Consider the following 57,671-nt stretch of genomic DNA (forward strand, 5'->3'; position numbering starts at 1 on the left):
CCGAATCGCTTCAGTCCCTGTCACCGCGCTGCGTATCGTGCTTTGCCGTGTCAGTGGATGCGCATTATAGGGAGTTCCGCTCAGAGCGCAAGGGATTATTTAAAAAAAATCATCGGTTGCTGGAGATTCATGCAATCCGCTCAATATTTGTAAGATTTTCGAGCTTTTCAAACCGAAATTGACGTAAAACGGGTAAAAGTAACGCTGATTTATCATCCTCGAGTGTACTGAAAGCGATATTCGAAGATTGCGAAAGGGTGGGAATAGTGAAATCTTTGAGTAAGAATACCGCTCGACGAGCGACTGCGATCCCCGAATCCACGAAAATTGTCTCATTTGGAAAGACCTGCTGAAGCTCTTCCTTTAATAGAGGGAAGTGCGTACACCCTAAAATGATCGTGTCAGGAATCTTGGGTAACCTTAACCAATCCATTACCGCTGCCCTGATTTCGTTCAAGCTCACATCTTGTCGCTGTAGTTTGCGCTCGGCTAATTCCACAAGTGAAGATGCACCTAACATCTCAATCTGACAGTCGGTCGCAAATTGTTTGATTAATTCGTAGGTGTATTCCCTTCGTATTGTCCCCTGCGTCGCTAATAAGCCCACTACCCCATTACGTGTCAGTTGCGCTGCAGGTTTTATTGCTGGCACTACACCTATAACGGGAAAACTGAATGTATCCCGAAGCCGAGGTAAAGTAATAGTGCTGGCCGTGTTACAAGCAATAACCGCAAGATTGATCGGATACCTATCGGCCATCTGCTGCGTAATCTGCACGACCCGTTCGATAATGAATGACTCCTCTTTAGTACCATAAGGAAAGCCTGCGTTATCGAAGACATAGAGATATCGAGCTGTCGGTAATAGTTTCGCTATTTCGTCATAAACCGAAAGCCCGCCGACTCCAGAGTCAATAATTAAGATTGTTGGCGCTTCCTCGCCCTGAGACAAACGCATTTCTGAAGGATATTGAATCGGTATAACCATTATTTTCTCATACGCCTCTGATTATAGTGGCTATGATACCACTCTCGGCGGGGTTAACTTAGCAACGGATCACGATAGTAGCTGGACATCGTGTAGAGAATCCCTACAATTCTCCGCTGATCAGGTTATTCTATAGGTTCAATTTATGACTCCGGAACATCTTCCCATAACACAATACGATTCACAGCTTACTGAAAAGCATCAACGTCTCAGCGAGCTATTATCGTCCTACCACCATCCTGAGATAGAAGTTTTCCGCTCACCTGTGAGTCATTACCGTATGCGTGCAGAATTTCGCCTTTGGCACGAAGGCGACGACTTGTACCATATCATGTTCGACCAAGCGACAAAGTCACGCATACCCGTTACGCAGTTCCCCGCGGCGAGTGAATTAATCAATCAGCTGATGCCAATCATGATTGAGGCACTCAAGCAGGAGCAAGTCCTTCGACACAAAATTTTCCAAATCGATTATCTTACCACCTTAAGTGGTGAAGCTTTGGTCACACTACTCTATCACCGACCCTTAAATGATGAGTGGATCGCCGCCGCTAAAATATTGCGAGATCGGTTACGGCAGATGGGGTTCACCATCGACATCATAGGTCGAGCGACAAAGACAAAAATCGTCCTAGATAAAGACTATATAGAAGAAGCACTCACCGTAAATGGCGATACGCTGGTTTATCGACAAGTTGAGAACAGCTTCACGCAGCCTAATGCAGCAATCAATATTTCCATGCTTGAATGGGCGCAATCTATCACTCAAAACGCGACAGGCGACCTATTAGAACTCTATTGTGGGAATGGTAATTTCTCGATTGCACTAGCGAAAAATTTCGATCAAGTGCTCGCCACAGAGATAGCGAAACCTTCTGTGGAGTCCGCGCAATATAACATTAGCGCCAACAATATCGATAATTTACAGATTATCCGGATGTCTGCAGAAGAGTTTACACAAGCGATGCAAGGCGTTAGAGAGTTTAACCGCCTCAAGGGCATTGATTTGAAGGCTTACAATTGTGAGACCATTTTTGTCGATCCCCCTCGCAGCGGACTCGACGAGCAAACGCTAAAAATGGTACAGCAATATCCGCGTATCCTTTATATATCCTGTAATCCGGAAACACTATGCGAAAATCTGTCAGTCCTTTCTGACACCCACGCGATCTCTCGCGTGGCACTGTTCGACCAATTCCCCTATACCCATCATATGGAATCTGGCGTTCTACTCACATTGCGCTAGCGTTATAGAACCCTATTTACGAATAGGGTTCATCTCTTCATGCCCTTCATTATGTAACGCTAACCGTTCTTGTTCGCGGCGGTACCAATAGTAGGCCCCTTTCGAAATCATCCTAAGTTGTAGCACTAACCGCTCTTCAAGCAGACGCCTATGGGTCAGGTCAATATCCAACGCCTCAGCACCGGCACTAAAAACGATAGTCACCATCGCTTCTGCCTGCGCTTCTGTAAAGCTTCGAGGCATATGATTTTCAAGTTCAAGATAATCTGCCAATTCTGCAATGAAATGCTGAATCTCTCGAGCAACCGCGGCACGAAATGCGGAAGAGGTTCCAGATCGCTCGCGTAATAGAAGCCTGAAGGCATTCGGATTATTGCCGATAAACTCCATAAAGGTCGCAACCGAGGTTCGAATAATACTTCCGCCCTTGGCGATGCGCTGGCGTGCTTGACGCATTAGTTGACGAAGCATCAGACCGCTTTCATCAACCATCGTCAGCCCTAATTCATCCACATCTTTAAAATGTCGATAAAAAGAGGTTGGCGCGATCCCTGCCTCACGAGCGACCTCGCGTAGACTTAAGCTAGCAAAACTTCGTTCAGCACTGAGCTGGCTAAAAGCAGCCTCAACCAGTGCACGTCTTGTACGTTCTTTTTGCTGCGCTCTAACGCCCATGACTTCTGCCTTTTTATCTTTCATGGTAAGACTATACCAAAGTTTGAGCGTACAGCGGGGGAAACATTATTACGCTCTGTTACTTAAATTTTTGTGCAGAAATGCGGAAAATTGGTTTTACCATTTAGCTAATATCGTGAAGATGTTAGAATCAAGTTGTAAAAATGTATAGAGAAATAGGACATATGGGTATGAAACAGTCTTACGATTACGACGCCATTGTCATTGGTTCTGGACCTGGTGGTGAAGGTGCCGCAATGGGCCTCGTTAAACAAGGTGCTCACATTGCTGTTATTGAACGCTATCATAATATCGGTGGTGGTTGTACGCACTGGGGTACGATCCCCTCTAAAGCTTTACGTCACGCAGTTAGCCGTATCATCGAGTTCAATTTGAACCCCCTATACAGCGACCATACTCGCCTACTCCGCTCTTCTTTCGCTGACATTCTCAAACATACTGAGAACGTTATTCAGCAACAAACTAATATGCGCCAAGGGTTTTATGAAAGGAACCATTGCGCGTTATTCCAAGGCGATGCACGCTTTATTGATGCTCACACGCTTGAACTCACAACTCATGATGGCTCTGTAGAAATTTTAACTGCAGAGAAATTCGTCATTGCCTGCGGTTCACGCCCTTACCACCCTGATAATATCGATTTTACACATCCACGTGTCTACGATTCTGATTCCATCTTGGATTTAAAACACGAACCCAGCCACGTCATTATTTATGGTGCTGGAGTAATTGGTTGCGAATATGCGTCGATTTTCCGTGGATTAGGGGTAAAAGTTGATCTCATCAACACCCGTGATCGCCTGCTGGCATTCTTGGACCAAGAAATGTCGGATTCGCTCTCCTACCACTTCTGGAATAATGGCGTAGTGATCCGCCACAATGAAGAGTTCGAGAAAGTCGAAGGCGTTGAGGATGGCGTAATTATGCACCTCAAATCTGGCAAAAAGATGAAAGCCGACTGCTTATTGTTTGCTAATGGTAGGACGGGGAACACCGATTCTCTCTCATTAGAGAATGCAGGTCTCGAAGCCGATGGTCGTGGCTTGTTAAAAGTGAACAATATGTACCAAACCAGCCAACCTCATATCTTTGCAGTGGGCGATGTGATTGGTTATCCAAGTCTAGCTTCTGCAGCCTACGATCAGGGACGTATTGCGGCTCAAGCTATCATTAAAGGCGAGGCGACAGCACATCTGGTCGAAGATATTCCAACGGGTATCTACACCATCCCAGAGATCAGTTCGATTGGGAAAACAGAGCAACAGCTGACGGCAATGAAGGTTCCTTACGAGGTGGGTCGCGCGCAATTTAAACATCTTGCCCGTGCACAAATTGTAGGGATGAATGTCGGTAGCTTAAAAATCCTTTTCCATCGTGAAACGAAGGAAATTTTAGGGATACATTGCTTTGGTGAAAGGGCCGCTGAAATTATTCATATCGGTCAAGCCATTATGGAACAGAAAAATGGTGGCAATACTATCGAGTACTTCGTGAATACCACCTTTAACTATCCAACAATGGCCGAGGCTTATCGCGTGGCCGCGTTAAACGGTTTAAACAGACTGTTTTAGTACATCTGCCGGTAAAGCGTACATATGTGCGCTTATCGCCTCTGCGAGTTGCTCATAGCGGCTACGCAGAGGTGACCCTGGTCGATAAATCAATGCGACTGTCCGTTGCGGCACCGGCGATTCACATCCAATATAACAGACACCATCTCTTTCCCTTTCCGTCGGCACGGATAGCGCAGGCATTAAGGTTACGCCGCTACCCGCTGCAACCATGTTACGTAACGTCTCAAGACTCGTCGCACGGAAATGCGTATCTTCATCAGCTCCCGCTTGGAAACAGAATCCCATCGCTTGATCCCGTAAACAGTGACCGTCTTCTAGCATGAGTAACTTTTCACCGGAAAGATCGCCCATCGGTATGGTTTGTCGCTGGCACCATGGGTGATCACTGTAAACAGCTAACTTCATTGGCTCGTCAAATAAAGGCACTTCAATGAAAGCCTCGGACTCCTTAACCAACGCCATAATGGCACAGTCTAATTTACCACTGTCGAGCTGAGCGAGTAGCTGATGAGTTTGTGCTTCATGGAGGTACATCTCAAGTTTAGGAAAACTTTTATGAAGCATAGGAATTATATGTGGTAATAAATACGGCCCGACCGTGGGGATTAAGCCGATATGTAAAGGGCCCGACATGGTTTCACCCTGTTGGCTCGCCATCTCCTTGAGGATTTTGACTTCCCGCAACACTGTACGCGCCTGGTCAACAAGAAGTAAACCGGCTTGCGTGAAGAGAACTTTACGGCTAGTTCTTTCCAGTAGCATGACGCCCAACTCATCTTCAAGTTTACGTATCTGTCCACTTAAGGTGGGTTGGCTGACATGACAAGCGTCGGCCGCTCGTCTAAAATGACGATGTTCTGCGAGCGAAACAAGATATTCCAGATCACGGATGTTCATTAATCCCCTTCCTTCATGATAGGTCGTAACGATAGGTAGCATAGCAACGAACGATTAGCCCTATCAAGGAATGTCTCATATTATTAACTCATCAAACAGTTAACCTATATCAAATAGTGGAGTAAAACATGCCATTAGAGAATCAAGAAGGTAAAAACGTCCCGCAAGTAACGTTCCATACACGTCAAGGTGACAAATGGGTCGATCTGACCACTGATGATTTATTCAAAAATAAAACTGTCATTGTTTTCTCTTTACCTGGCGCATTCACGCCAACCTGTTCTTCAAGCCATTTACCACGTTACAACGAGCTGCATAGTGTATTCGCAGCACACGGTGTTGATGAGATCTTATGTGTTTCCGTCAACGATACTTTCGTGATGAATGCATGGAAACAAGATCAACACGCCGAGAAAATCACATTCATCCCAGATGGTAATGGTGATTTCAGCCGTGGTATGGGAATGTTGGTCGGTAAGGATGATCTAGGCTTTGGTGAGCGTTCATGGCGTTATTCTATGCTGGTACGCGATGGAAAAATCGAGAAGATGTTCATCGAACCAGACCAACCGGGCGACCCGTTTGAAGTCTCTGACGCTGATACCATGCTGAAATACTTGGCTCCAGATCATAAATTACAAGAGTCTGTGTCGATTATTACTAAGCCAGGTTGCCCTTTCTGTGCAAAAGCGAAACAGCTATTGCAAGATAAAGGTCTACAATATGAAGAGTTAGTCTTGGGCCAAGACGCGACCACGGTTAGCTTACGTGCTATCACGGGCCGTTCTACCGTACCACAAGTCTTCATCGGAGGCCGCCACATCGGGGGTAGCGACGATTTAGAGAAGCACTTCGCTGTATAAAATATTATAAGAATAAAGTGCCACACCAGGGTAGCGGACGAATTTTCGTCCGCTTTTTTTTACGCTAAACGAATGCGTGCTTGTTCAATCGCAAAAGTGACTTGCTCACGGGCTACGCCGCCTTTCGCATTACGCTTATCGAGACAAGACTCAAGCGATAATAATGGATAGACGTCTTCTTCAATCGTATCGCTAAACTGTTTAAAGTGATCCAACGATAACTGCTCAAGAGGGATACCTTGTTTGATGGCCGCTACCACGACTTCCCCCACAATATGGTGCGCCTCACGGAAAGGTACACCCTTAGCAACCAAGTAGTCCGCCAGCTCAGTAGAGTTAGCATAACCTTGTTCTGCCGCTTCTTTGCAGCGTGCGGCGTTAAGTTGAATATCTTCTAAGACTAAGCAGCTCATATGCAAACACTCTAACCAAGTATCTAATGCATCAAATAGCCCTTCTTTGTCTTCTTGCATATCTTTGTTGTAAGCCAGAGGCAATCCTTTAAGCGTCATCATCATACCCGTTAGAGCGCCCTGTACACGGCCGCACTTACCGCGAATGAGCTCTAGCGCATCGGGATTCTTTTTCTGTGGCATTAAGGATGAGCCAGAGGTGACTTTATCGGATAGCTCGATAAAACCCGCTTCACCCGAGTTAAAGAAAATCATATCTTCAGCGAAACGTGATAAGTGCATCATACTTATGGAAGCATGGCTCATTAACTCTAACGCGTGGTCACGGTCAGAGACTGAATCGAGGCTATTACGCGTTGCACTGGCAAAACCTAACCATTCGGCCAATTGTTCACGATCAATAGGGTACGCCGTCCCAGCCAATGCACCACACCCTAGTGGGCTAACGTCGAAACGCTTTAAAGCATCCTCTAAACGGCTTTCATCACGGGCTAACATTTCAGTGTAAGCTAAACACCAGTGGGCAAAGGTGATAGGTTGAGCGCGTTGTAAATGGGTGTAACCTGGCATCACTACGTCTTGATGCGCAGAGGCCGTTTCGACTAGTGCGCGTTGAATTGCGCGGACCGCAGTGATTAATTCATTGACCTGAAACTTACACCATAGTTTTAAATCGGTCGCCACTTGGTCATTACGGCTGCGGCCAGTGTGCAGTTTTTTTCCTAAATCACCGACCTTCTCGATGAGTTTACCTTCGACCCAACTGTGGATATCTTCTGCATCACTTTCCAGAATCTGCATTGGGTTGTCGCGCACTTCAGCCAGCAATTCAGTCAAAGCTTGCTCTAGACGTTGTTGCTCCTCACCAGTCAAAACATTGACGGTGACTAGGGCTTTAGACCACGCTACCGAGCCAGTAATATCTTGCTCAGCCAAACGGTAGTCAAAACGTAATGAGTCGTTGAAATGTTTAAACCGCTGATCGGCTGCCTGAGTGAACCGTCCGCCCCACAATGCCATGGTAACTCTCCTGAAAAATAGATAAGGAGGTGGCCCTACGGCCACCTAAAGACTTATTGTTGTTTTACTGCCCGGATACGAGAAGACAGCGAGTAAAGACGGATAAATCCTTCCGCATGGCTATGATCATAAACTTCATCTTCGCCAAAAGTCGCAAACTCTTCAGAATAGAGGCTATTGTCAGATTTCTTTTTAATTGCCGTGGCGTGCCCTTTATAAAGACGAATAACCACTTCACCATTCAGCTCTTCCGCTAAGGATTCAGCAGAGGCTTGCAGCGCTTTACGGATTGGAGTGAACCAGCGTCCGTCATAGACGACATAAGACATTTCCAAACCAAGCTGCTCGCGCCATTTGAAGCTATCACGGTCTAAAACCAATTGTTCAACGGCACGTAAGGCATTGACCATAATGGTACCGCCTGGGGTTTCATAGCAACCACGTGACTTCATACCGACTAAACGGTTCTCGACGATATCAATTCTTCCCACGCCATGTTTGGCACCCAGAACATTCAGTTTTTCTAACGCTTGGAACGGGCTTAGTCTTTCACCATTAACCGCGACGACTTTGCCTTTCTCAACCGTCAGGGTAACTTCTTCAGGTTGGTCTGGCGCTTCTAATGGATCGACTGTCCAAACCCAGCAATCTTGGTTTGCAGCATTGGTAGGACTTTCTAATACGCCACCTTCAGTGGAGATATGCCACGCATTTTCATCACGGCTATAAATTTTTTCCAAACTGGCAGTAGTAGGGATATCACGCTGTTTAAGGTAATCCAACAGAGCTTCACGAGAACGTAGATCCCACTCACGCCAAGGTGCGATCACTTTCAGTTGCGGTGCTAAGGCCGCGTAAGTGCTCTCAAAACGGACTTGGTCATTACCTTTACCAGTCGCGCCATGGCACAGTGCATCGGCACCTACTTTCAGCGCCACTTCAACCTGAGCCTTGGCGATAATCGGACGCGCCATAGAGGTTCCCAGTAAATATGTCCCTTCATACAGTGCCCCTGTTTGCAGGACTGGATAGACATATTCACGAATGAACTCTTCACGTAAATCGACGACGTGGCACTCGCTGGCACCAGACTGCATCGCCTTTTTCTCTACACCTTCTAAATCCGCAGGATCTTGGCCAACGTTGGCAACAAATGCGACAACTTCACAGCCATAATTTTCTTTTAACCACGGAATAATCGCCGAAGTATCAAGACCACCTGAATACGCTAAAACAATTTTATTAATATTTTGAGTTTGCATTATAGATCCTTGAAAATATTCTTTAAATTACGCAACAATCCGCGTACCAATGGCTAAGCCATTAAATAAGTCTGGCAGTTTTTCAGCATGTCGCCAGCTAGCAATGTCGACCGGTCGGTTTAAGGTCCGCGCAGCATCTAATGCCGCATTCACTTTCACGATCATTCCATCAGTAATAATGCCCTGATCAATCAACGTTTCCGCCATTTGTGCCGACATTTTATCGATTTTTTGTCCTTTACCGTCCAAGATACCACTCACATCGGACAGAAGAATCAAATCTGCACCTAAAGCTGCTGCCAACGCCGTCGCCGCTTGGTCTGCATTAACATTCATCAGCTGCCCCCCATCAGTAATACCGATAGAACTGATAATTGGCAAATATTCAGCCGCTAAAAGTGTATTTAACAGTGCCGGATTTCCAGCAGAGGCCTTACCTACATGGCCAAGAGATTCATCTAATTGCGTGACTTCGGTGATACTGCCATCACCCAGCGATAGCCCAACGGCTGAAATACCGTATTTTTTGGCCCACGCTAACAAAGTCTTATTCGCCGTTCCCGCTAAAGCACCGGTGATGATATCGATCTGATCAGCCGGAGTTACGCGTAATCCATTCTGTTTTTTCACCGGGAGATTCAGCTGACTCATAAGCTCATCGACTAAGCAGCCTCCACCATGAACAATAACCAATGGGCGTTGATGTTGCATACGGTATTGCTGTAGTGCGTCAAAGAGCCTAGACAGGGCTTCTTCGCTGTCTAACAGAACACCACCTAGTTTAATAATTAATGGATTTTCCATAATCAATGACTCTTCTTAAAGTAAGGAAAGGGTGGATGAAAAGTTAAACCGAATATTCAAGCATTGCACTGCTTGGGAAGCCGCCCCTTTCAATAGATTATCTTCAACACTGACCAAAATGAGATGCTGGCCCTCTACGGCAAAGCCGATATCACAATAAGGTAGGCCAACGACCGATTTCAGCGCTGGCACGCCCTCATCATAAATTCTGACTAAAGGCTGACTATCATAAGCTTGATGGAAGATAGCCAAAATCTCTTCGCGAGTGAGAGTTTGCGTTAGCTTACAAGTGATAGTTTCAGAGATGCCCCGAGGGAAATCGCCCAAATGAGGAGTAAAGATAACTTGCGTACCAAGGTGTGTCGCAATCTCAGGTTGGTGCCGATGGGTAAAAATACCATAGGGTTGTAAGCTGACTTCACACAGACTCGTTTTAAGGGAAGCCTTACGTCCAGCACCACTTACACCGCTCGTCGCATTAATGACTGGCCAAAAATCGGTATTTAATAACTGGCGATCTAGTAAAGGTTTTAGCGCTAATTGGGCCGCTGTGGGATAACAGCCGGGGACCGCGATAAGCTGCGCAGTCTGAATTTTTTCAGTCTGCCACTCGGCCAAGCCATAAACCGCCTTCGCTAACCAGTCTGTATGTTGGTGGGTGAATCCGTAATAACGGGTATAAAACTCTGGATCATTAACCCGATAAGCACCGGAAAGATCGAAGACAGTACAACCCGCATTGAGAAAAATAGGGGCTAAATCATGGCTGACTTCGTGGGCGGTAGCTAAAAAGACAACATCATGTTGTTCCGCCAATGCCTGCGGATCGGTCATCCCGTGTAACGCGATATCAAGTCGGCCTTTGAGTTGCGGATAAAGATCTGATAATAATTTACCTGCATCTTCACTTTTCGCAGACACTGCCACAGTGGCAAGGTTAACTTCAGGGTGACGATTCAAGTAGGTTGCCAGTTCCGCACCGGCATATCCGCTAGCGCCAACAATCAATGCATTTAACATGAGTAAAGACCTTTCTGAGCTCTCATAAACAGGTGCGGGTTAAGTTTCTACTTTCCCTTGAATCGTGAATAAATCGTTGTCATCTCGACGGTCAATAATGTATTTTTATTCACATAATTTGCATGATTATTTGTACATCCTAATCAAAGGAGCGTCAACAGTGAATAACAAATTACCGCCATTTATTGAACTTTATCGTCAATTAATTGGTACGCCTTCCATCAGCGGTACAGAATCTGTACTGGATCAGAGCAACGAGCCACTTATTACTTTACTCGCGGGCTGGTTCGAAAATTTAGGCTTTCAGGTGGAACTTCAGCCGGTACCGAATACGCGCAATAAATTCAATTTACTGGCGAAATATGGTCAAGGCTCTGGTGGTCTGCTCTTGGCTGGGCATACTGATACGGTGCCCTACGATGAAGGACGGTGGACACAAGATCCTTTTACCCTAACCGAGCGCGATAACCGTTTATATGGGTTAGGAACCGCAGATATGAAAGGTTTTTTTGCTTTTATTCTCACGGCATTGACTGAAATAGACTTGAGTAAACTCACTAAACCGCTTTACATCCTGGCCACAGCAGATGAAGAGACGACGATGGCCGGAGCGAGTTACTTCGCACAATCAACCTCTATCCGTCCAGATTGTGCCATTATCGGTGAGCCCACTTCACTGCAACCCGTTCGAGCGCATAAAGGCCACCTTTCAAAAGCAATTCGTATCGAGGGTCACTCCGGCCACTCCAGTGATCCAGAAAACGGGATCAACGCGATCGAGCTAATGCATGATTCGATTGCGGAATTACAAGGGTTACGCCGCCAGCTTAAAGAACGCTTCAACCATGATGGATTTGTTATCCCTTATCCAACGATGAACTTCGGAAAAATCTCCGGTGGTGATGCACCGAATAGAATTTGTGCCTGTTGTGAGTTACATATGGATATACGGCCGCTACCAGGACTCTCTCTTCCCGACCTTCACGACTTACTTGCACAAGCACTGGCACCGATCAGCGAGCAGTGGCCGGGACGTTTAACCATCACTGACTTACACCCTCCTATTCCTGGTTATGAATGCCCAGTTCATCATCCCATGGTGGCGTTAATCGAAAAAGTGTTGGGTACTGAAACTGAAATTGTGAATTACTGTACCGAAGCACCTTTTATTCAACAGCTTTGCCCAACATTAGTACTGGGGCCTGGTTCGATTGAGCAGGCACATCAACCTGATGAGTACCTTGACACAAAATTTATCGAGCCGACCGATCAGCTGCTGAAAAAATTAATTCATCATTTTTGCTAAGTGAGAGATCGGGGCACCTCTTCTAGAGATAGATTAAAAATCTTTATGGAGATAGCAAACTCAACACAATTCGCTTTTAAAGCGCTCATTGGGCATCAATACGATATGTTTTGAAGTCACTGCACACTTTTCTGACATTTGACGTTCATTCCGTTACATGGCTAGATAGGTATACAGAAAACCAATAACAATAATTGATGGGCAGACAACAGCTAAGGGGTTAACGCGTCACATGAACGAACAATATTCAGCTATGCGTAGTAACGTGAGTATGCTTGGAAAACTTCTTGGCGATACGATTAAAAACGCCCTAGGCGATGAAATCTTAGAGCGTGTGGAATCCATTAGAAAATTATCGAAAAGTTCACGTTCTGGCAGCGAGGAAGATCGTGAAGCCTTGCTTACCACTTTACAGAATTTGTCGAACGATGAGTTGCTCCCTGTTGCCCGAGCTTTCAGCCAGTTTCTCAACTTAACCAACGTTGCAGAGCAGTATCAAACGGTTTCACACCAATCTCCAGGTGAAAGTCCGCCGGAAGTGCTACAAGCCACCTTCCAGCGCTTGAAAAAAATCGAAAATATTTCTGAAAAAGATATTTGTCAGGCTATTGAAGAACTTTCAATTGAGCTGGTTCTCACAGCGCACCCGACCGAAATTACCCGCCGGACGCTGATTCATAAACTGGTCGAAGTGAACAACTGTCTTGAACGTCTCGACCATAATGACTTAACCGAGTACGAAACGTCGAAAATTATGCGTCGTCTCCGCCAGCTCGTGGAGCAAGCGTGGTACACCGATGAAATACGTAAACAACGGCCAACCCCTATCGATGAAGCAAAATGGGGATTTGCGGTCGTTGAAAATAGTTTATGGGAAGGTGTTCCTGCTTTTTTACGTGAACTCAATGAACAGGTTCATGCCACCTTTGGTATCACACTGCCAGTGGATTTCGTACCGGTAAAATTTACCTCTTGGATGGGGGGGGATCGCGATGGTAACCCTAACGTCACCGCGACAGTCACCCGCCAGGCAATCCGTCTGAGCCGTTGGAAAGCCGCGGATCTCTTCATAAAAGATATGACGGTGCTCATTTCTGAGCTATCTATGTCGAACTGCGACGACGTCGTTAAGGCGATGTGTCAGGACCCAGATATTCAAGAACCTTACCGCTTTGTCCTTAAGCGGTTAAGAACACAACTTATTTCTACTCAAAACTATCTAGAATTACGCTTAAAAGGTGAAGAGACCACCCCGCCCAAAGACATCATCGTCAGTAACGAACAACTTTGGACCCCTCTGTATGCACTCTACGAGTCGCTACAAAAAAGTGGAATGGGGATTATTGCCAATGGCCATCTTCTCGATACCTTACGCCGTGTTAAGTGTTTTGGTGTGCCACTGGTGCGTATTGATTTACGCCAAGAGAGCACTCGCCACACCGAAGCCATCTCCGAAATTACCGGCTACTTAGGGCTGGGAGATTATGAAAGTTGGTCAGAAGCTGATAAACAAGCCTTCTTAATTCGCGAGCTCTCTTCTCCTCGTCCGCTGCTACCTCGTCATTGGCAGCCGAGTGAAGCAACCCAAGAAGTTCTGGATACCTGCCAAGTCGCGGCTGAAGTTCCACAAGGCTCGATTGCGGCCTACGTCATCTCTATGGCGAAAACGCCTTCCGATGTATTAGCCGTACATCTTCTTCTTAAAGAAGCGGGCATCCGTTATGCGCTTCCTGTTGCGCCGTTGTTTGAAACACTGGATGACTTGAATAACGCTGATAGCGTTATGACGCAATTACTCAGTATTGATTGGTATCGTGGCTTTATTCAAGGCAAACAGATGGTCATGATCGGCTATTCCGATTCCGCTAAAGATGCCGGCGTAATGGCTGCCTCTTGGGCACAGTATCAAGCCCAAGATGCACTGATTAAGACCTGTAACAAAGCCGGAATCGCCTTAACTCTGTTCCACGGCCGCGGTGGTTCAATTGGACGTGGTGGCGCACCCGCCCATGCTGCCTTACTGTCACAACCGCCTGGTAGCTTGAAAGGTGGGCTTCGTGTCACCGAACAAGGCGAGATGATCCGCTTCAAATATGGTTTGCCAGAAATCACGATTGCAAGTTTGACTCTCTATACCAGTGCAATTCTGGAAGCGAACCTGCTTCCACCGCCAGAGCCTAAAGCGGAATGGCGCGAGGTGATGAAACAACTCTCGGCAGACTCCTGTGATATGTATCGCGGGTATATCCGTGAAAATAAGGATTTTGTGCCTTATTTCCGCTCCGCTACGCCAGAGCAAGAACTGGGTAAATTACCTTTGGGATCTCGCCCAGCGAAACGCCGTCCGACCGATGGCGTTGAGTCATTACGCGCCATTCCTTGGATTTTTGCCTGGACGCAGAATCGCTTAATGCTCCCTGCATGGTTGGGTGCTGGCGCGGCATTAAACAATGCGATTGATCAGGGTCAACAGAAGAATCTAGAAGAGATGTGTCGTAATTGGCCTTTCTTCTCAACACGTATCGGTATGTTGGAAATGGTATTTGCCAAAGCCGATCTTTGGCTCGCTGAATATTATGACCAACGCTTAGTGGACCCAACCCTTTGGTCCTTAGGAAAGCAGCTGCGCGAACAACTCGCAGAAGATATTAAAACCGTGTTAACTATCGCTAATGATGCACACTTAATGGCTGACCACCCATGGATTGCTGAATCCATTGCGTTACGCAATGTCTATACCGATCCACTTAACGTACTACAGGCCGAATTGTTGCATCGCGCTCGTCAAGCTGAAGCAAACAATCTACCGACAGACCCTAATGTTGAACAAGCATTAATGGTCACTATAGCTGGCGTTGCGGCAGGCATGCGTAACACAGGCTAGATCACCAAGGCCCAAAAAAAGCACCTCATCAGGTGCTTTTTTTTTGACTTAAATTAGCTTGGCTAGTCGATTTAGATCCGAGAGTAGCGCCCCAGCGGTTACATCCCGCCCTGCTCCCGGTCCACGTATCACCAAGGGATTATCCCGATACCATCGGCTCTCAATTGCAAAAACATTATCGCCCGGCAAAAGTGCGGCAAGCGGGTGATCTGGACGCAGTGCTTCTAAACCAACCTTGGCTTTACCCCGCGTATCAAAGCGAGCGACATAGCGTAAGACCAAACCTAGCTCTTGAGCGGCATCGAAACGCTGCTGGATCTGCTCATCTAAGGCTTCGCTATTTTCGAAAAAGTAATCCATCGTATTTTCACGGCAAGCCTCTGGTACTAAGGACTCGACCTTCACTTGGTGAGGCTCAATATCCGACCCCGCTTCTCGCGCAAGGATTACCAATTTACGCATAACATCGATTCCGGAGAGGTCGACTCGTGGATCAGGTTCAGTAAGTCCCTGCTGCCACGCTTGATCGACTAACTCGCTAAAAGGAATCGATCCATCGTACTGTAAAAATAGCCAAGAGAGGGTGCCGGAAAAAATACCACTAATCGACAGAATCTTATCTCCCGAATTACGTAAATCCCTTACCGTATAATTAATAGGTAAGCCTGCGCCGACTGTTGCGTTCGTTAACCAATAACGTCCAGTCTTATCGAACGCATCACGGAGTTGTCGCCAACGCTGGTTGGAGGAGGCCCCAGCCACTTTATTAGCGCTGATCACGTGAAAACCGTAGCTCGCAAAATCTAAATACTGCTCGGCTAGCGCTTCATTAGCGGTGACATCGAGCACAACTAAATCATCGAATGGGTGATCACGCATCCAGAGAAAGAGCGATTCTTCATCTAAAGCTGTCGCATCTCGTTCGAAATTTGCCAAACTCTCTGCGGCATTAAGCCCTTCATAGCTGAGTAGACTTCGTCGACTGTTTGCAATACCGGCTAATACAAAATCCATCGCAGTACGGTCAGAAAGGTTCTCTTGTTCGCGAGAAAAGAGTTCTAACCAGCGAGAGCCAATGTTTCCCTTACCAAACAGTACGATACCTACACGCTTTTCAGCTCTAAACAAGGATTGGTGTAACCCCTGAACTATCGGGGGAAGCGCCGTTTTACGTAACACAGCAACTAAACTCAGCTTCTCATCCGATTGCCAAACAAACTCCACGGGTAGGTCTTTAATCTGTTGCCAAAAACGGTGGCAGTGAAGTGGGTTTTGCGTAACCCCTGCCCCCACCATTGCCACCAGCACCCGCCCTTCTCGTAAGCGTAGGCTAATAGGTAAGCCTGATGCTTGAAGCTGAGAAAGCGCGCTTTCAACTAATTCAGAGGTATAGCAAAGCTGCAGTAATTGGCGGTCACTGTGGACACCACGCGCTAAAGGCCGAAGCTGGGTACGAATTAAGAATTGGTCGACCTCTTTCAATAATTGAGTGAAATCGTGACGTGGTCCAATCTGTATTTCGATCAAGCAGACATCTTCATGACTGGTGACAATCCTCGCACCGGTTCCCGAAGCTAATACTCGTTCAATACGGGTTGAACCCACCTCAGGTTGATAACTGCACCGTAATTGCAGATCAATATGGCTCGTCGCCACAGGCTGTAACGTACGAGTATGCAGTACCGGAGCCGCAAGGCGTGCGAGTTCGGCGGCTTCATCAAGGCGTAATAAAGGTAGTAAGCAAGCATCCGAGACAATTCTTGGGTCGGCGCTAAAGACTCCGGCAACATCGCTCCAAATCGTGACACGCTTAACACCGGCCAACGCGCCTATTTGAGTCGCTGAGTAATCTGATCCATTGCGTCCGAGTAAAACGGTTTCACCTGCGCGGTTCGCAGAGATAAAACCCGTGATAACCAATCGCTTGTGTGGATACTGTGCCAAGATAGTTTGCAATAGCGGATAAGATTCGCCTTCATCCACTTGCGGTTGCCCGGAGCGTTCTGCTCGTAAGAATGTGCGCGCATCAATCCACTGTGCATCGATTCCGGAATGATTAAGCACAGCACTCATCAACCGAGCTGACCAAATCTCCCCGTGCCCGACCACTTTGGCATATAACGCATCGCTGCCCTCTCCATCTAAAAGGATAGATAAATGATCGACATCCGCGATAAATTGCTGAGCAATCGGCTCAGCTAACGCCTCGGGCAGTAAACTCTCCACCAGCTCTAGTTGATAGCGCCGTAAATGCTGTTGGACTTGGAAGGCGGATAGCCGATCAGTTTGACTCAGGCGATACCAATTAATCAGCTGATTCGTTGTACTCCCCGCAGCCGAAACCACCATAATGTCACCCACGTGACTGTATTCGGCCATGATTTCTGCAACGCGTAAGTAACAGCGTCGATCAGCAAGGCTGCTACCCCCAAACTTATGCAGCTGTCGTATCACTTCACTTTTCAGATCTATACCGCCGACCATAATTACTCCTGGGTAAGACGTTGGAACGCTTGGTCAAGATCAGCGATCAGATCGTTATGATCCTCAATTCCTACCGAAACGCGCAGCAAGGTATCAGAAATCCCTGCGGCGGCTCTAGCTTCTGCCGACATTCCAGCATGTGTCATCGTTGCAGTATGTGAAATTAAGCTCTCGACACCGCCTAATGATTCCGCAAGGGTAAAGAGTTTTAGCGATTTAAAGAATTGGCGTACCGTCTGTTCATCCCCAGCCAACTCAAAACTCAGCATGGCACCAAATCCACGTTGCTGGCGGCAAGCAAACTCATGACCTTGATTCTCTGGAAGTGAGGGATGGTAGAGCTTACTCACTAGAGGCTGATTTTTCAGATACTCAACAATTGCCAGCGCATTCTCTTGTGCAGCTTTCGTCCGCAGAGAAAGTGTCCGCATACCTCTTAATAAGAGATAACTATCAAACGCTGAACCGGTTACACCAATATTATTCGCCCACCACGCCAATTCAGTGGCTACTTGAGGGTCTTTAGCAATAACGGTACCGGCCACAATATCTGAGTGTCCATTAAGGTATTTCGTACAAGAGTGTACGACCAAATCAGCGCCGAGTTGAAGAGGGTTTTGCAGTGCCGGGCTTAGAAACGTATTATCGACAACGGTCACTGCGCCAACTGCACGGGCCGCTCGGCATAGCGCTTCAATATCGACTACCCTTAACAGAGGATTACTCGGGCTTTCGATTAAGAAAAGCTTAGGATTTAACGTTAAGGCCTCTTCTACGGCTTGCGGATCGCCTTGATCAATAAACTTCACATTAAAGGCGCCGCGTTTTTGTAAGCTATCAAACAGTCGATAACTTCCCCCATAACAGTCATGCGGTGCAATCAGCCAGTCGCCGGGTTTTAGAAACACGGTGGTCACAAGCATAATGGCTGACATACCGGTATTCGTCATCACCGCACCAGCACCCCCCTCTAATTCCGCTAAGGCTTGTTGGACAACATCCCGCGAGGGATTACCACGACGAGAATAATCGTGCGCCCGAGGTTGATTGTAATCCGTGAAGTTATAGGTGGTCGAAAGATGGATGGGAGGAACGACGCAGCCATATTGGTGATCTTCATTTAATCCACTGCGTACCGCAATTGTTGCCTGCTTGAATTGTGTCATAGGGAAGTAACCAAGAGTCATAAAGTGATCCTTAGCATATCCTTGCAGAAAATAGACGTCAACACATCTAGACATCCAAATAGATTTGCGTGTAGATTGAGCAATAGGTAGATAAGAGGTAAAATCAGACCATAATGTCCGGTCTTAGAAGAGAATAGTTGCTTTTGACGGCCCTTGGACCAATAAATCCAGTTTTATCTGCGATATCTGGCATAATAAGCTGAATTCAAGTAATTAACATTTATTAATAAGGTACCCCATGGCTGAGTGGAATGCCGAATATATCAGCCCTTATGCTGAACATGGCAAAAAAAGTGAGCAAGTAAAGAAAATCACTGTTTCTATCCCGCTAAAAGTATTGAAAATCTTAACGGATGAGAGAACGCGTCGGCAGGTTAATAATTTACGTCACGCGACCAACAGCGAGCTATTGTGCGAAGCTTTTCTACATGCCTTTACTGGCCAGCCTTTGCCAGATGATAACGATTTGCGAAAAGAAAGAAGTGATGAGATCCCTGAAACGGCAAAATTAATTATGCGAGAGATGGGCATTGATCCCGATACTTGGGACTACTAGCGAAACGCTTTTTACCCCCATAAAAAAACCCGGCATTTGCCGGGTTTTTTATACAGCGGGGAAGACCCCCACTGATCAAGAAACTTATTTAGAGCTTGGGATGCTGAAACGCTTGTTGAAGCGATCAACACGACCACCAGTGTCTACAACACGTTGCTTACCGGTGTAGAATGGGTGGCAGTTACCGCATACGTCTAAGTTTAAAGGCTGACGCAGGGTTGAACGCGTTTCGATTACGTTACCGCAAGAGCAAGAAATGGTAACGTTGTTATATTCTGGATGAATACCTTTTTTCATGGGATAACCTCAGTAGAAGGCCGTGTCGCTCTCCGTGCCAAGCTTAGCTTGCACAGCACCACACGCGATTGAACAATAATATAAGTGTATGTCTTCGTCGCGTAATAAGACCGCTGTCTAACGAAGGCCCATATTATACAGAAAATAGACAACAACATGCAAATGACGATTTCAAACACTTCACGATCAGCGGTACACTTGCCGTTTCGGTTCACTGAGTATGAGTAATGCATGACCATCATTAAGGTAGCTTTACCGGTTCCTCTCCCCAAACTGTATGACTACACTGCAGACCCTGCGCAGGTCCCCCAAATAGGGTGTCGTGTCCGCGTAAATTTCGGTCGCCGTAAGATGATAGGAATCGTGGTAACACACAGTGCGAGCAGTGACCTCAGTGCCGAACAACTTAAGCCTATTGATGAAATTCTCGATACCGAGAGCCTTTTTACGCCCAGTCTTTGGGCGTTATTGACTTGGTCAAGCGGTTATTATCATTACCCTCTGGGTGAAATTCTGTTTCACGCTATCCCCTCTCACCTTCGTCAAGGAAAAGAAGCGCGCAAAGCAATTGAGTATGAATGGCGACTCACCGATATGGGGCGCGTTATCGACCCAAGTGAGATTAAGCGTTCGGAGAAACAGCGCCAAGCAGTCATGCTCCTACGACAAGGTGGATTATTACGATCAGCGGTCGCTGACCACGACTTACCAGAAAGTACGTTCCAAGCGCTGCGTAAAAAAGGGTGGAGCGATCTCTATGAGCTTGCTGAATCACTCGACGATTGGCGTCCTCAGTTTCGCGTTCTCGGTGACCGACTTAAATTAACCACCGAGCAAGCCACCGCGGTCGGGGCGATTCATAGTACGACTCAGCAATTTAGCCCATGGCTATTGGCAGGCATTACAGGTTCTGGGAAAACTGAGGTATACCTCAGCGTTATCGAAAATATTCTTGCACAAGGGAAACAAGCCCTCGTCTTAGTCCCAGAAATAGGGCTAACCCCGCAAACTATCGCCCGCTTTCGGGAACGCTTTCAGGCGCCCGTCGAAGTTCTCCACTCTGGGCTGAATGATAGCGAGCGTCTCAGTGTGTGGCTGAAAAGTAAAACGGGTGAAGCAGCAATTATCATTGGTACCCGCTCAGCCATTTTTACGCCCTTAGCCCGACCCGGTGTAATCATTGTCGATGAAGAACACGATAGCTCTTATAAGCAACAAGATGGCTGGCGCTATCATGCTCGTGATCTCGCCGTCTTTCGGGCCAATAAAGAAAAGATACCGGTCATCCTTGGCTCAGCTACGCCTGCCTTGGAAACCTTGCATAATGTCCGCGTCGGCAAGTACCGTCAGCTCAACCTAACTCGGCGAGCGGGTAATGCAACCACCGCTCAGCAGCAGCTTATTGATCTCAAATCGGTAACCCTACAATCGGGGTTATCACCACAACTGATTAGACGCATTCATGCCCATCTTCAAGCCGGTAATCAAGCGCTACTCTTTCTTAACCGACGTGGATACGCGCCAGCATTACTCTGTCACGACTGCGGATGGTTAGCGGAGTGCCAACGTTGTGACCACTACTATACTTACCATCAGCAGCAACGTAGCCTGCGCTGTCACCATTGTGACAGTCAGCGGCCAATCCCCTGGCAATGCCCTGAATGTGGCTCCTCTCATCTTATGCCCGCAGGGTTAGGGACCGAACAACTTGAAGAACACTTACAGCAATTATTTCCTGATACGCCTCTGACCCGTATTGACCGTGATACCACGCGTAGAAAAGGGATGCTTGAACAGCATCTTGAGCAAATTCATCAAGGTGGGCCGCGAATTCTGATTGGGACACAGATGCTCGCCAAAGGCCATCACTTCCCCGATGTGACCTTAGTGGCATTGTTGGATGTCGATGGAGCACTATTTTCCGCAGATTTCCGGGCAACTGAGCATTTCGCACAACTTTATGTGCAAGTGGCTGGCCGAGCTGGGCGCGCGGGTAAACAAGGTGAAGTGTTGCTGCAAACTCATCAACCGGAGCATCCTCTCCTGCAAACCTTACTCAGTAAAGGCTATTTTCAGTTCGCTACTGAAACGCTCGCCCTCCGGCAACAATTACAACTGCCGCCTTATTCTAGCCAAGCTATCTTTCGTGCCGAACATCAAGATAGCGACCAAACGGAGCGTTTCTTACAGCAGTTACGTAACCTCATCGAATCAAGTCCATTAAAAGATGAGGAATGTTGGATTATCGGTCCGGTCCCCGCCCTGCATGCTAAACGTCAAGGACGTTGGCGTTGGCAACTCGTCATTCAAAGCCCCTCGCGGGGACGGTTACAAAAACTCCTTTCGCAGAGCTTGCTGCTGGTGGGTACGTTGGCTGGCGATAAAAAGGTTAAATGGTCTTTGGATATCGACCCAACAGACAGCTAAGCACTAAAGGTTGTGAAGTAACTCTTAAAATTAATCGATGAATAACAATTAGTTAGTTGGCTTTGTTACGCTCTCTTTTATTCGAGGGCTGACATAACACGACTCAGCAACTGATTGACATAGAATCTTATTCATTGAGGCGTTATCCATTGAAAACTACTCCAAATCCCTCCTCAGCAACCATGAAAGCGGTAGCCTTAGCAGCGGGCGTCTCGACCGCAACGGTATCGCGTGTGTTTACTGCACCGGAAAAAGTCTCACCGACCACTCGGCAACGTGTCGAATCCGCTGCGATAACCTTAGGTTATTCAACCGCCCCCCTTTTTCCGCGTGGGATAACCCCTCGTTGGCGTAAGGTTCTAGTGATTATTGCCGATGTCACCGACAGTTTTTACAGCGAGATCATCCGTGGTATCGAGATGCAAGCAAGCCAACAACACTGCTTAATCACTCTGGTCGACTGCGCCCATCAATCGATCAATCGTTGTCTCCCCGAAACGAGAGGCTTACCCGATGACTACGATGGTCTACTCTATGTGGGGCTTTCCCCCTCATCTCTTGACCGTCCCCCTTCACTGCCCAGTGTGGTAATTAATGAATACTCTTCCGATCATGGTGCCCCCACTTTGCACATTGATAATTTAAGCGCCGCCTTCAACGCCGTTAATTATCTTATTCAACGCGGCCACCACCGTATTGCCTGTGTCACCGGACCTGAAGACTTAGCTATTTGCCAATACCGACGACAAGGCTATCTGCAAGCATTACAACGGCATAACCTTACCTTGAATCCCTACTTTATTACTCGGGGTGATTTCACGTTCAAATCAGGGATAGCCGCTGCCGGACACCTTTTGACCCTGACTCCACCGCCCGATGCCATTTTTTGCCACAACGATAGAATGGCGCTCGGGGTGATGTATCGTGCTAAACAACTCGGTATTGTGATACCAAGGCAGCTCTCTGTCATTGGGTTTGATGATATTGAAGAGAGTCAATATGCCGACCCACCGCTCACGACCGTTGCACAACCGAGAGTCGCTCAAGGTGAAGCCGCAATTTCTTTATTAATAACGCTTATGGAAGGAAAACCACTTATTAATCGGTCCTATCTGTTGGAAACTGAACTTATTTTACGGCAGTCTACGCGCTAGGCTCCATTACCGAAAAATTTCACTCCAAATAATAAAAATCTCAACTAGAGTTTACTGGTCAAACTTCATTCGGTTAAGTAACATAGTGGTAATTGTTATTAATCAATTCTTCAGGCAATCTTGCCTTTCAGCTGGCTTAAATAATATCGGTACCGGTGTGGCACAAAAAGACTATGTAGGACGCGGACGTTCATCAACGACGCAACGAAAAAAAAATAATAGCCGACGTAAAAACTCTAAGGCGAATACTGGTATTTCTAAGGTAATTGTTGTTATTGCTGCAGCAGCTTTAGTGCTTTTTATCGGTGTATTAGCACTGCTTGCTCACCATAAGAAACAAGCAGAAAAAGAAGCCGCCCCTCATAAGACAACCACCAATGGACTGCCTCCTAAACCTGAAGAGCGCTGGAAATATATAAAAGAGTTAGAGAACCGCCAAATAACGGTACCTAGCCCAGTCGAACCTAGCGCGGGTGGCGAGGTAAAATCGCCGACACAGCTTACCGATGAGCAGCGCCAGCTATTAGCACAAATGGCTGAAGACATGCGCCAGCAACCTACGCAACTGAGCGAAGTTCCATGGAACCAGCAAACGCCTGAACAGCAACAGCAAACTATTCGCCAGCAGCAGCAAAATGCCGCGCTACAACGTAAGTATCAACAGCAAGAGCAGCAATTTATTTCGCAGCAGCAGCAGCTTAACCAGTCTCACCCCGCTCAAGCTGCCAATAAAGCGCTTCAAGAGCAGAATCGACAAATACAGCTACAACATGAACGCCAACAAAAAGCCTATGCTGAACAGCAAAAAAAGATTGAGCTTGATCGCCAACAACAGGCATACCGCGAACAGCAGAAGCAGCGTCAACAATTAGAGCGTCAAATTCAGCAACAGCAGCACAGTGCACCGATCACCGCGGCTAAGCCAAGTCAGCCGCAACCTGAGAAAGTGGCTCCGGCAACGCCTGCCTCACCTCCCGCCGCAACCGAGGCATCGTCCAAACATTGGTTAATTCAATGTGGATCGTTTAAAGGTGCAACCCAAGCAGAGTCGACGCGCGCGAAGCTCGCATTTGAAGGATTTGAAAGCCGTGTAACCACAGGTGGCGGCTGGAATCGGGTGGTTATTGGCCCTTACACTCAGCGCTCAAAAATCGATTCCGTGGTTAAACAGTTAAAAAATTCTGGACATACAAACTGTATAACTCTCTCTGTAGGGGGTTGAAAGTCATAAACCCACCCCCATATGCTCTGGTAAGTGACTCCGCGCTTTGTCGCGGAGTTTTTATTTCAAGAGATTAAGGGGCAGCCCGTGACAACGATAGTAAGCATACGACGTAACGGTAAAGTCGTCATTGGCGGTGACGGCCAGGCAACGCTCGGTAACACTGTAATGAAAGGCAACGTGAAAAAAGTCCGTCGTCTTTATAACGATAAAGTCATCGCTGGTTTTGCGGGAGGCACCGCAGATGCCTTCACACTTTTTGAACTTTTTGAGCGTAAGCTTGAAATGCACCAAGGCCACTTGGTGAAAGCTGCCGTTGAGCTGGCTAAAGATTGGCGAACGGATCGTATGCTACGTCGTCTAGAAGCGCTTCTCGCTGTCGCGGATGAGAATGCCTCACTGATTATCAGCGGTAATGGCGACGTTATCCAACCAGAAAACGACCTGATTGCTATTGGTTCAGGTGGCCCTTATGCCCAAGCAGCAGCGCGGGCGATGCTCGAAAACACAGAATTAGATGCTCGTGAGATTACCGAAAAAGCGTTAGAAATCGCCGGTGATATCTGTATTTATACCAACCACAATCTCACGATCGAAGAACTCAACTCAGGGGATAAGGAGTAAGTTATGTCTGAAATGACTCCTCGCGAAATCGTCAGTGAACTGAATCGGTTCATTATTGGCCAAGATAATGCTAAACGCGCGGTTTCGATCGCACTCCGTAACCGTTGGCGTCGTATGCAGCTTAACGATGAGCTGCGCCATGAAGTCACACCGAAAAATATCTTAATGATTGGTCCAACGGGTGTGGGTAAAACAGAGATTGCCCGCCGCCTCGCTAAGCTTGCTAATGCACCGTTCATTAAAGTAGAAGCGACGAAATTCACCGAAGTGGGTTACGTCGGTAAAGAAGTCGACTCCATTATCCGCGACTTAACTGAAGCAGCGGTAAAAATGGTACGTTCGCAGGCGATCGAGAAGAACAAAGCGCGTGCAGTTGAACATGCTGAAGACCGTGTTCTCGATGTCCTGATCCCCCCTGCAAAAAATAACTGGGGACAATCTGAAAGTTCTCAAGAAGAGTCATCGACCCGCCAATCTTTCCGTAAAAAACTACGCGAAGGACAGCTGGACGATAAAGAAATCGAGATTGACTTAGCCGCGTCGCCGATGGATGTCGAAATCATGGCACCTCCAGGTATGGAAGAGATGACGAATCAGCTTCAATCTATGTTCCAAAACATGGATAACCAGAAGCAGAAATCGCGCAAGCTGAAAATCAAAGACGCCATGAAATTGCTGATTGAGGAAGAGGCTGCACGCCTCGTCAATCCAGAAGAGCTTAAGCAACAAGCTATCGAGGCGGTCGAGCAGCACGGCATCGTCTTTATCGATGAAATCGATAAAATTTGTAAGCGTGGCGGACAATCTTCAGGTCCAGACGTGTCTCGTGAAGGGGTACAACGTGACCTGCTACCGTTGGTTGAGGGGTGTACGGTTTCGACTAAACACGGTACGGTGAAAACTGACCATATCCTGTTTATCGCATCCGGTGCCTTCCAAGTGGCGAGCCCGTCTGACCTGATCCCTGAATTACAAGGGCGTCTGCCGATTCGTGTCGAATTACAAGCCCTAACGGTGAATGATTTCGAGCGTATTCTGACTGAACCGACAGCCTCCGTAACGGTGCAGTACAAGGCATTGATGGAAACCGAGGGTGTGAATATCGATTTCACCGACGACGGAATCCGACGTATTGCCGAAGCGGCATGGCAGGTCAACGAAACTACCGAAAATATCGGTGCGCGTCGCCTCTATACCGTACTGGAGAAGCTGGTAGAAGATATCTCCTTCGAGGCCAGCGATCGCTCTGGCGAGACCGTTACGATTGATGCGGACTACGTCAGCAAGCACTTAGATGTACTCGTTGCAGATGAAGATCTAAGCCGCTTCATTCTCTAACCCGTCCCGTTACCCAGAGCGATATGCTTTGGGTAACGCCCTGCTTACGCCCGACCCTCCCCAAGAACTTTGCCGCCACACCGAGAAAGAGATATACTTAGTCTACCTCTGGCAACCAGATGAAACGACTATGAAATATGATACTTCCGAACTCTGTGATATCTACCATGAAGAAGTTAACGTGGTTGAACCCCTTTTCTCTAACTTTGGGGGCCGTACCTCGTTTGGTGGACAGATCACAACAGTAAAATGTTTCGAAGATAATGGGCTGCTCTACGATCTGCTTGAAGAAGATGGCTCAGGGAAAGTTTTACTTGTAGATGGTGGTGGCTCAGTAAGACGTGGGTTGGTGGATGCGCAACTTGCTCAGTTAGCAGTGAGTAACCATTGGGAAGGGATTATTCTTTATGGCTCTGTGCGCCAAGTCGATGAACTTGCAGAGTTAGATATCGGTATCCAAGCCATCGCCGCTATTCCAGCAGGTGCCTCAGGAGACGGTATAGGCGAAAGCGATATTCGTGTCAATTTCGGCGGCGTCACCTTTTTCTCCGGTGATTATGTCTATGCCGATAACACTGGGATCATCCTCTCTGATACAGCATTAACCGAAGACGAGTAATGGTCGTAACGGCGGACAGTGATACTGCCCGCCCGTTTTCTTATACTTCTTCCATCTTACCTAGCAGAGCACGTAAACGCTCTTGCCACTGCGTTTGCTCTTCTTTTAGCTGTTGATTTTCACGGGTGAGTGACTCGTGATTACCGACCGCTTGTTGAGCATCTTGCTTAAGCGCACTGTTTTGCTCTTTTAATTCTTCAATTTCCATTTGTAGCAGGGTAATGGTGTCAATCGCCTGCTGTACTTTCGCTTCCAATTTCTCAAACATTTCAAATGACATTGTTACTATCTCCAATTAACGCCAGGCGTTGAAAACCGCATCCTTCAATATATCGCAATGATACATTATAAAGCCGCGCTGATAGTCCGATTGTATGGAGGGCAGCGGTGCAAGTCCAGAGGGGAAACCATTTCAAGAGTAGTCTGCCCATTTTTTTCGCCTTCAAAACGCCAAAAGAAAAAGAGAATATGCGAAAACGCGCATTTTTTTTGACCAAGTACACATATTTAGCGTGCGGTATTTTGCGTTTTTTTTCGTTAACGATAAATTCACAAGAAAAATACATTTGAGTATTTTGTAAAACTCAAATACTGTCTCTCTCTCCGTCAAGGAATACGCTATGAGTAAATCAACCAACACGCTCACTGGTCAGTGTATTGCAGAATTTATAGGTACTGGCTTAATTATCTTTTTTGGCGTCGGTTGTGTCTCTGCGCTGAAATTGGCCGGTGCAAATTTTGGCCAATGGGAAATCAGTATTGTCTGGGGTCTTGCCGTGGCGATGGGTGCTTACGTCAGCGCAGGCGTGTCAGGCGCTCACCTTAACCCGGCGGTCAGCATTGCATTATGTGTGTTTGGCAACTTCGAGGCCCGTAAGCTTTTCCCTTATATCTTCGCACAGACGGCTGGCGCTTTCTGTTCGGCTGCCTTAGTGTACGGTCTATACCAAAGCCTCTTTATTGACTACGAACAAACGCATCATATCGTTCGCGGCACCTTAGATAGCTTACCGATGGCAGGGATCTTCTCAACCTACCCCGATGCACATCTCTCTATTGCCCAAGCGTTCTTAATTGAAATGACGATTACTGCGGTATTAATGGGTGTCATCATGGGCCTGACCGATGACGGTAACGGTATACCTCGCGGACCTTTAGCTCCTCTATTAATCGGTTTACTGGTCGCTGCCATTGGTGCCGCCTTTGGCCCGCTGACCGGTTTTGCCCTAAACCCTGCGCGTGACTTCGGTCCTAAACTGTTTGCCGATTTAGCGGGATGGGGACATTTAGCGCTAACGGGGGGTAAAGATATCCCTTACTTCTTAGTGCCTGTCTTTGCCCCCGTTGTTGGTGCATTGGTCGGCGCATTTTTGTACCGGGCCCTGATTGGCCGCCATCTTCCCTTAGCAGTACAAGTCGAACCTGAGGCAATCTCTGCTGAAAAGACCACTGTACAAGAACGTAAAGTATAAATTTCACGGCGAATAGGAACTCACTATGTCTATCAAAGAAAAAAAATATATCGTCGCGCTCGACCAAGGAACAACTAGCTCTAGAGCCGTTATTCTTGATCACGATGCGAACATCGTCGCCGTTTCACAACGTGAGTTCGAGCAAATATACCCGAAAACCGGCTGGGTAGAACATGACCCAATGGATATTTGGGCGACACAAAGCTCGACGCTGGTCGAAGTCTTAGCCCATGCCGACATTAGTTCAGATGAAGTCGCAGCGATCGGTATCACTAACCAGCGCGAAACTACGATTGTGTGGGACAAAGAAACGGGTAAACCGATTTATAATGCCATCGTCTGGCAGGATCCCCGTACCGCCGATTATTGTTCAGGGTTAAAAGACCAAGGCTACGAAGATTATATCCGTGACACCACTGGCCTCGTCATCAACCCTTACTTCTCAGGGACTAAGGTTAAGTGGATTCTTGATCACGTTGAAGGGTCACGCGAACGAGCGAAACGCGGTGAACTTCTCTTTGGAACCGTCGATACCTGGTTAGTGTGGAAAATGACTCAAGGCCGTGTGCATATTACGGACTATACCAATGCCTCACGTACCATGCTCTTTAACATCCACACCTTAGAGTGGGATCAGAAGATGCTGGATTTACTTGATATCCCGCGTGAAATTTTACCGGAGGTCAAAGCATCTTCAGAGGTATACGGCCAAACCAATATCGGCGGTAAGGGCGGCACGCGTATTCCGATTGCTGGGATAGCGGGCGACCAACAGGCAGCACTTTACGGACAACTTTGTGTTCAACCCGGTATGGCAAAAAATACCTACGGTACCGGCTGCTTTATGCTGATGAATACCGGTAAAGAAGCGATCACCTCGAAAAACGGATTATTAACGACCATCGCGTGTGGCCCGCGGGGTGAAGTGAATTACGCGTTAGAAGGCGCGGTCTTTATCGGAGGGGCATCGATTCAATGGTTACGTGACGAACTTAAACTCTTTAATGATGCCGACGATTCAGAATACTTTGCTAACAAGGTAAAAGATTCTAATGGCGTTTACATGGTGCCCGCCTTTACTGGCTTAGGCGCACCCTATTGGGACCCCTATGCGCGTGGAGCCATCTTTGGCCTCACCCGTGGTGCGAATTCTAACCATATTATTCGGGCGACATTAGAATCGATCGCCTTCCAAACGCGCGATGTGTTGGAAGCGATGCAGCATGATGCGAATACCCGTTTACAAACACTACGCGTCGATGGCGGAGCGGTAGCCAATAATTTCCTCATGCAATTCCAAGCCGATATTTTAGGTGCGCATGTGGAACGTCCTGAAGTTAAAGAAGTTACGGCGTTAGGCGCGGCTTACTTGGCAGGCCTTGCTGTGGGATTCTGGAACGATTTAGAAGAAGTGCGTTCGAAATCAGTTGTGGAGAAAGAATTCCGCCCTTCCATTGAAACGACCGAACGTAATTATCGTTACGCGGGATGGAAAAAAGCGGTCTCACGCGTCAGAGGTTGGGAAAAAGAAGAATAGCACCCAGAGTGCTAAACAATAGCACTCACTGCCTCCTGCACTCTGCAGGGGGCATCCCTCCCCTTTCCTCGCTATGTTACACTGAGTCCCTGTTTTCTCTGACTAACCTAATGACTCAGTATGAAACACACACTCACACAACCCTTCAATTACGTGACCGAAGCTGCAGCAATCGCTGGTTTTCGGTGGCTCGGACGAGGTGATAAAAACCTCGCAGACGGTGCAGCGGTGATCGCGATGCGCCAGCAACTCAATGCTATGCCTATTGACGGAACTATCGTGATTGGCGAAGGCGAAATTGACGATGCCCCCATGCTTTATATCGGCGAAAAAGTTGGGCACGCGTCTGGCCAGCGAATCGATATTGCGGTCGATCCAATAGAAGGCACGAGGATGACGGCCTTTGGTCAAGGGAATGCTTTGTCGGTGATGGCGGTGGCCGAAGCTGGCACGCTGCTCCATGCCCCAGATATGTATATGGAGAAGTTGATTGTTGGCCCTGCAGCAAAAGGGGTTATCGATCTGCATCTCACTCTCGAAGAGAACCTACGACGTATTAGCCAGGCATTGCATAAAAACCTCGCTGACTTAACGGTATCGATCCTCGACAAGCCACGTCATGCGCCGGTTATCGCTGCCCTTTATCAGCTAGGGGTTCGGGTTTTCACCTTTCCCGATGGAGATGTTTCCGCGTCGCTATTAACCTGTTTCCCTGACCAACCTATCGATGTCATGTACGGTATCGGCGGCGCGCCGGAGGGCGTTATTTCTGCCGCGGCCATCCGGGCGCTAGGGGGGGATATGCAGGCTCGCTTACTCACCCGCGAACAGGTCAAAGGCTGTAGCGCTGAAAACAGTCTCGCCAGTCGCGAGGAAACGACCCGTTGCCAAGCGATGGGACTGACACTGGGGCAAGTGCTTCGATTAGACGATCTGGCGAAAAGCGACAATGTATTATTCAGCGCAACGGGAATTACCGATGGCGATCTACTGAAAGGCGTTAAGGCTTCAGAGTCGTCGATAACGACCCATAGTTTACTGATTGACGGTCAACGTCAAAGCCAGCAATGGATTAAAACGGTCAGTAGCTTGACCTGATAATAACGAAAATAGTGACTTACTGGAGGCAATGATGGCGGTTTGGTGTACAGGAAAAATTATTGAGGTCAAGGCGTGGACTGACACCCTTTTTAGTTTAATTGTCGATGCGCCCATCGCGCCTTTTACTGCAGGGCAATTTGCAAAACTTAGCCTAACGCTTGAAGGTGAGACCGTGCAGCGGGCATATTCTTATGTTAATGCCCCCAGCCAAACACCTCTGGAGTTTTATCTTGTCCATGTCCCCGAAGGACGGCTAAGCCCAGCACTGTTATCACTGAAACCCGGTGACGAAGTATTAGTCACCGAAGAGGCCGCCGGGTATTTTGTATTAGATGAGGTCCCCGACGCCAAAGAACTATGGATGATTGCGACTGGCACGGCTATCGGCCCCTATCTTTCTATTTTAGCGCAAGGCGACGACCTAGAGCGCTTCGAGACGATTATTCTGGTTCATGCCGCCCGTTATGCTGCCGACCTAAGTTATGTCCCGTTATTCCACGAACTCCAGCAGCGCTATGGCGATAAATTACGGATACAAACGGTCGTTAGTCGAGAAGACTCTGCGGAGAGTTTACGGGGGCGCGTCCCGGCATTACTGGATGACGGCACATTAGAAGACGCAGTGGGCACGCACATCTCTGCTGAACAGAGCCATGTTATGATCTGTGGTAACCCAGAGATGGTGAGAGAAACTCAAAAGTATCTTAAAGAACAACGTGGGCTGCGTAAGCATCTTCGCAGAAAACCCGGTCATATCACCAGTGAACACTATTGGTAAGGGACTCGCATGCGATACGCCGCTTATTTTTCCCTAATACTCCTTTGCTGCGGGGTGGCCAAGCAGGTCAATGCGCATCCTGTATCGATGCCATTACCCGAAACGGCCCCTTACCTATCGCCTGATGCTCCCACCTTTGAGCTAACGATCACTCAATTTCGCCAGCAATTTAGCCAACAATTCCCCACCACTCCTCTGCAAGAATTTCGGGCGATTAAAACAGGATCAATGCAGAAATTAGTGACTATTGCAGCGACCAAAATCAGTGAAACGGTCTATGCCTCGACCGCGCTAGAAGTGGGAACGGCAAAAATTAAATCGATCCAGCTCACCTGGCTGCCGGTACCAGGAAATCAAGCCACCGTCTCTCGCCAGCAAGCCATGAGCTATATCACCAATATCATTCACTTTTTCTCACCACAACTGACGACTAAGCAGTGCCGTGAATACCTCGAACAACTGTTGACGGTGGGAAAAGGGAAAGCTTATACGCTATCGAATGAAGGCGCGGTACGGTATATTTTGTCTGATAAAGGTGAAGGGGGCATGACCTTTGCTGCAGAACCCGTTAAATTGATACTCAGTGAGACCAAATGATCCACCGGTTTGTGATCCTACGCAAGTTGGGGGCTTCGACACAGTTTATAGTGAACTTAGACGCTATTACCCCTAGGTAATAGCATTTTACTCAAGCGCGTAATGCGGAGGAAAGCATGCGACATCCATTAGTAATGGGGAATTGGAAACTTAATGGTAGTAAACACCTTACAGCAGAGCTAATCAGTGGTCTGCGTTCAGCGCTTGCAGAAGTGCAAGGGTGTAAAGTCGTTATCGCCCCACCGGCCCTGTATTTGGCTCAAGCTGTTGCGGCAGTAGAAGGCAGCGATATCGGTGTTGGTGCGCAAAATATCGATGTAAACCTCTCCGGCGCGTTTACTGGTGAGACCTCTGCAGAAATGCTGAAAGACACCGGCGCACGCTACGTTATCCTCGGCCACTCCGAACGCCGCACCTACCATCATGAAACCGATGAACTGGTTGCTGAGAAATTTGCGATTGTAAAACAGCAAGGCCTTATCCCCGTTTTATGTATCGGAGAAACCGAAGCAGAGAACGAAGCGGGTAAAACAGAAGAAGTCTGTTCACGTCAAATTGATGCCGTCATCAAGGCTCAAGGTGTTGAAGCGTTCACTGGCGCTGTCATTGCCTATGAACCAGTATGGGCCATTGGTACCGGTAAATCAGCAACCCCAGCGCAGGCACAAGCGGTTCACAAATTTATTCGTGATCATATTGCGAAGCAAAGCCGCGAAGTGGCTGAACAAGTCATCATTCAATACGGTGGTTCAGTCAACGATAAAAACGCGGCGGAGCTATTCGGTCAGCCCGATATCGACGGCGCACTGGTCGGTGGAGCTTCCCTAAAAGCCGACGCGTTTAGCGTTATCGTGAAAGCTGCCGCAGCAGCCAAAGCCTAATCATACAGCAGTATCGCAGCCTCGCTGCGATACTGATTTTATACTGCATCGCATTGATGGTCTTGCAGTTCTTCCGCTGAGCCCAGTATCCCCCTCACCCAATCCGTGCGTAAGACCAACACGACCAGTCGCCCATCAGCAAGCATTGTGACAGCAATCCCTTCTCTGCCACTGCTCGGATCGATATCGGGTAATTCAGTAAAGACACGTTGAAATAAAGAGCGAGCGTTAAGTTGCTCAAGCGTCAGTGTACGTACCCAGTAGGGATGGTTAAGCAATGAAAGCCGTTGCCACTGTTCGGTCAACGTCGACTGCTTTTCCGCTAAACGTTGGCGAACATCACCGCGTAAGCAGGATAGATGAATATGTAGCTGATTTTGCGATCGGCCCCATTTCGAATTAATCGCCAAAGAAAGTAGCGTGTTCGGTATAGGCTTTTCCAAGCGCTGGCTTACCCTCGGCATCAATGACCATGCTAATGAGAAATAATTGGGCGTAGTAGGGTCCAAGAGTTTATCGCTCTCAATACCCGAAACCTGAGCCGTCGGAATTAATAAATATTGAGCAATACCGACTTTATCTTTCAGCAGCGCGTAGCCTTGAGAAAGGTTAACTTGTTGGCAAGGGGTTGGCGAATGTTGTTGTTGCTGATGAGGAACACACTGACGGCTCACTATATTCCATAATGCATCGCTGTGGCGATGAAGCGCATAGCCGCGCCACGCGCCATACACCATAATACAAACAATACTGACGATACAGATCCTTTTTACGACTACCCAATTCATCTTCATTATCCCGCCGAGAACCGTAGAACCAGTGTACGACTTCTCGGCGAAATGTCAGCAACTATTGTGGTTTCATAATTTGATCGTAGGTTCCGCCGTCACTGAAATGTGTTTTTTGAGCATTCGCCCAGCCGCCGAACTTCTCATCAACCGTAAACAGATGGAGAGGCTTAAACACGGCTGAATACTGTTTCTCAACCGCTTTATCTCGAGGGCGATAATAGTTTTGCGCAATGATTTGTTGTCCTTGCGGGGAATAGAGGTGTTTCAGATAGGCCTCAGCCACTGGGCGGGTACCTTTCTCATCCACGACTTTATCCACGAGAGAAACCGTCGGCTCGGCAAGAATAGATTCTTTCGGGGTGATAATTTCAAACTGGTCTTTTTTCAGTTTATTCACCGCTAAATAGGCCTCGTTTTCCCAGGCAATAAGTACGTCGCCGATACCGCGTTCAACAAAGGTATTGGTTGCCCCTCGAGCACCGGAGTCCTGCACCTGAACGTTCTTATACAATGCTCGGACAAAAGCTTCAGCTTGTTTAGCATCGCCATGGTGGCTATCTAGCGCATAACCCCAGGCGGCAAGATAGTTCCAGCGTGCTCCGCCAGAGGTTTTGGGATTAGGGGTGATAACATTTACGCCAGGCTTAATCAGATCGTTCCAGTCGTGGATCCCTTTTGGATTCCCTTTACGAACGAGGAAGACGATAGTTGAGGTATAGGGCGCTGAATTATCGGGTAGCCTTTTTTGCCACTGCTTATCAATACGACCCCGCTGCGCAATAGCATCGACGTCAGATTGCAAAGCGAGAGTCACAACATCGGCTCGGATACCGTTAATCACCGAAGTGGCTTGTTTACCTGAACCACCGTGAGACTGACGCACGACCACGTTGTCACCGGTTTGCTGCTTATAGTAAGCCGAGAAAGCTTTATTGTACTGCTCATAAAACTCTCTGGTTGGATCGTAAGAAACATTTAACAGCTGATAGTCCTTGGCTAGCACGCTAGCAGAGACCATCAGCAGTCCTACGCCGAGTTGCCACTTTTTCATAGTCACCCCTTATCGTTTATTAGACGTAGAGTGACATGAGATGTTGCAGAATTTAAAGAATAAAAAGTGTATTTTTATATCTCAAAAGCATATAGCAGCATGGCGTTAATAGAGTCGCTTAGCGGTCGCCATTAAATCACCACGGAAAGGTCTACGCATGTTTTCAATAGCATCGATAATATCGTGGTGGACCATGCGATCATTTTGAACCCCAACGCAACGACCGCCGAAGCCTTGAAGGAGTAGATCGACCGCATAAGCGCCCATTCGCGAGGCAAGGATACGGTCGAAAGCACAGGGCGCTCCCCCCCGCTGGATATGACCTAAGACTGTGGCACGAGTCTCTCTTCCCGTCTCTTTTTCGATATATTGTGCCAGTTCCGCACAGTCGCAAATCAATTCAGTGATGGCCACAATCGCATGTTTTTTACCCTTTTTGAGACCTGCGCGAATTTCCGCTACTAACTCTTCACGGGTATAAGGGATCTCAGGTAACACCACATATTCACATCCTCCCGCAATCGCCGCTGAAAGCGTCAGATCCCCGCAATGGCGTCCCATGACTTCCACAATCGAGATACGTTGATGCGAAGAGGAAGTATCACGCAGACGGTCAATCGCCTCGACCACTGTTTCAAGAGCAGTTTGGTAACCGATGGTGTAATCCGTGCCTGCAACATCATTATCAATGGTGCCGGGTAAACCAATACACGGAAATCCCATCTCCGTTAGGCGCTTCGCCCCCATGTAGGAACCGTCTCCGCCGATAACGACTAAGGCATCTAAACCACGCTTACGCATATTCTCGATAGCGATTTGGCGAACGGCCTCTTCCTTAAACTCAGGGAATCGCGCAGAACCTAAAAATGTGCCGCCACGGTTAATGACATCCGACACACTGTAACGGTCTAAGCTCAACATCCTATCTTCATACAACCCGAGGTAACCGTCGTAAATGCCAAATAATTCTAAACCTTCCGCAAGACCAGCACGCACAACGCCGCGAATCGCAGCATTCATGCCGGGCGCGTCTCCCCCGCTGGTCAATACACCGATTTTTTTGATCATAGCAACCCCTGGATGATGAATAAAAGAAGCAAGGCAAAATGAAAGCATTGGCCCCGGTCCACCTTACGCACCCCGAGGCCAAAGATAATAATATAACATACCCGATAGCTTGAGTTGATATAGGTCATCGAAACTCATAGCCATCGAGTATTCCGACCAGAAGGAGTTGATTAGAAGCTATAACGCAAACCAATGTTAGCCATCAATGACGTACTTTCGATTCCAGCACTGTTTTTGTCCGAACTCGAGATACCCTCATCGCGATCATGGTAACGGCTAGTGCCTTTTTGATTAAAAGTACGCCCCCATGTTCCTTCAAGGTAGAGTATCGTATTATCAGTCAGATAATACCCACCATTTAAAGATAAGGCTGCAAACTTCTGCCTAGTCAGGGACGATTTAAAGGTGGTATTGGCAAGATAATGCTCATCCACGTCTGAAGCTCTTCCCCAAGCACTGTATTTCACTGCGCCACCAACTTCCCATTGTTGATAGCGGTAAGAAGCTAATAATCCAATATAGGGAGTCTTGAAGGTTTGGCGGTATGAGATACCGAGAAGACTATTCGCTAAATCACCCACGTATTGACCATTATTGTAATTATATTGCCCTCCGTAAGCGCTGAAGCGATAACGTGTCTGTTGGTAGCCGCTGACGATACCGACGCGAGCATCGTCATTGGAGAGCAGCCAATATTTCAGGCTAAGATCGAATTGATTGGCATGATTTAACTGACTTTTAGGGTGGTAACTTTTAGACGTCCAACTTTTTTGACTTTCATCTTCCCAGTCATAATCACTCATTACCCCACCACGCTTCGCAACGGTGCTCCATCCTTCAAGTCCTAATGAAAGTTTCGGTAGCACACGCCACTCCAGCGCACCTTTTAAGACCGGCGCGTTGTTTACACGCCAATTTAATTGACTGTCTTTATGACCATTTGTTGGATCATAGACACGCTATTTAGTGGTAGTAGAAAGCACGCCTGCACTTACCTCTACCGATACATCATCCCAAGAAGCGAGGTAGTTATCGCTGGCGTACGCATTAGCGACTAAATTACTCCCAATGAATACCATTACTGCCCGATTAATATTACGCATCATTATCTCATCCATGTTGATATAATTCGATTATATTCAAGCTGTTAATTCGAATAACCTCAACACATTTTGCGAGAGCGTTTACCTTCTATTTAGCTAAATTTATCTTATGAATGTCTTTCCCACCCTTCACTTTCTCCCCTCGCCTGGGTAAAAAATCAGCCATCAATGTCCTTTCACCACAGAGAACAAATCGCTTAATTGCCTAAAATTGCCCCCTTTTTCTCTGCTTTTTTAGACAAAAGACTGCTTCATGAGTAAAGGCTGTGTATAATGGCTCAGATATTGTCCCCGCTCTTTATCTAATCCAAGAAGACTATGGCCCAAGGTACGTTATTTATTGTTTCCGCTCCCAGTGGTGCGGGTAAATCGAGTTTGATCCAAGCGTTGCTGAAAACCCAGCCGTTGTACGACACTCAGGTTTCTGTTTCTCACACCACGCGAAATATCCGTCCAGGCGAAGTGCACGGTGAGCACTATCACTTTGTGACGAAAGAAGAATTTACCGCGATGATCGCGGAAAACGCTTTTTTCGAACATGCACAAGTGTTTGGCAACTATTACGGCACCTCGCGTCATGCCATCGAACAAGTGTTGGCGACGGGTGTGGATGTTTTCTTGGATATTGATTGGCAGGGTGCTCAGCAAGTTCGTCAACAAATGCCCGGCGCGCGGAGTATTTTTATCCTTCCTCCCTCACAAGATGAGCTCGATCGTCGATTACGTGGGCGAGGTCAAGATGACGGTGATGTCATCGCGTCTAGAATGGCAAAAGCGGTTGATGAGATGAGCCACTATGCCGAATACGATTATCTGATCGTCAATGACGATTTCGATCTCGCACTGTCTGACTTAAAGACGATCATCCGCGCAGAACGCTTACGGATGCATCGTCAAAAATCTCGACACAGTGCGCTAATTAGCAAATTATTGGCAGACTGAATTAGCTTCAGTATCATGCCTTATCTATACCCGATCAGTGGAGTAATACCTATATGGCACGCGTAACCGTACAAGATGCAGTAGAACAAGTGGGCAACCGTTTTGACTTAGTGTTAGTTGCTGCACGCCGCGCACGTCAATTACAAACCGGCGGCAAAGACGCACTGGTTCCTGAAGAAAATGATAAGCAAACCGTCATCGCGTTACGCGAAATCGAAGAAGGTTTAATTACCAACAGTATTCTTGATGTGCGTGAACGCCAAGACCAGCACGAGCAAGAAGCGGCAGAACTGCAAGCCGTCAATGCTATCGCTGAAGGCCGTCGTTAATTCTTATAGTGAAGGTAGCCCTTGTATCTGTTTGAAAGCCTTAACCAACTGATTGAAAAGTACCTGCCTGAAGACCAAATTCTACGTCTCAAGCAGGCTTACCTTGTCGCGCGTGATGCTCACGAAGGACAAACTCGTTCGAGTGGTGAGCCCTATATCACCCACCCAGTAGCCGTTGCCTGTATTTTGGCAGGGATGAAGCTGGACCATGAAACACTTATGGCCGCTTTACTGCACGACGTGATTGAAGATACCGCCGTCACGTATCAAGAAATCGAGCAGCTATTTGGTGAAAGCGTCGCCGAGTTGGTTGAGGGCGTTTCTAAACTGGATAAACTTAAATTCCGGGATAAGAAAGAAGCGCAAGCAGAAAACTTTCGCAAAATGATCATGGCGATGGTGCAAGACATCCGCGTGATCTTAATTAAACTGGCTGACCGTACGCACAACATGCGTACGCTCGGCTCGTTGCGTACCGATAAACGTCGTCGTATCGCGCTTGAAACACTCGAAATCTACAGCCCGCTTGCCCATCGACTCGGTATCCATCACCTAAAAACGGAATTGGAAGAACTCGGCTTCGAGGCTTTGTATCCTAACCGTTACCGAGTGATCAAAGAAGTCGTTAAGGCGGCACGCGGTAACCGTAAAGAGATGATTCAACGCATCTTGAGTGAGATAGACGGCCGTTTACAAGAGGCGGGTATCCCTTGTCGCGTCAGCGGACGTGAAAAGCATCTTTATTCGATCTATCGTAAAATGCACCTGAAAGAGCAGCGTTTTCATTCCATTATGGATATTTATGCCTTTCGGGTCATCGTCAAAGATATCGATACCTGTTATCGCGTCCTGGGCCAAATGCACAGCTTATTTAAGCCACGTCCAGGCCGAATGAAAGACTATATCGCTATCCCCAAGGCGAACGGCTATCAATCCTTGCACACCTCGATGATCGGCCCGCACGGCGTTCCCGTTGAAGTCCAAATCCGTACTGAAGATATGGACCAGATGGCTGAAATGGGTGTCGCTGCACACTGGGCCTATAAACAGCAAGGCGAAAGCGTAACGACCGCACAGCTACGCGCCCAACGCTGGTTACAGAGCTTAATTGAACTTCAGCAAAGCTCGGGTAACTCTTTTGAGTTTATTGAGAGCGTGAAGTCCGACCTGTTCCCTGATGAAATCTATGTCTTCACCCCAGAAGGCCGTATCGTTGAACTGCCCGCCGAGGCGACACCGGTCGACTTTGCCTACGCAGTCCATACCGATATTGGTCATGCCTGTGTTGGGGCGAGAGTGGATCGACAACCCTATCCTCTGTCACAACCGTTGACCAGTGGCCAGACGATAGAAATCATTACCGCGCCAGGGGCACGCCCTAACGCAGCCTGGTTAAACTTTGTCGTCAGTTCGAAAGCGCGCGCCAAAATTCGTCAGCTGCTTAAGAATCTTAAACGCGAAGACTCCGTCTTACTGGGTCGGCGCTTACTCAGCCACGCACTGGGTGGCAGTAAAAAACTGGCTGAAGTCCCGCAAGAGAGCATTCAGCACGAGCTCGAGCGTATGAAGCTCGCCAGCTTCGACGATCTACTGGCCGAAATTGGCCTCGGTAACGCGATGAGTGTCGTCGTGGCTAAGAACCTTCTGCCGCAACCTGAAGCGCATGAGACGACAACCAGCGGTAATCCGAAGCGCCACAAGCTTCCTATCAAAGGGGCTGAAGGCGTATTGATTACCTTTGCTAAATGTTGTCGTCCGATTCCTGGCGATCCGATCTTGGCACATATTAGCCCCGGCAAAGGCTTAGTGGTGCATCATGAGTCCTGCCGTAATATCCGCGGCTTCAGCAAAGATGCTGAGAAATTTATGCCAGTCGAGTGGGATACCCATACTGAACAAGACTTTATCGCCGAATTGAAGGTCGATATGTTCAACCATCAAGGGGTATTAGCCAACTTAACGGCAGCGATTAACCAAGCGCGCTCCAATATTCAAAGCTTGAATACCGAGGAGCGCGATGGCCGGGTATATACCGCTTATTTACGGCTTACCGTTCATGATCGTGTCCATCTTGCGAATATCATGCGTAAACTACGTGTGATGTCCGATGTCATCAAAGTCCAACGGAATCGTAACTAAGCTTATGAATTCCCAACGACTTGCTCGAATTCAGGAAATGCTGGCGAGACGCCAGCCCGACCTGACCCTGTGTCTTGAACAAGTCCATAAGCCACACAATATTTCGGCGATTATTCGCACCGCCGATGCGATTGGTATCCATAATATTCATGCCGTGTGGCCTGAAGAACGGATGCGAACGGCTGTCTCCTCTTCAGCGGGCAGCAATAACTGGGTCAATGTCCATACTCATGACAGCATTGAGCAGGCAGTGTCTGTATTCAAGGCGCAAAGTATGCAGGTCCTCGCCACCAACTTGAGCGATAAGGCGGTTGATTTTCGAGCGATCGATTACACCAAACCGACCTGTATTATTGTTGGCCAAGAAAAAACCGGTATCAGTGACCAAGCGCTAGCCCTGGCTGACCACCATATCGTGATCCCCATGCTCGGAATGGTGCAGTCACTCAACGTCTCGGTAGCGGCGGCCTTAATCTTGTACGAAGCCCAGCGCCAACGCCAAGTCGCCGGCTTATATCAGCGCGACTATAGCGATATAGACCCACAAGAGCAGCAACGACTGCTGTTTGAAGGCGGCTATCCTACCCTTGCTCGGGTCGCCAAGCATAAGGGCTTACCTTATCCACATATTGACCACGACGGTAACATTCATGCCGAACAGGCATGGTGGGACAGTATGCAGGCCACGAGAAAACGATGAAAGGTCGCCTGCTTGATGCCATTCCGCTCACTACGCTGACCGGTGTCGGGGCCAGCCAATCCGCCAAGTTAGCGAAAATCGGCCTTCATACGTTACAAGATTTACTGTTACATCTGCCCTTACGCTACGAAGACCGTACGCATCTCACCGCCATCAATGACTTACAAGCCGGTTCACATACTACCGTCTGCGGCGAGGTGTTACACAGCGAGATCACCTTTGGCCGTCGACGCATGCTGGTGTGTCAAATCAGTGATGGAACAGGAACCCTCACGCTACGCTTTTTCAACTTCAATGCCGGGATGAAAAATGGCCTAGCGACTGGCAAAAGAATCATTGCCTGGGGCGAGATCCGACGCGGACAGCGCGGTCCAGAAATTATACACCCTGAATATCGCCAGCAGGATGAGCAACAAGCCATCGCCCTGCAGGAGACTTTAACGCCGGTTTACCCCGCAACCGAGGGCATACGCCAAGCCACGCTGCGTAATTTAACCGATCAAGCACTGGTATTGCTGCAACATAACCCTATTCAGGAGCTATTGCCGCAAGAACTTTGTCGCAGCCTACTGTCACTGACGGAAGCATTACAGCTATTACACCGCCCACCTCCGGAGATGCAGTTAGCCGATGTCGAGTTGGGCCGTCATCCTGCGCAACTACGCCTGATTACCGAAGAGCTATTGGCCCATCAGCTCAGTATGTTACAAGCACGGGCCGGAGCGCAGCAGTATCGTGCCTTATCCTTTAAACCCGATGACCGTTTGTCGGCACAACTGTTAAGCCAGCTCCCCTTTACGCCGACCGGCGCTCAGCAACGGGTCGTCAAGGAGATTGAACAGGATTTGGCGCATCCCTATCCGATGTTGCGACTGGTACAAGGCGATGTGGGATCGGGAAAAACCTTGGTGGCCGCACTGGCCGCATTACAAGTCATTGCCGCCGACCAGCAAGTGGTAATGATGGCTCCTACCGAGCTACTTGCTGAACAACATGCGCATAATTTCCGAACTTGGTTCGAACCCCTTGGCATTCAAGTCGGCTGGTTAGCCGGAAAACAGAAAGGAAAAGCGCGCGCTGCCGAGCAAGAACGTATTGCCCGCGGCGAAGTGCACATGGTCGTCGGCACTCACGCCCTCTTCCAAGAACATATCCAATTCCAACATTTGGCGCTGGTAATCATCGATGAGCAGCACCGTTTTGGTGTTCATCAACGTCTCGCACTATGGGAAAAAGGTCAGCAACAAGGCTTCCATCCGCATCAATTAATCATGACGGCGACCCCTATTCCCCGTACCTTAGCGATGACGGCCTATGCCGATCTCGAGACATCAACCATTGATGAGCTCCCCCCTGGACGTACCCCGGTCACGACCGTCGCCATTCCAGACTCTCGACGTAGTGAGATAATTTCCCGCGTCGAGAAAGCCTGTGCCGAGGGTCGACAAGCTTATTGGGTCTGTACCTTGATTGAAGAATCAGAGCAGCTCGAAGCGCAAGCCGCTGAGAACACGTTACTCGAACTTCAAGTTGCCCTCCCCGCAATGCGCATCGGTTTAGTGCACGGTAGAATGAAACCGGCTGAAAAACAGCAGATCATGCAACAGTTTAAAAGTCATGAACTGGATCTGCTGATTGCGACGACCGTCATTGAAGTGGGCGTGGATGTCCCGAATTCAAGTTTGATGATTATCGATAATGCCGAGCGTCTTGGCTTGGCCCAGCTGCACCAGTTACGCGGACGAGTCGGTCGTGGTGCTGTCGCCTCACACTGTGTCTTATTGTATAAACCGCCTCTTAGTAAAACGGCGCAAAAGCGCCTACAGGTGCTGCGCGATACCAATGATGGATTTGTTATTGCTCAGCATGACTTGGAGATCCGTGGCCCGGGAGAACTGCTCGGGACCAAACAAACCGGAAACGCTGAGTTTAAAGTTGTGGATTTAGTGCGTGATCAACGCTTAATCCCAGAAATACAGCGTATCGCCAGGCATCTCCACCAGCACTACCCCGAACAGTCGAAGGCACTGATTGAACGATGGCTACCGGCCAAAACGCTGTTCAGTAATGTATAAACTATCGCGAGCGGTTTTCGTCAAAGCAATCGTTTGCAATCGTACCCGACTCCTTTAAAATTGCCCCTTTTTATGACTCTGCCAGAGAAAAACTATGTCCGCCGAACGTGTCGAACCGACTGAAAACCCGCCACCCGCTCCGCGTAGTGAGCTCATTTATACGCTGGAAGCTCGTCCTCCGCTTCCACAAGCTGTCTTTGCCGCCTTACAACACCTGCTGGCCATGTTTGTGGCCGTGATTACGCCAGCACTGCTAATCTGCAAGGGCTTAGACTTACCGGCAGAAGATACACGACATATTCTTAGCATGTCGCTCTTTGCCTCTGGCATCGCCTCGCTATTACAGATTAAAACTTGGGGCCCAATTGGATCAGGGCTACTGTCAGTTCAAGGGACGAGCTTTAACTTTGTGTCGCCGCTCATTATGGGGGGCCTTGCCTTAAAACAAGGGGGAGCAGATACCTCTCACATGATGGCGGCACTCTTCGGTACCCTCATGATTGCTTCCTGTACCGAGATGATTATTTCGCGAATACTCCCGTATGTTCAGCGTGTCATCACCCCTCTGGTCTCGGGAATTGTCGTCATGATCATCGGCCTGTCGTTGATTCAGGTCGGCTTAACCTCCGTTGGGGGAGGCTTTAGCGCGATGGCAGACCATAGTTTTGGCTCGCCGACGAATTTACTGTTGGCAGGGGTGGTGCTAGCCACCATCATCCTGCTGAATCGCCAAAAAAACCCTTACTTAAGAATTGCCGCGCTGTTTATTGCCATGCTTATCGGCTACGTCCTAGCCTGGGCGATGGGAGTATTACCGAGTGCGCTGCCAAGCGCCACGCACCCACTGGTGATGTGGCCGCAGCCTTTACGTTATGGGCTTGAGATCGATTGGAATTTATTACTGCCGCTGATGTTGGTATTTATGGTGACCTCGCTGGAAACCATTGGTGATATTACCGCAACGTCAGACGTCTCAGAACAGCCGGTAAAAGGCCCTCTTTATATGCAGCGTCTCAAGGGTGGGGTGCTGGCTAACGGTATCAATAGCTGTGTTTCGGCACTGTTTAATACTTTCCCTAATTCCTGTTTTGGTCAAAACAATGGTGTGATCCAACTGACCGGGGTGGCCAGCCGCTATGTCGGGTTTATTGTCGCGATAATGTTGATGCTGTTGGGGCTTTTTCCTGCGGTCAGTGATATTGTACAGAATATCCCCGAGCCGGTGCTCGGTGGCGCAACCTTAGTGATGTTTGGTACCATTGCCGCTTCTGGCGTACGTATTGTGGCACGGGAAACCCTAAATCGCCGCGCAATCATGGTGATGGCATTATCGTTAGGGATTGGATTAGGGGTGTCGCAACACCCAGAAATCCTTCAGTTTGCGCCTGAGTGGCTGCGCACACTCTTTTCCTCAGGAATCGCCGCCGGTGGCGTAACCGCTATCGTGTTAAACCTGATTTTGCCTCGCGAGGAATAAGTCATATTATCCGACTGATTATTGATCCCGATAGTCAGTCGTCTTGATGCTCCTTGAGCTAACAGTGATTTTGAGGCATAACCAACAGTTCGCTCATCATTAGGAAACGTCGATGAAGTTACTCGTTAAATTACTGCTCTCTCTTGTGCTACTCATCGTGCTCCTACTGAGTCTCGGCTATGCCGTGCTACGTAGCCATTGGGGCATCGCCGCAGCCTGCCGCTGGATCAGTGATGCGACGCCTTATCATTTATCGATTGCACGACTTTCCCATGATTGGTCGCATCCCTTAACCTTTCATATCGATCAGGTCACTTTCGGTGAAGATGGTCAACCTGCGCTGCTGATTGCTGGTAAATTGTCGCTATCCCTCACCGCTCGCCAGCTAATTAGCCCAGCTCATTTCGCGCAGATTACAATTGAACAAGGCACATTGGTCCTCAGTAATTTAACCCCTGAAGCGACACTCCCGATCAGCGCCGATCGCTTAGAGCTTCAGGCGGTTAAATTATTAAACCCGTATCCAACTAACTGCCTCTCAGCAAAACAGCTTAATGGGACGTTAACCCCTTGGACACCGAGTCAACAAGCGGTCTTAGGTAAACGATTCACCTTCAATTTTTCAGCGGAAGACGTGCATGTCGCGCATCGGCAATTCGATAAGTTGATCGCGCAGGGGAGTAAAGATTTTCAGCAGTTAACGATCACCGCATTATCTGGGGCCGTTGAGCGTGGGACTTTTGAGGGAAAACTTTCACGGTCGGCGGATGGCCAGTGGCAAATCCCTAGACTGCAACTCGATAATATCCGTTTTCAAACCGATAAAGGGCTAGCCGATCTCTTCGCTCCAGCGATGCTTCCCCCTGTGACAATTCAGGACCTCACGATCAACCATCTCAGTATCGTTGGCCGAAATTGGGTGATCAACGATGTCTCAGCCAATGGCCAGAACCTTAGCAACATCTCAGGACTCGCAGGTCACTTAGCGCTCAATGCAGAGAGCCTGATGTTGGGCACAGAACAGTGGTCGCAACCTCATTTACGACTCACCGCGGCAGAGGGCAATCTTACTCTCGACCAATTTGATGCCGATTGGGCGAAAGGGACCGTCTCCGCCAAAGGCCAGTGGCTAAGAAAAACCGGCGCGCTGCAGCTAGACAAGCTGGATTTCAGCAATGTTCGCTATACCCTACCCAGCGATTGGCGTCAGTTCCTGCAGTCACCGCTGCCCCAGGCTATTCAGTCGATTACGCTTAATAACCTCAGTGTGGAAAATGGCCTCTTTATTGATATTTCCCCCGACTTTCCTTTCCAGATGACCGCCGCTCATATTACGGGGAGTCAGCTACAGATCGCCCAACAGCACCAGTGGGGGCTTTGGAAGGGCGAGGCAGAATACTATGCCGCCGCCGCAACCTTTAATCGCCAAGATATTCGGGCGCTCTGGTTCAAAGTCAGCGCGACCCCTGACGAATTACGTGTGCAAGATATAAAAGGATTGATACAGGAGGGGCCGATGATCGGCAACTTGGCGATATCCCAATCTCCGACGCACCCTTTTACCCTCTCACTTCAGGGAGAAAGAGTGCCTTACGAGGCTTTCACCCATTGGTTCTGGCCACGTCCTTTGTCCGGGCAAGGTAACTTTAGTGTCAATCTCAAGGGGAATCTGCCTTCGCTCACGGCATCCCCTTCTTCATTACAGGGAACCTTCACAACACCGTCCTTCAGCCAGCAAGTCGGATCGGAATGAGGAGTCGGGTGATAAGCGAGGCTTGCCACCCATCCTAACCTATTAGTGAGGCGCTGAGCCGCCCTGTTCCAAGGGTTTCTCAGCTTCCGCTGGCAACACAAGATAGACCCCTTGAAACACTGCGCCTTGATGATGTTCATCGCTTAAGGTGACGTCTAAACTCACCCTCGCCTTACGGCCACAAGCAAGACGATCTAAATCACCTTTTAGCGACCCCAAATCGGCACTGGCCGTTGGCCGGCCTTGTAAGGGCTGGCTGTAACGAATATGGGCATCTGCCAACACGATGGTCCCGCCCAACTTTCGCTCCCTGAGCAGTAACCAAATCAGTCCCCAGCCGGTCAAGGTGGCCAAGGAAAATTGGCTGCCAGCAAACAGCGTATGGTGGGGATTTTGGTTACCGGTTTCCGGCATGGTCGTCATAAACTTCTGGCCGGTATATTGCTGAATACGCACTCCCATTTTTTCACTTAAGGGGATATGCTGATACCAAGCCTGCTGTAACTGCTCACACCAATCAGCGCGATGAAGAATATCATCCATTGACGCCATCGGCTTAATCATTAAAAAGTGGCGGATCCGAGTGGTTTGCGAAGCGGTTACTCGACCTTGATTGATATAACCCAGCTGAGCAAAAAACTCGACGGCATCTTCCCGCGCGCTGCACGTCACTCGCTTAACCCCTTCTTGTCGCGCAACAGACTCTAAGGTCATGATCAGTAATCGACCCAGTCCCTTACCACGCAGTTCCGGCGAGACTGCAAGAAACCTAATTGACGCTTCGTTATCGCCACTGATAGAGAGCCGCCCAACGCCCACCACTCGATTCTCATCATCAACGAGCATTTGGTGATGCGCCGTGGTATCCCAAGCATCTTGCTCTGAACCCGGCGGCTGGTTTAACGGCTTGCGCAGCATCTGCCAACGAAACTGGAAATACTCGGCAAGATCACTGTCGGTTTCAGGAACGCGTAATTGATACATTTATTCGCTCCCTCCTCAACACTGAAGCCAGAAAGTAACAGGGCCATCATTGGTTAGCGTCACTTGCATGTCTGCAGCAAACTGTCCATTTTCTGTGTGAATACCCAGTTCTCGGCAATAGCCGCTAAAAAAATGGTACAGCTCACGCGCTCTGTCGGGGGAAGCGCCTTTGGAAAAGGAAGGACGCATCCCTTTCTGGGTATCGGCGGCAAGGGTAAACTGTGAAACGACCAACAACTCCCCTTCAGCTTGCTGTAGGTTAAGGTTCATCTTCCCTTGCTCATCGCTAAATACCCGGTAGTTCACTACTTTTTCGGCTAATTTACGCGCCGTCGCCTCATCATCATCCTTCTCGACACCGAGCAGGACAAGAAGGCCGCTCGCGATCTTACCGACCACGCTTCCCTCAACACTGACTTGAGCCGCTGAAACACGTTGAATTAATGCAATCATGAGATATCCGCTTCTTGTTGACGCTGACGACGAAGTTTACGGTAGTGTTCAAGCGAGACAGTAATCTCTGCCCCCAGTAATACGATACACCACGTCCAATAGACCCACAGGAACAGCATAGGAATAACGGCAAGCACACCGTAAATAAGCTGATAAGCAGGAAACATCGTCACGTACAGCGTGAAAACTTTTTTACCAATCTCGAATAATACACCGGCGACTAACGCGCCAATCAGCGCATCCTTACCCGCCACATTACAGGTAGGTACCACACTAAACAGTAGCCAGAAGGCTAGCCACGAAAGAAGTAAGGGAAAACTTCTCAGTACTAACTGAATGATCTCACTAATACCGGGCATATTAAGCCACTGCGGTGAAAGCAAGTAGGAACTCAGCGCAATACTCGCTCCCGCCAGTAATGGCCCCAGAGTCAGGATCATCCAGTACACGGCAAACGAAAAGACTAAGGGCCGCTTACGCGAGCTGCGCCAAATGCTGTTCAACGCGCTATCGATGGAGAACATCAACAGTAATGACGTAAAAATAAGGCCAATCGCGCCAAACACCGTCATACGATGGACATTCACCACAAAGCGGTCGATATACTCTTCAATCACGTTACCCGTGGTGGGAACAAAGTTGCGGAAAATAAAATGTCGGATCTCACCACTGATATCGTTGAAAACCGGGAACGCTGAAAAGATAGCGAAAATTACCGTCACAAAGGGGACTAACCCTAATAATGAAACAAAGGTAAGGTTTCCCGCCTGTACCGTCATGTTATCGTCGTTAATTCGCCGCCAAAGTACGCCCAGCCAGCGAAGGAATGAACGTGTCCTGAGTTTAACCCGCATAGATAATTTGCTTCCCTACGAAAAATTACTAGTACCTTGAATTGCCGCTTCTAACCCTTCAACGTCTTGGTAAAGATGAGTGTTGATCCCTAACTGTATTGCCGCTTCAATATTTTCAAAGAGGTCATCAACAAAGAACGCTTGCTCAGGGGCTACGCCCTCTTCAGCCAGCACATGGTGGAAAATCGCCGTATCCGGTTTACGTAGCCCAATACGATGCGAGAAATAGCATTGGTCGGCTACCGCGAGTAACTCAGGATACTGCTGCGCCAAAAATTCAGTATGAATTTGATTGGTATTAGACAGGAGAACGACGCGATGTCCCTCTGCGCGCAGTTGCTGAATAAGCGTGAGAACGGCTTTATTCACCCCGGTGAAAATCGCTTGCCAGCCGCTCACAAATTGCGGATAGCTGAGGTTGACCTCTAACTCGTCACACAGTGCCTCAGCAAATTGTTCATCCGATATCTCCCCCCTCTCATGGCGCTCAACCTGAGGGCCGAGTTGGAAGTGTTGTTGAACATGCGCAAGCGGAGTACCACTTAGGTTACTCCAGACGCCTAAAGCACGGGTGAAGTCGAGATTAACGATAACGTTTCCCAAATCGAAAATATATAACATGGCCTCTCTCCCGTAAGTTTTACTTATCTACACTATAAAGCCGACCTCCTCATTCTACCAATCGAGTTTTGGAAAATTGATCGCGTTTTGCGCACAGTCTTCAGTTGGCTAGACGCAAGGCAAAAAAAAACCTGAACCAGAAGAGTCTGGTTCAGGTTTAGCTTAATGCTCAGAAAATGAGAATTAAGACTCTTTACCGCCGCGCGATGCACGTTTACGGTCATTTTCAGTTAAATGACGCTTACGGATACGGACAGAAACTGGCGTTACTTCAACTAATTCGTCGTCATCGATGAACTCAAGCGCTTGCTCAAGGCTCATTTTGATCGCTGGAACCAGTGTAGTCGCTTCATCAGTCCCTGACGCACGCATGTTAGTCAGTTTCTTACCGGTTAAGCAGTTAACGGTCAGGTCGTTAGAACGTGAGTGAATACCGATGATTTGGCCTTCATACACTTCCGCACCGTGACCTAAGAATAACTTACCGCGGTCTTGCAGGCTGTACAGAGCAAACGCAACAGCTTTACCTTGACCGTTAGAAATCAATACACCGTTTTGACGTTGGCCAACTTCACCTGGACGCATATCGTCGTAGTGACTGAAGGTTGAGTACAGTAAACCTGTACCTGAAGTCATGGTCATGAATTCGTTACGGAAACCGATCAATCCACGGCTTGGGATAACGTAGTCTAAACGTACGCGGCCTTTACCATCTGGATCCATGTTTTTCATGTCGCCTTTACGCTCACCCATAGCTTGCATCACAGAACCTTGGTGCTGTTCTTCGATATCAAGGGTCACGTTTTCGAATGGCTCTTGTTTACGTCCATCAATTTGACGGAAGATAACTTTAGGACGAGATACTGCCATCTCGAAGCCTTCACGACGCATGTTTTCGATCAGTACCGATAGGTGAAGTTCACCACGGCCTGAAACACGGAACGCATCAGCATCTTCAGTTTCTTCAACGCGTAAAGCAACGTTGTGGACCAGCTCTTTCTTCAGGCGGTCAAGGATTTGACGTGAAGTCACGTACTTACCTTCTTTACCACAGAATGGAGAGGTGTTTACACAGAAGAACATGCTAACAGTAGGCTCATCAACGCTCAGCGCTGGCAGGGCTTCAACTTTCTGAGTATCACAAATCGTGTCAGAAATGTTCAGTTCACCTAAACCAGTGATTGCAATGATATCACCCGCTTCCGCTAAATCAGATTCAATACGCTCAAGACCTAAATGGCCCAGTACTTTACCGACTTTACCGTTACGAGTTTTACCTTCGCTATCGATAACTGTAACCTGTTGGTTAGGTTTGATTTTACCGCGCTTGATACGGCCGATACCGATAACACCTAAGTAGTTGTTGTAATCAAGTTGCGAAATCTGCATTTGCAGCGAGCCATCTTGATCAACATTAGGTGCAGGAACGTGTTTTACGATCGCTTCGTACAGTGGCGTCATATCTTCAGCCATGTCTGCGTGATCGTCGCCCGCAATCCCTTGGATTGCAGAAGCGTAGATAATTGGGAAATCTAATTGCTCATCTGTCGCGTCTAAGTTGACGAACAGATCGAAGACTTGGTCAACCACCCAATCAGGACGTGCGCCCGGACGGTCAATTTTGTTGATAACAACAATTGGTTTTAGACCATGAGCAAACGCTTTCTTAGTCACGAAACGGGTCTGTGGCATAGGACCATCAATCGCATCAACGACTAACAGTACGGAATCGACCATAGACATAACACGTTCAACTTCACCACCGAAGTCGGCGTGTCCCGGGGTATCAACGATGTTGATACGGTAATCATTCCACTTAATAGCGGTGTTTTTTGCGAGGATAGTAATTCCACGCTCTTTCTCCAGGTCATTGGAGTCCATCACACGCTCAGTCGCTTCAGTACGCTCGTCAAAGGTACCGGACTGTTGTAAAAGTTTGTCGACTAGGGTGGTTTTTCCATGGTCAACGTGCGCGATGATGGCGATATTACGCAATTTTTCGATCACAGCTTTGCCTCAGGCATTAGAAATAGCGCGCTATTGTACACGGATTAGGCGAAAGACTGAACACGATCAGACGATTCACAGCCCTTTTATGCAGTTTTTTTTTATGACTCCGCTTTACCGACTTTTTTTGTGCGATTTCAGTGCAAAATGACTACTCCTTATCCATAATGCACCATAATGGATCATTAAAGTTGACGGTATTGCTCTTTATTGGTGCAATGCCCTGTAATACAACAACGGTGAGGGCGGGCCAAACTCGCCTCTACTGGGCCTGTTCGGTGTTTTAGAAAAGTTGGCACGCTTTTCGCTTTAAGAAAAATAAGCGAAAACGATAGCTAAAAAACGTTTTTAGGCGCTTGCCGGATTTCGGGTTAAAGGGTTGAGCCCTCGTAAGCATAATGCTTCCCATTTCCCCCACGATAATAGAGCTTTCAGGAGAGTAGATATGTCCGTTGAACACGTTCTCTCGTTGATGAACGAACATGAAGTCAAGTTTGTTGATCTGCGCTTTACAGACAGTAAAGGTAAAGAACAACACGTTACCATCCCTGCACATCAGGTGAATGAAGACTTCTTTGAAGAAGGTAAAATGTTCGATGGCTCATCCATCGGGGGTTGGAAAGGGATTAACGAATCAGACATGGTACTGATGCCTGACGTGACCACCGCCGTCCTTGACCCATTTTTCGAAGATCCAACGCTAATCATCCGTTGTGATATTCTTGAGCCAGGCACTCTGCAAGGCTACGATCGTGACCCTCGTTCGATCGCCAAACGCGCTGAAGATTTCTTACGTACCTCAGGTATCGCTGATACCGTCCTATTTGGACCAGAACCAGAATTCTTCTTATTCGACGATATCCGTTTCGGTTCTTCTACCTCTGGCTCCCATGTCGCGATTGACGATATCGAAGCTGCATGGAACACCGGTAAAGAGTACGAAGGCGGTAACAAAGGCCACCGTCCTGGTTTAAAAGGCGGCTACTTCCCAGTACCACCGGTCGATTCTGCACAAGACATCCGTTCAGCAATGTGTTTAACCATGGAGCAAATGGGCTTAGTGGTTGAAGCACACCACCATGAAGTGGCGACCGCAGGTCAAAACGAAGTGGCAACTCGCTTTAACACCATGGTGAAAAAAGCGGACGAAATCCAGATCTATAAGTATGTGGTTCATAACGTTGCACACGTATACGGCAAAACCGCGACCTTTATGCCAAAACCAATGTTTGGCGATAACGGTTCGGGTATGCACTGCCACATGTCTTTATCGAAAGATGGTAACAACCTGTTTGCCGGCGATAAGTACGGCGGCCTGTCTGATATCGCCCTTTACTACATTGGCGGTATCATCAAGCACGCTAAAGCGCTTAACGCCTTAACTAACCCAACCACCAACTCTTATAAGCGTTTGGTACCGGGTTATGAAGCTCCGGTTATGCTGGCTTACTCTGCCCGTAACCGTTCTGCCTCAATCCGTATCCCAGTTGTTGCTAGCCCTAAAGCGCGTCGTATTGAAGCACGCTTCCCTGATCCAGCGGCTAACCCATACTTAGCCTTTGCTGCGCTATTGATGGCGGGCCTAGACGGTGTGATTAACAAAATCCACCCAGGTGATGCGATGGATAAAAACCTCTATGATCTGCCTCCGGAAGAAGATGCAGAGATTCCAAAAGTAGCAGGTTCACTGGAAGAAGCGTTGAATGCCCTGAACGAAGACCGCGAGTTCCTGACCCGTGGCGGCGTATTCACCGACGAAGCTATCGATGCTTACATCGAATTACGTAAAGCGGATAACGATCGCGTACGTATGACTCCACACCCGGTTGAATTTGAACTTTACTACAGCGTCTAATTTTCGTTTGTAGTGTGTTGCCGTGAAGTCTTAGCCCATCCTCGGATGGGCTTTTTTCTCGGGTATCTTACCTGCGGGTCACCCCATTCTGGAGAGATGTAATGCTTAGCAATACCGCCTCAGATGCCGTGCAGATCCTCAATTCATTGATCAACTGCGTCCTCGTTGTCGACCATGAATTAGTGATCCATTATGCCAATCCCGCGGCGCAGCAATTACTCGCTCAGAGTTCACGTAAGCTGTTTGGAACCCCGCTTCCAGAGCTCACCGGGTATTTCTCCCTGAATGTTGAAGTGATGCACGAAAGCCTGAGTGTTGGACAAGGCTTTACCGATAGCGAAGTCACGCTTGTCGTAGATGGTCGAGCACATACGCTGGCACTGACTGCCCAGCCGTTACCGGACCAACAGATTCTCCTTGAGATGGCGCCCATGGATAATCAGCGCCGACTAAGCCAAGAACAACTCCAGCATGCCCAGCAAATCGCTGCGCGTGATCTGGTTCGCGGGCTCGCCCACGAAATTAAAAATCCCTTAGGGGGATTGCGCGGAGCAGCTCAACTGCTTTCTAAAGCTCTGCCCGATCCGGCATTAAAAGAATACACTAACGTGATTATCGAACAGGCAGACCGCCTGCGAAATCTCGTTGACCGTTTATTAGGCCCGCAGCAGCCGGGTATGCATGTGATGCAAAATATCCATCAAGTGGCTGAACGCGTGGTGAAGCTGGTATCGATGGAATTACCGGATAATGTCACCTTAGTGCGTGACTACGATCCAAGTCTTCCTGAACTGCAGCATGATCCCGACCAAATCGAACAAGTTTTACTTAATATGGTAAGTAACGCGTTACAGGCGCTAGGCCGCGAGGGGGGGACGATCACATTGCGTACCCGTACCGCCTTTCAGCTAACGCTCCATGGCACACGTTATCGCTTAGTCGCACAAATCGATATTGAAGATGACGGGCCGGGCATTCCGACTCACCTGCATGACACCCTGTTTTACCCCATGGTTAGTGGCCGCGAAAACGGTACTGGATTGGGACTGTCGATTGCGCGTAGCTTGATCGATCAGCACGCGGGCAAAATCGAGTTCAAGAGTTGGCCGGGCCATACCGAATTTTCAATTTTTCTCCCTATTCGTCAGTGAGGTTTCTATGCAACAAGGGATAGTTTGGATCGTCGATGACGACAGTTCCATCCGCTGGGTGCTTGAACGCGCACTGACTGGCGCCGGATTGGTATGTACTGCCTTTGAAAGTAGCCACGACGTCTTAGATGCGTTAGCGACCAAAACGCCAGATGTGTTGTTATCCGACATTCGTATGCCTGGTATGGATGGTTTGGGACTGCTCAAACAGATAAAAAAACGCCACCCCATGCTACCAGTGATCATTATGACCGCGCACTCCGATCTCGATGCCGCCGTCAGCGCTTATCAGCAAGGCGCGTTTGATTACCTACCTAAACCTTTCGATATTGATGAGGCCGTCGCCCTCACCGAACGGGCGATCAGCCATTATCAAGAGCAGCAACAACCGCGCCACCAACAAGAAGATGGTCCGACAACGGATATTATCGGTGAGGCACCTGCTATGCAGGACGTCTTTCGTATCATCGGTCGGCTATCACGCTCGTCCATCAGTGTGTTGATTAACGGTGAATCCGGGGCCGGTAAAGAGTTAGTGGCCCACGCTCTACACCGCCATAGCCCGCGTGTGAAGGCTCCTTTTATTGCCTTAAATATGGCTGCAATCCCTAAAGACTTAATCGAATCGGAATTATTCGGCCACGAAAAAGGGGCGTTTACCGGTGCAGGACAAGTGCGACAAGGCCGCTTTGAACAAGCGGACGGCGGGACACTCTTCCTTGACGAGATTGGTGACATGCCCTTAGACGTGCAGACTCGGCTGTTAAGGGTCTTGGCGGATGGCCAGTTCTATCGCGTTGGCGGTTATGCGCCGGTCAAGGTCGATGTGCGGATTATTGCCGCTACACACCAAAACCTTGAGCTACGAGTCCAAGAAGGTAAGTTTCGCGAAGACTTATTCCACCGACTCAATGTGATCCGTATCCATCTACCGCCGCTGCGTGAGCGCCGCGAAGATATTCCTCGCCTCGCCAACTACTTCCTACAAACGGCGGCACGCGAGCTAGGGGTCGAAACCAAAGTCTTGCACACTGATACCATTAACGCCCTCACCCATATGACATGGCCAGGTAACGTTCGGCAATTAGAAAATACCTGTCGTTGGTTAACCGTGATGGCGGCGGGTCAAGAGGTATTATTACAAGATTTGCCACCCGAGCTTTTTGATAACACTGTCCCGCAGGAAAATAATAGCAGCCCATCGGTCCCTGAAAGTTGGTCTGGACTGCTTGCCCAGTGGGCGGAAAGAGCATTGCGCTCCGGGCATCAAGATTTACTGTCAGAAGCTCAGCCGGAAATGGAGCGGGTGTTACTCAACACCGCACTGCAACATACCCGCGGGCATAAACAAGAAGCCGCGCGCCTACTGGGCTGGGGCCGCAATACGCTGACGCGTAAATTGAAAGAGTTAGGCATGGAGTAGTACTTATCGGGTCTAGGCACGCTTAGGCCCGATTAGATCACTCGTGAAAACGCCTGCTGAACGCTACGGGCTCGCGAGTATTGATCAAAACAGAGACAGATATGGCGAACTAATAACCGACCCTTGGCCGTGACCTGTATCCGCTCCGGGGTAATGATAAGTAAGCCATCCTCCTGCATCGGTGACAATAAGCGCAGTTCTTCGGCAAAATAGTCGGTAAAAGGTTGCGGGATCCTTGCCTCAATCTGGCGAAACTCAAGGGTAAATTGGCACATTAGGGTCGTGATAATGTCACGGCGTAGACAATCTTCTGTACTGAGCGAGAGACCGCGCACTAAAGCATGACCTTCCTCAGCCAAGCGTGACGCCCAGCCGGTAAGCGTCTTTTCATTCTGGCTGTATGTGTCACCCACCATACTGATAGCCGATACCCCAACGCCTAATAAGTCTGTCTGACGTTGCGTAGTGTACCCCTGAAAATTACGTTGCAAACTGCCAGCCCGTTGCGCGCGAGCCAGTTCGTCCTCCGGCAGAGCGAAGTGATCCATACCAATAAATTGATAGCCTCCCGCCTGCAACTGCTGAATGGTCTGGTGCAAAATCTGTAGCTTTTGTGCGGGGCTCGGCAGTTCGTCAGACTTTATTTTCCGCTGGGCGGCGAACAACTCAGGCATATGGGCATAGTTGAACACACTCATTCTGTCAGGACGCAGTGCCAGCACCCTCTCGATAGTGTGCGCAAAACTCTCCGCCGTCTGCTGAGGTAAGCCGTAAATTAAATCGATATTGGTGGAAGTAAACCCCAGCGCCTTCATCGTCGAGAGCAGTTCGACAATCTGCGCCGCATCTTGCTCGCGGTTGACGCGCTGCTGCACCACAGGATCGAAATCCTGAACCCCCATACTTAAACGATTAAAGCCAATACGACGTAGGGCCTGCAACCGTTCGATCGGAAATTGTCGAGGGTCCAGCTCCAAGGAGATCTCGGCAGAAGGGGCTACCTTAAACACGTCAGCTATCACACTCATCACTTCGGCAAGTTGCGTATCGCTAAGAAAGGTCGGGGTGCCGCCGCCAAAATGGATCTGTGTCACCAAGCGTTGGGAAAACAGCGGCGCACGCTGGCGAAGCTCAGCGATTAGCTGCTGTAAATAACGCGCGGCTTTTTCCGGATGACGAGTGACAACTTTATTGCAGCCACAAAAATAACAAAGTTGATGGCAGAACGGGATATGCAGATACAGGGAAAGTGGGCGCGTAGGATAACGTTGTGCGGCCTTACGAAAATCATCGTCAGAAAAGCGAGGGCTAAATTCTAGGGCCGTGGGGTAAGAGGTATAACGGGGGGAGGAAGAATTATATTTTTCAATCAGTGCCTGATCCCATTCGACGTCTTGCAGCAGCATGTTTACCTCTTACATTGGCGTTACCGTCGCGCTTCACTCGCCCATTGCGAGAAAATAAACGTCGGGTCAACACAGATTTCCTGTGCGACAAGCGTAAAAGTTTACTGACACTCCAGACGAGATAACAGGCGAATAATCCGGCAGGAATTGATCCAAGCCAATGCATTATCAATTAATCCTTCTGATGAATGGCAGAGAGATCATCCCCCCTGCCATACAGCATTACTGTCCTTTCAACAAGC

50 protein-coding genes and 1 pseudogene (1 of these 51 running past the window's edge) are annotated in these 57,671 nt (G+C 48.4%); 28 read left to right on the plus strand and 23 right to left on the minus strand.

What is annotated here, in order from left to right; translation table 11 throughout:
• Positions 1 to 127: 127 nt before the first annotated feature.
• The gene (gene murI / locus HGT71_RS09325) at positions 128 to 988 is read right to left on the minus strand and encodes a glutamate racemase (RefSeq protein WP_214217543.1); all 861 of its coding nucleotides are present in this window, start codon (positions 986 to 988) and stop codon (positions 128 to 130) included.
• Between the two features lie 145 nt (positions 989 to 1,133).
• On the opposite strand from murI, the gene trmA reads away from it, so the two are divergent.
• Positions 1,134 to 2,234 carry a tRNA (uridine(54)-C5)-methyltransferase TrmA gene (gene trmA, locus HGT71_RS09330; protein WP_214217544.1) on the plus strand — a complete coding sequence of 367 codons (1,101 nt, stop codon included), beginning with the start codon at positions 1,134 to 1,136 and terminating at the stop codon, positions 2,232 to 2,234.
• A 12-nt stretch (positions 2,235 to 2,246) separates the two neighbouring features.
• Here trmA and fabR read toward each other — a convergent pair whose 3' ends face one another.
• Entirely contained in the window at positions 2,247 to 2,909 is a 663-nt protein-coding gene (fabR, locus tag HGT71_RS09335) for an HTH-type transcriptional repressor FabR (protein WP_048912964.1), read from the minus strand.
• A gap of 191 nt (positions 2,910 to 3,100) precedes the next feature.
• On the opposite strand from fabR, the gene sthA reads away from it, so the two are divergent.
• A complete protein-coding gene (gene sthA, locus HGT71_RS09340; RefSeq protein WP_048912966.1) occupies positions 3,101 to 4,501 on the plus strand; it encodes a Si-specific NAD(P)(+) transhydrogenase in 1,401 nt (466 codons plus the stop codon).
• On the opposite strand, the gene oxyR is transcribed toward sthA, so the two are convergent.
• Positions 4,484 to 5,401 (minus strand): DNA-binding transcriptional regulator OxyR, encoded by a 918-nt coding sequence (oxyR, locus tag HGT71_RS09345; RefSeq protein ID WP_048912965.1) that lies wholly within the window; start codon positions 5,399 to 5,401, stop codon positions 4,484 to 4,486. The genes sthA and oxyR overlap by 18 nt on opposite strands.
• A gap of 128 nt (positions 5,402 to 5,529) precedes the next feature.
• Here oxyR and HGT71_RS09350 point away from each other — a divergent pair, with 128 nt between their 5' ends.
• On the plus strand, positions 5,530 to 6,264 hold the full coding sequence (locus HGT71_RS09350) for a glutathione peroxidase (protein WP_048912969.1): 735 nt from the start codon (positions 5,530 to 5,532) through the stop codon (positions 6,262 to 6,264).
• Positions 6,265 to 6,323: 59 nt separating this feature from the next.
• Here the strand turns inward: HGT71_RS09350 and argH are convergent, their stop codons facing one another.
• From argH to argC, 4 genes are read right to left on the minus strand one after another with little or no spacing between them, the layout of a single operon-like run.
• The gene (gene argH, locus HGT71_RS09355; RefSeq protein ID WP_214217545.1) at positions 6,324 to 7,697 is read right to left on the minus strand and encodes an argininosuccinate lyase; all 1,374 of its coding nucleotides are present in this window, start codon (positions 7,695 to 7,697) and stop codon (positions 6,324 to 6,326) included.
• 53 nt (positions 7,698 to 7,750) lie between these two features.
• A complete protein-coding gene (locus HGT71_RS09360) occupies positions 7,751 to 8,959 on the minus strand; it encodes an argininosuccinate synthase (protein WP_214217546.1) in 1,209 nt (402 codons plus the stop codon).
• Positions 8,960 to 8,986: 27 nt separating this feature from the next.
• A complete protein-coding gene (gene argB, locus HGT71_RS09365) occupies positions 8,987 to 9,763 on the minus strand; it encodes an acetylglutamate kinase (RefSeq protein WP_214217547.1) in 777 nt (258 codons plus the stop codon).
• A 15-nt stretch (positions 9,764 to 9,778) separates the two neighbouring features.
• The gene (gene argC, locus HGT71_RS09370; protein ID WP_214217548.1) at positions 9,779 to 10,783 is read right to left on the minus strand and encodes an N-acetyl-gamma-glutamyl-phosphate reductase; all 1,005 of its coding nucleotides are present in this window, start codon (positions 10,781 to 10,783) and stop codon (positions 9,779 to 9,781) included.
• Positions 10,784 to 10,943: 160 nt separating this feature from the next.
• On the opposite strand from argC, the gene argE reads away from it, so the two are divergent.
• Together argE and ppc are read left to right on the plus strand one after the other, a co-directional pair.
• Complete coding sequence (argE, locus tag HGT71_RS09375; RefSeq protein ID WP_214217549.1) at positions 10,944 to 12,089, plus strand: acetylornithine deacetylase; 1,146 nt, start codon at positions 10,944 to 10,946, stop codon at positions 12,087 to 12,089.
• Positions 12,090 to 12,321: 232 nt separating this feature from the next.
• A complete protein-coding gene (gene ppc / locus HGT71_RS09380; RefSeq protein ID WP_214217550.1) occupies positions 12,322 to 14,973 on the plus strand; it encodes a phosphoenolpyruvate carboxylase in 2,652 nt (883 codons plus the stop codon).
• 48 nt (positions 14,974 to 15,021) lie between these two features.
• Here the strand turns inward: ppc and HGT71_RS09385 are convergent, their stop codons facing one another.
• Together HGT71_RS09385 and metB are read right to left on the minus strand one after the other, a co-directional pair.
• Positions 15,022 to 17,457, minus strand: coding sequence for a bifunctional aspartate kinase/homoserine dehydrogenase II (locus tag HGT71_RS09385; RefSeq protein ID WP_214217551.1), 2,436 nt, complete (start codon positions 17,455 to 17,457; stop codon positions 15,022 to 15,024).
• Positions 17,458 to 17,459: 2 nt separating this feature from the next.
• Complete coding sequence (metB, locus tag HGT71_RS09390; protein ID WP_099824892.1) at positions 17,460 to 18,623, minus strand: cystathionine gamma-synthase; 1,164 nt, start codon at positions 18,621 to 18,623, stop codon at positions 17,460 to 17,462.
• A 259-nt stretch (positions 18,624 to 18,882) separates the two neighbouring features.
• On the opposite strand from metB, the gene metJ reads away from it, so the two are divergent.
• Positions 18,883 to 19,200: a met regulon transcriptional regulator MetJ gene (gene metJ, locus HGT71_RS09395; protein ID WP_048912975.1), complete on the plus strand. Its 318-nt coding sequence runs from the start codon at positions 18,883 to 18,885 to the stop codon at positions 19,198 to 19,200.
• A gap of 84 nt (positions 19,201 to 19,284) precedes the next feature.
• Here the strand turns inward: metJ and rpmE are convergent, their stop codons facing one another.
• Positions 19,285 to 19,497: a 50S ribosomal protein L31 gene (rpmE, locus tag HGT71_RS09400; protein ID WP_062814690.1), complete on the minus strand. Its 213-nt coding sequence runs from the start codon at positions 19,495 to 19,497 to the stop codon at positions 19,285 to 19,287.
• Between the two features lie 231 nt (positions 19,498 to 19,728).
• Between rpmE and priA the strand changes: the two genes are divergently transcribed.
• From priA to rraA, 6 genes are all read left to right on the plus strand, one after another.
• Positions 19,729 to 21,924, plus strand: coding sequence for a primosomal protein N' (gene priA / locus HGT71_RS09405; RefSeq protein WP_214217552.1), 2,196 nt, complete (start codon positions 19,729 to 19,731; stop codon positions 21,922 to 21,924).
• Positions 21,925 to 22,073: 149 nt separating this feature from the next.
• Positions 22,074 to 23,078, plus strand: a complete 1,005-nt coding sequence (locus tag HGT71_RS09410) for a substrate-binding domain-containing protein (RefSeq protein WP_244986478.1) — start codon at positions 22,074 to 22,076, stop codon at positions 23,076 to 23,078.
• Between the two features lie 157 nt (positions 23,079 to 23,235).
• Positions 23,236 to 24,300 carry a cell division protein FtsN gene (gene ftsN / locus HGT71_RS09415; RefSeq protein WP_214217690.1) on the plus strand — a complete coding sequence of 355 codons (1,065 nt, stop codon included), beginning with the start codon at positions 23,236 to 23,238 and terminating at the stop codon, positions 24,298 to 24,300.
• Between the two features lie 87 nt (positions 24,301 to 24,387).
• Entirely contained in the window at positions 24,388 to 24,924 is a 537-nt protein-coding gene (hslV, locus tag HGT71_RS09420; protein WP_048912993.1) for an ATP-dependent protease subunit HslV, read from the plus strand.
• Positions 24,925 to 24,927: 3 nt separating this feature from the next.
• Positions 24,928 to 26,262 (plus strand): ATP-dependent protease ATPase subunit HslU, encoded by a 1,335-nt coding sequence (gene hslU, locus HGT71_RS09425; protein WP_214217553.1) that lies wholly within the window; start codon positions 24,928 to 24,930, stop codon positions 26,260 to 26,262.
• A gap of 130 nt (positions 26,263 to 26,392) precedes the next feature.
• Positions 26,393 to 26,881: a ribonuclease E activity regulator RraA gene (gene rraA, locus HGT71_RS09430; protein WP_214217554.1), complete on the plus strand. Its 489-nt coding sequence runs from the start codon at positions 26,393 to 26,395 to the stop codon at positions 26,879 to 26,881.
• Positions 26,882 to 26,921: 40 nt separating this feature from the next.
• Here rraA and zapB read toward each other — a convergent pair whose 3' ends face one another.
• Complete coding sequence (gene zapB / locus HGT71_RS09435) at positions 26,922 to 27,161, minus strand: cell division protein ZapB (protein ID WP_048912981.1); 240 nt, start codon at positions 27,159 to 27,161, stop codon at positions 26,922 to 26,924.
• A 340-nt stretch (positions 27,162 to 27,501) separates the two neighbouring features.
• Here zapB and HGT71_RS09440 point away from each other — a divergent pair, with 340 nt between their 5' ends.
• From HGT71_RS09440 to tpiA, 6 genes are all read left to right on the plus strand, one after another.
• A complete protein-coding gene (locus HGT71_RS09440) occupies positions 27,502 to 28,353 on the plus strand; it encodes an MIP/aquaporin family protein (protein WP_214217555.1) in 852 nt (283 codons plus the stop codon).
• A gap of 25 nt (positions 28,354 to 28,378) precedes the next feature.
• A complete protein-coding gene (glpK, locus tag HGT71_RS09445; RefSeq protein WP_214217556.1) occupies positions 28,379 to 29,890 on the plus strand; it encodes a glycerol kinase GlpK in 1,512 nt (503 codons plus the stop codon).
• 120 nt (positions 29,891 to 30,010) lie between these two features.
• Positions 30,011 to 30,988: a class II fructose-bisphosphatase gene (gene glpX / locus HGT71_RS09450; RefSeq protein WP_214217557.1), complete on the plus strand. Its 978-nt coding sequence runs from the start codon at positions 30,011 to 30,013 to the stop codon at positions 30,986 to 30,988.
• A 34-nt stretch (positions 30,989 to 31,022) separates the two neighbouring features.
• Entirely contained in the window at positions 31,023 to 31,769 is a 747-nt protein-coding gene (gene fpr / locus HGT71_RS09455) for a ferredoxin--NADP(+) reductase (RefSeq protein WP_048912986.1), read from the plus strand.
• Between the two features lie 9 nt (positions 31,770 to 31,778).
• Positions 31,779 to 32,366, plus strand: a complete 588-nt coding sequence (locus tag HGT71_RS09460; protein WP_214217558.1) for a DUF1454 family protein — start codon at positions 31,779 to 31,781, stop codon at positions 32,364 to 32,366.
• Between the two features lie 116 nt (positions 32,367 to 32,482).
• Positions 32,483 to 33,247: a triose-phosphate isomerase gene (gene tpiA / locus HGT71_RS09465; RefSeq protein WP_048912987.1), complete on the plus strand. Its 765-nt coding sequence runs from the start codon at positions 32,483 to 32,485 to the stop codon at positions 33,245 to 33,247.
• 38 nt (positions 33,248 to 33,285) lie between these two features.
• Here tpiA and HGT71_RS09470 read toward each other — a convergent pair whose 3' ends face one another.
• The 5 genes and pseudogenes from HGT71_RS09470 to HGT71_RS09490 form a co-directional block, all read right to left on the minus strand.
• On the minus strand, positions 33,286 to 34,035 hold the full coding sequence (locus tag HGT71_RS09470; RefSeq protein WP_214217559.1) for a CDP-diacylglycerol diphosphatase: 750 nt from the start codon (positions 34,033 to 34,035) through the stop codon (positions 33,286 to 33,288).
• Positions 34,036 to 34,096: 61 nt separating this feature from the next.
• Complete coding sequence (locus tag HGT71_RS09475; protein ID WP_214217560.1) at positions 34,097 to 35,089, minus strand: sulfate ABC transporter substrate-binding protein; 993 nt, start codon at positions 35,087 to 35,089, stop codon at positions 34,097 to 34,099.
• Between the two features lie 105 nt (positions 35,090 to 35,194).
• Complete coding sequence (gene pfkA / locus HGT71_RS09480) at positions 35,195 to 36,157, minus strand: 6-phosphofructokinase (protein WP_048912990.1); 963 nt, start codon at positions 36,155 to 36,157, stop codon at positions 35,195 to 35,197.
• A gap of 170 nt (positions 36,158 to 36,327) precedes the next feature.
• Positions 36,328 to 37,104: pseudogene (locus tag HGT71_RS09485) on the minus strand (omptin family outer membrane protease); the annotation flags it as partial.
• Between the two features lie 12 nt (positions 37,105 to 37,116).
• Complete coding sequence (locus HGT71_RS09490) at positions 37,117 to 37,260, minus strand: hypothetical protein (protein WP_214217561.1); 144 nt, start codon at positions 37,258 to 37,260, stop codon at positions 37,117 to 37,119.
• Between the two features lie 318 nt (positions 37,261 to 37,578).
• Between HGT71_RS09490 and gmk the strand changes: the two genes are divergently transcribed.
• From gmk to HGT71_RS09525, 7 genes are all read left to right on the plus strand, one after another.
• Complete coding sequence (gmk, locus tag HGT71_RS09495; protein WP_048913034.1) at positions 37,579 to 38,202, plus strand: guanylate kinase; 624 nt, start codon at positions 37,579 to 37,581, stop codon at positions 38,200 to 38,202.
• Between the two features lie 53 nt (positions 38,203 to 38,255).
• Positions 38,256 to 38,531: a DNA-directed RNA polymerase subunit omega gene (gene rpoZ / locus HGT71_RS09500; protein WP_048913035.1), complete on the plus strand. Its 276-nt coding sequence runs from the start codon at positions 38,256 to 38,258 to the stop codon at positions 38,529 to 38,531.
• Between the two features lie 21 nt (positions 38,532 to 38,552).
• Positions 38,553 to 40,670: a bifunctional GTP diphosphokinase/guanosine-3',5'-bis pyrophosphate 3'-pyrophosphohydrolase gene (spoT, locus tag HGT71_RS09505; protein WP_048913036.1), complete on the plus strand. Its 2,118-nt coding sequence runs from the start codon at positions 38,553 to 38,555 to the stop codon at positions 40,668 to 40,670.
• Between the two features lie 4 nt (positions 40,671 to 40,674).
• A complete protein-coding gene (gene trmH, locus HGT71_RS09510; RefSeq protein WP_214217562.1) occupies positions 40,675 to 41,370 on the plus strand; it encodes a tRNA (guanosine(18)-2'-O)-methyltransferase TrmH in 696 nt (231 codons plus the stop codon).
• Positions 41,367 to 43,445, plus strand: a complete 2,079-nt coding sequence (recG, locus tag HGT71_RS09515; RefSeq protein ID WP_214217563.1) for an ATP-dependent DNA helicase RecG — start codon at positions 41,367 to 41,369, stop codon at positions 43,443 to 43,445. Before trmH ends, recG begins: the two co-directional genes overlap by 4 nt.
• Before the next feature lie 94 nt (positions 43,446 to 43,539).
• Positions 43,540 to 44,922: a uracil-xanthine permease family protein gene (locus HGT71_RS09520; protein WP_214217564.1), complete on the plus strand. Its 1,383-nt coding sequence runs from the start codon at positions 43,540 to 43,542 to the stop codon at positions 44,920 to 44,922.
• 112 nt (positions 44,923 to 45,034) lie between these two features.
• Positions 45,035 to 46,675 carry an AsmA family protein gene (locus HGT71_RS09525; protein WP_214217565.1) on the plus strand — a complete coding sequence of 547 codons (1,641 nt, stop codon included), beginning with the start codon at positions 45,035 to 45,037 and terminating at the stop codon, positions 46,673 to 46,675.
• A 42-nt stretch (positions 46,676 to 46,717) separates the two neighbouring features.
• Here HGT71_RS09525 and fabY read toward each other — a convergent pair whose 3' ends face one another.
• The 5 genes from fabY to typA all read right to left on the minus strand — a co-directional run bounded on the left by fabY (position 46,718) and on the right by typA (position 51,594).
• Complete coding sequence (gene fabY, locus HGT71_RS09530) at positions 46,718 to 47,659, minus strand: fatty acid biosynthesis protein FabY (RefSeq protein ID WP_048913041.1); 942 nt, start codon at positions 47,657 to 47,659, stop codon at positions 46,718 to 46,720.
• 15 nt (positions 47,660 to 47,674) lie between these two features.
• Positions 47,675 to 48,112, minus strand: coding sequence for a D-aminoacyl-tRNA deacylase (gene dtd, locus HGT71_RS09535; protein WP_099824847.1), 438 nt, complete (start codon positions 48,110 to 48,112; stop codon positions 47,675 to 47,677).
• On the minus strand, positions 48,109 to 48,966 hold the full coding sequence (locus tag HGT71_RS09540) for a virulence factor BrkB family protein (RefSeq protein WP_048913043.1): 858 nt from the start codon (positions 48,964 to 48,966) through the stop codon (positions 48,109 to 48,111). Before HGT71_RS09540 ends, dtd begins: the two co-directional genes overlap by 4 nt.
• Positions 48,967 to 48,981: 15 nt before the next feature.
• Complete coding sequence (locus HGT71_RS09545) at positions 48,982 to 49,587, minus strand: HAD-IA family hydrolase (protein ID WP_214217566.1); 606 nt, start codon at positions 49,585 to 49,587, stop codon at positions 48,982 to 48,984.
• Between the two features lie 183 nt (positions 49,588 to 49,770).
• Positions 49,771 to 51,594, minus strand: coding sequence for a ribosome-dependent GTPase TypA (typA, locus tag HGT71_RS09550; protein WP_048913045.1), 1,824 nt, complete (start codon positions 51,592 to 51,594; stop codon positions 49,771 to 49,773).
• Between the two features lie 445 nt (positions 51,595 to 52,039).
• Between typA and glnA the strand changes: the two genes are divergently transcribed.
• The 3 genes from glnA (at position 52,040) to glnG (ending at position 56,023) form a co-directional block, all read left to right on the plus strand.
• The gene (gene glnA / locus HGT71_RS09555) at positions 52,040 to 53,449 is read left to right on the plus strand and encodes a glutamate--ammonia ligase (protein ID WP_048913046.1); all 1,410 of its coding nucleotides are present in this window, start codon (positions 52,040 to 52,042) and stop codon (positions 53,447 to 53,449) included.
• Between the two features lie 101 nt (positions 53,450 to 53,550).
• Positions 53,551 to 54,600 (plus strand): nitrogen regulation protein NR(II), encoded by a 1,050-nt coding sequence (gene glnL / locus HGT71_RS09560; protein WP_214217567.1) that lies wholly within the window; start codon positions 53,551 to 53,553, stop codon positions 54,598 to 54,600.
• Between the two features lie 7 nt (positions 54,601 to 54,607).
• Positions 54,608 to 56,023, plus strand: a complete 1,416-nt coding sequence (glnG, locus tag HGT71_RS09565) for a nitrogen regulation protein NR(I) (RefSeq protein ID WP_214217568.1) — start codon at positions 54,608 to 54,610, stop codon at positions 56,021 to 56,023.
• A gap of 32 nt (positions 56,024 to 56,055) precedes the next feature.
• Here glnG and hemN read toward each other — a convergent pair whose 3' ends face one another.
• Together hemN and yihI are read right to left on the minus strand one after the other, a co-directional pair.
• Positions 56,056 to 57,429, minus strand: a complete 1,374-nt coding sequence (hemN, locus tag HGT71_RS09570; protein ID WP_214217569.1) for an oxygen-independent coproporphyrinogen III oxidase — start codon at positions 57,427 to 57,429, stop codon at positions 56,056 to 56,058.
• Positions 57,430 to 57,651: 222 nt separating this feature from the next.
• Positions 57,652 to 57,671, minus strand: the 3' end of a protein-coding gene (gene yihI, locus HGT71_RS09575; protein WP_214217570.1) for a Der GTPase-activating protein YihI. Its footprint extends 484 nt past the window's final position; the window shows 20 of its 504 coding nt (coding positions 485-504); the start codon falls outside the window, past its right edge; the stop codon is at positions 57,652 to 57,654.

Origin of the sequence: Rosenbergiella epipactidis (assembly GCF_018494055.1) — a bacterium.
In the GTDB taxonomy this organism is placed as follows: Bacteria; Pseudomonadota; Gammaproteobacteria; order Enterobacterales; family Enterobacteriaceae; genus Rosenbergiella; species Rosenbergiella epipactidis.

Excerpts from the sequence above, each read along its gene's own strand:
- murI (WP_214217543.1), bottom strand. The coding sequence starts at position 988 with ATGGTTATACCGATTCAATATCCTTCAGAAATGCGTTTGTCTCAGGGC.
- trmA (WP_214217544.1), top strand. The coding sequence starts at position 1,134 with ATGACTCCGGAACATCTTCCCATAACACAATACGATTCACAGCTTACT.
- fabR (WP_048912964.1), bottom strand. The coding sequence starts at position 2,909 with ATGGGCGTTAGAGCGCAGCAAAAAGAACGTACAAGACGTGCACTGGTT.
- sthA (WP_048912966.1), top strand. The coding sequence starts at position 3,101 with ATGAAACAGTCTTACGATTACGACGCCATTGTCATTGGTTCTGGACCT.
- oxyR (WP_048912965.1), bottom strand. The coding sequence starts at position 5,401 with ATGAACATCCGTGATCTGGAATATCTTGTTTCGCTCGCAGAACATCGT.
- HGT71_RS09350 (WP_048912969.1), top strand. The coding sequence starts at position 5,530 with ATGCCATTAGAGAATCAAGAAGGTAAAAACGTCCCGCAAGTAACGTTC.
- argH (WP_214217545.1), bottom strand. The coding sequence starts at position 7,697 with ATGGCATTGTGGGGCGGACGGTTCACTCAGGCAGCCGATCAGCGGTTT.
- HGT71_RS09360 (WP_214217546.1), bottom strand. The coding sequence starts at position 8,959 with ATGCAAACTCAAAATATTAATAAAATTGTTTTAGCGTATTCAGGTGGT.
- argB (WP_214217547.1), bottom strand. The coding sequence starts at position 9,763 with ATGGAAAATCCATTAATTATTAAACTAGGTGGTGTTCTGTTAGACAGC.
- argC (WP_214217548.1), bottom strand. The coding sequence starts at position 10,783 with ATGTTAAATGCATTGATTGTTGGCGCTAGCGGATATGCCGGTGCGGAA.
- ppc (WP_214217550.1), top strand. The coding sequence starts at position 12,322 with ATGAACGAACAATATTCAGCTATGCGTAGTAACGTGAGTATGCTTGGA.
- HGT71_RS09385 (WP_214217551.1), bottom strand. The coding sequence starts at position 17,457 with ATGGTCGGCGGTATAGATCTGAAAAGTGAAGTGATACGACAGCTGCAT.
- metB (WP_099824892.1), bottom strand. The coding sequence starts at position 18,623 with ATGACACAATTCAAGCAGGCAACAATTGCGGTACGCAGTGGATTAAAT.
- metJ (WP_048912975.1), top strand. The coding sequence starts at position 18,883 with ATGGCTGAGTGGAATGCCGAATATATCAGCCCTTATGCTGAACATGGC.
- rpmE (WP_062814690.1), bottom strand. The coding sequence starts at position 19,497 with ATGAAAAAAGGTATTCATCCAGAATATAACAACGTTACCATTTCTTGC.
- priA (WP_214217552.1), top strand. The coding sequence starts at position 19,729 with ATGACCATCATTAAGGTAGCTTTACCGGTTCCTCTCCCCAAACTGTAT.
- hslU (WP_214217553.1), top strand. The coding sequence starts at position 24,928 with ATGTCTGAAATGACTCCTCGCGAAATCGTCAGTGAACTGAATCGGTTC.
- rraA (WP_214217554.1), top strand. The coding sequence starts at position 26,393 with ATGAAATATGATACTTCCGAACTCTGTGATATCTACCATGAAGAAGTT.
- zapB (WP_048912981.1), bottom strand. The coding sequence starts at position 27,161 with ATGTCATTTGAAATGTTTGAGAAATTGGAAGCGAAAGTACAGCAGGCG.
- HGT71_RS09440 (WP_214217555.1), top strand. The coding sequence starts at position 27,502 with ATGAGTAAATCAACCAACACGCTCACTGGTCAGTGTATTGCAGAATTT.
- glpK (WP_214217556.1), top strand. The coding sequence starts at position 28,379 with ATGTCTATCAAAGAAAAAAAATATATCGTCGCGCTCGACCAAGGAACA.
- glpX (WP_214217557.1), top strand. The coding sequence starts at position 30,011 with ATGAAACACACACTCACACAACCCTTCAATTACGTGACCGAAGCTGCA.
- fpr (WP_048912986.1), top strand. The coding sequence starts at position 31,023 with ATGGCGGTTTGGTGTACAGGAAAAATTATTGAGGTCAAGGCGTGGACT.
- HGT71_RS09460 (WP_214217558.1), top strand. The coding sequence starts at position 31,779 with ATGCGATACGCCGCTTATTTTTCCCTAATACTCCTTTGCTGCGGGGTG.
- tpiA (WP_048912987.1), top strand. The coding sequence starts at position 32,483 with ATGCGACATCCATTAGTAATGGGGAATTGGAAACTTAATGGTAGTAAA.
- HGT71_RS09470 (WP_214217559.1), bottom strand. The coding sequence starts at position 34,035 with ATGAATTGGGTAGTCGTAAAAAGGATCTGTATCGTCAGTATTGTTTGT.
- HGT71_RS09475 (WP_214217560.1), bottom strand. The coding sequence starts at position 35,089 with ATGAAAAAGTGGCAACTCGGCGTAGGACTGCTGATGGTCTCTGCTAGC.
- pfkA (WP_048912990.1), bottom strand. The coding sequence starts at position 36,157 with ATGATCAAAAAAATCGGTGTATTGACCAGCGGGGGAGACGCGCCCGGC.
- HGT71_RS09490 (WP_214217561.1), bottom strand. The coding sequence starts at position 37,260 with ATGCGTAATATTAATCGGGCAGTAATGGTATTCATTGGGAGTAATTTA.
- gmk (WP_048913034.1), top strand. The coding sequence starts at position 37,579 with ATGGCCCAAGGTACGTTATTTATTGTTTCCGCTCCCAGTGGTGCGGGT.
- rpoZ (WP_048913035.1), top strand. The coding sequence starts at position 38,256 with ATGGCACGCGTAACCGTACAAGATGCAGTAGAACAAGTGGGCAACCGT.
- trmH (WP_214217562.1), top strand. The coding sequence starts at position 40,675 with ATGAATTCCCAACGACTTGCTCGAATTCAGGAAATGCTGGCGAGACGC.
- recG (WP_214217563.1), top strand. The coding sequence starts at position 41,367 with ATGAAAGGTCGCCTGCTTGATGCCATTCCGCTCACTACGCTGACCGGT.
- HGT71_RS09520 (WP_214217564.1), top strand. The coding sequence starts at position 43,540 with ATGTCCGCCGAACGTGTCGAACCGACTGAAAACCCGCCACCCGCTCCG.
- HGT71_RS09525 (WP_214217565.1), top strand. The coding sequence starts at position 45,035 with ATGAAGTTACTCGTTAAATTACTGCTCTCTCTTGTGCTACTCATCGTG.
- fabY (WP_048913041.1), bottom strand. The coding sequence starts at position 47,659 with ATGTATCAATTACGCGTTCCTGAAACCGACAGTGATCTTGCCGAGTAT.
- dtd (WP_099824847.1), bottom strand. The coding sequence starts at position 48,112 with ATGATTGCATTAATTCAACGTGTTTCAGCGGCTCAAGTCAGTGTTGAG.
- HGT71_RS09540 (WP_048913043.1), bottom strand. The coding sequence starts at position 48,966 with ATGCGGGTTAAACTCAGGACACGTTCATTCCTTCGCTGGCTGGGCGTA.
- HGT71_RS09545 (WP_214217566.1), bottom strand. The coding sequence starts at position 49,587 with ATGTTATATATTTTCGATTTGGGAAACGTTATCGTTAATCTCGACTTC.
- glnA (WP_048913046.1), top strand. The coding sequence starts at position 52,040 with ATGTCCGTTGAACACGTTCTCTCGTTGATGAACGAACATGAAGTCAAG.
- glnL (WP_214217567.1), top strand. The coding sequence starts at position 53,551 with ATGCTTAGCAATACCGCCTCAGATGCCGTGCAGATCCTCAATTCATTG.
- glnG (WP_214217568.1), top strand. The coding sequence starts at position 54,608 with ATGCAACAAGGGATAGTTTGGATCGTCGATGACGACAGTTCCATCCGC.
- hemN (WP_214217569.1), bottom strand. The coding sequence starts at position 57,429 with ATGCTGCTGCAAGACGTCGAATGGGATCAGGCACTGATTGAAAAATAT.